Origin of the sequence: Escherichia sp. R1 (assembly GCF_003000935.1) — a bacterium.
Taxonomy (GTDB): Bacteria; Pseudomonadota; Gammaproteobacteria; order Enterobacterales; family Enterobacteriaceae; genus Escherichia; species Escherichia coli.
Genome location: NZ_PSRU01000019.1, coordinates 1 through 57,671 on the forward strand (window position 1 = coordinate 1; position 57,671 = coordinate 57,671).

At 47.2% G+C, this 57,671-nt stretch carries 45 protein-coding genes, 1 tRNA gene and 4 pseudogenes (1 of these 50 running past the window's edge); 30 read left to right on the plus strand and 20 right to left on the minus strand.

The features are described 5' to 3' along the window. Window positions 1-917: 917 nt before the first annotated feature. Window positions 918-2,951, minus strand: coding sequence for a choline BCCT transporter BetT (betT, locus tag C4F37_RS20620; protein WP_000131041.1), 2,034 nt, complete (start codon window positions 2,949-2,951; stop codon window positions 918-920). Between the two features lie 128 nt (window positions 2,952-3,079). Between betT and betI the strand changes: the two genes are divergently transcribed. From betI to ykgH, 8 genes are all read left to right on the plus strand, one after another. Continuing rightward, entirely contained in the window at window positions 3,080-3,667 is a 588-nt protein-coding gene (gene betI, locus C4F37_RS20630) for a transcriptional regulator BetI (protein ID WP_001375032.1), read from the plus strand. A gap of 13 nt (window positions 3,668-3,680) precedes the next feature. After that, window positions 3,681-5,153: a betaine-aldehyde dehydrogenase gene (betB, locus tag C4F37_RS20635; protein ID WP_001538343.1), complete on the plus strand. Its 1,473-nt coding sequence runs from the start codon at window positions 3,681-3,683 to the stop codon at window positions 5,151-5,153. 13 nt (window positions 5,154-5,166) lie between these two features. Beyond that, window positions 5,167-6,855 (plus strand): choline dehydrogenase, encoded by a 1,689-nt coding sequence (betA, locus tag C4F37_RS20640; RefSeq protein ID WP_001159135.1) that lies wholly within the window; start codon window positions 5,167-5,169, stop codon window positions 6,853-6,855. 1,067 nt (window positions 6,856-7,922) lie between these two features. After that, window positions 7,923-8,486: a tyrosine-type DNA invertase IpbA gene (gene ipbA, locus C4F37_RS20660; RefSeq protein ID WP_001295805.1), complete on the plus strand. Its 564-nt coding sequence runs from the start codon at window positions 7,923-7,925 to the stop codon at window positions 8,484-8,486. A 329-nt stretch (window positions 8,487-8,815) separates the two neighbouring features. After that, window positions 8,816-9,610 (plus strand): LuxR family transcriptional regulator HyxR, encoded by a 795-nt coding sequence (gene hyxR, locus C4F37_RS20665; protein WP_001374943.1) that lies wholly within the window; start codon window positions 8,816-8,818, stop codon window positions 9,608-9,610. A 153-nt stretch (window positions 9,611-9,763) separates the two neighbouring features. After that, entirely contained in the window at window positions 9,764-10,525 is a 762-nt protein-coding gene (gene hyxA / locus C4F37_RS20670) for a protein HyxA (protein ID WP_001538342.1), read from the plus strand. 41 nt (window positions 10,526-10,566) lie between these two features. Next, a complete protein-coding gene (gene hyxB / locus C4F37_RS28165) occupies window positions 10,567-12,864 on the plus strand; it encodes an outer membrane autotransporter HyxB (protein ID WP_001538341.1) in 2,298 nt (765 codons plus the stop codon). Window positions 12,865-13,047: 183 nt separating this feature from the next. Further along, window positions 13,048-13,716: a protein YkgH gene (ykgH, locus tag C4F37_RS20685; protein WP_001005272.1), complete on the plus strand. Its 669-nt coding sequence runs from the start codon at window positions 13,048-13,050 to the stop codon at window positions 13,714-13,716. A gap of 242 nt (window positions 13,717-13,958) precedes the next feature. On the opposite strand, the gene C4F37_RS20700 is transcribed toward ykgH, so the two are convergent. The 4 genes from C4F37_RS20700 to rclR form a co-directional block, all read right to left on the minus strand. Next, entirely contained in the window at window positions 13,959-14,654 is a 696-nt protein-coding gene (locus C4F37_RS20700) for a LutC/YkgG family protein (protein WP_000370406.1), read from the minus strand. Continuing rightward, window positions 14,647-16,074 carry a LutB/LldF family L-lactate oxidation iron-sulfur protein gene (locus C4F37_RS20705; RefSeq protein ID WP_000023919.1) on the minus strand — a complete coding sequence of 476 codons (1,428 nt, stop codon included), beginning with the start codon at window positions 16,072-16,074 and terminating at the stop codon, window positions 14,647-14,649. Before C4F37_RS20705 ends, C4F37_RS20700 begins: the two co-directional genes overlap by 8 nt. Window positions 16,075-16,084: 10 nt before the next feature. Further along, the gene (locus C4F37_RS20710) at window positions 16,085-16,804 is read right to left on the minus strand and encodes a (Fe-S)-binding protein (protein WP_001102130.1); all 720 of its coding nucleotides are present in this window, start codon (window positions 16,802-16,804) and stop codon (window positions 16,085-16,087) included. A 513-nt stretch (window positions 16,805-17,317) separates the two neighbouring features. Continuing rightward, window positions 17,318-18,172 (minus strand): reactive chlorine-specific transcriptional regulator RclR, encoded by an 855-nt coding sequence (gene rclR, locus C4F37_RS20715; RefSeq protein ID WP_001295801.1) that lies wholly within the window; start codon window positions 18,170-18,172, stop codon window positions 17,318-17,320. A 226-nt stretch (window positions 18,173-18,398) separates the two neighbouring features. Between rclR and rclA the strand changes: the two genes are divergently transcribed. The 3 genes from rclA to rclC all read left to right on the plus strand — a co-directional run bounded on the left by rclA (window position 18,399) and on the right by rclC (window position 20,674). Then, on the plus strand, window positions 18,399-19,724 hold the full coding sequence (gene rclA, locus C4F37_RS20720; RefSeq protein WP_001046332.1) for a reactive chlorine resistance oxidoreductase RclA: 1,326 nt from the start codon (window positions 18,399-18,401) through the stop codon (window positions 19,722-19,724). A 108-nt stretch (window positions 19,725-19,832) separates the two neighbouring features. Next, window positions 19,833-20,069 (plus strand): reactive chlorine resistance periplasmic protein RclB, encoded by a 237-nt coding sequence (gene rclB / locus C4F37_RS20725; RefSeq protein WP_000474088.1) that lies wholly within the window; start codon window positions 19,833-19,835, stop codon window positions 20,067-20,069. Between the two features lie 11 nt (window positions 20,070-20,080). Then, a complete protein-coding gene (gene rclC, locus C4F37_RS20730; RefSeq protein ID WP_001298546.1) occupies window positions 20,081-20,674 on the plus strand; it encodes a reactive chlorine species resistance protein RclC in 594 nt (197 codons plus the stop codon). 159 nt (window positions 20,675-20,833) lie between these two features. Here rclC and C4F37_RS20735 read toward each other — a convergent pair whose 3' ends face one another. Then, complete coding sequence (locus C4F37_RS20735) at window positions 20,834-21,703, minus strand: aldo/keto reductase (protein WP_001538339.1); 870 nt, start codon at window positions 21,701-21,703, stop codon at window positions 20,834-20,836. A 247-nt stretch (window positions 21,704-21,950) separates the two neighbouring features. On the opposite strand from C4F37_RS20735, the gene C4F37_RS20740 reads away from it, so the two are divergent. Then, window positions 21,951-22,808: a helix-turn-helix domain-containing protein gene (locus C4F37_RS20740; protein ID WP_000620995.1), complete on the plus strand. Its 858-nt coding sequence runs from the start codon at window positions 21,951-21,953 to the stop codon at window positions 22,806-22,808. A 124-nt stretch (window positions 22,809-22,932) separates the two neighbouring features. Here the strand turns inward: C4F37_RS20740 and fdeC are convergent, their stop codons facing one another. Further along, window positions 22,933-27,183: an inverse autotransporter adhesin FdeC gene (gene fdeC / locus C4F37_RS20750; protein ID WP_001773851.1), complete on the minus strand. Its 4,251-nt coding sequence runs from the start codon at window positions 27,181-27,183 to the stop codon at window positions 22,933-22,935. 565 nt (window positions 27,184-27,748) lie between these two features. Here fdeC and C4F37_RS20755 point away from each other — a divergent pair. Then, complete coding sequence (locus C4F37_RS20755; RefSeq protein ID WP_001538337.1) at window positions 27,749-28,600, plus strand: aldo/keto reductase; 852 nt, start codon at window positions 27,749-27,751, stop codon at window positions 28,598-28,600. 26 nt (window positions 28,601-28,626) lie between these two features. Then, window positions 28,627-29,616, plus strand: coding sequence for an aldo/keto reductase (locus tag C4F37_RS20760; RefSeq protein ID WP_001172293.1), 990 nt, complete (start codon window positions 28,627-28,629; stop codon window positions 29,614-29,616). A 30-nt stretch (window positions 29,617-29,646) separates the two neighbouring features. Here the strand turns inward: C4F37_RS20760 and C4F37_RS20765 are convergent, their stop codons facing one another. After that, complete coding sequence (locus C4F37_RS20765) at window positions 29,647-30,540, minus strand: LysR family transcriptional regulator (RefSeq protein ID WP_000910711.1); 894 nt, start codon at window positions 30,538-30,540, stop codon at window positions 29,647-29,649. Window positions 30,541-30,739: 199 nt separating this feature from the next. Next, window positions 30,740-31,666: a LysR family transcriptional regulator gene (locus C4F37_RS20770; RefSeq protein WP_001304867.1), complete on the minus strand. Its 927-nt coding sequence runs from the start codon at window positions 31,664-31,666 to the stop codon at window positions 30,740-30,742. Between the two features lie 156 nt (window positions 31,667-31,822). Between C4F37_RS20770 and C4F37_RS20775 the strand changes: the two genes are divergently transcribed. The 5 genes from C4F37_RS20775 to ykgO all read left to right on the plus strand — a co-directional run bounded on the left by C4F37_RS20775 (window position 31,823) and on the right by ykgO (window position 35,400). After that, window positions 31,823-32,743: an alpha/beta hydrolase gene (locus tag C4F37_RS20775; protein WP_000860032.1), complete on the plus strand. Its 921-nt coding sequence runs from the start codon at window positions 31,823-31,825 to the stop codon at window positions 32,741-32,743. A 172-nt stretch (window positions 32,744-32,915) separates the two neighbouring features. Next, the gene (locus C4F37_RS20780; protein WP_000182341.1) at window positions 32,916-34,058 is read left to right on the plus strand and encodes an NADH-dependent flavin oxidoreductase; all 1,143 of its coding nucleotides are present in this window, start codon (window positions 32,916-32,918) and stop codon (window positions 34,056-34,058) included. Between the two features lie 472 nt (window positions 34,059-34,530). Further along, window positions 34,531-34,632, plus strand: coding sequence for a small membrane protein YkgR (gene ykgR, locus C4F37_RS20785; protein WP_000662258.1), 102 nt, complete (start codon window positions 34,531-34,533; stop codon window positions 34,630-34,632). Window positions 34,633-34,996: 364 nt separating this feature from the next. After that, window positions 34,997-35,260, plus strand: coding sequence for a type B 50S ribosomal protein L31 (locus C4F37_RS20795; RefSeq protein ID WP_000803998.1), 264 nt, complete (start codon window positions 34,997-34,999; stop codon window positions 35,258-35,260). After that, on the plus strand, window positions 35,260-35,400 hold the full coding sequence (gene ykgO, locus C4F37_RS20800; protein WP_000866436.1) for a type B 50S ribosomal protein L36: 141 nt from the start codon (window positions 35,260-35,262) through the stop codon (window positions 35,398-35,400). Before C4F37_RS20795 ends, ykgO begins: the two co-directional genes overlap by 1 nt. Window positions 35,401-35,434: 34 nt before the next feature. Here ykgO and ykgL read toward each other — a convergent pair. Next, window positions 35,435-35,660, minus strand: a pseudogene (gene ykgL / locus C4F37_RS20805) (protein YkgL). Window positions 35,661-36,483: 823 nt separating this feature from the next. On the opposite strand from ykgL, the gene ecpR reads away from it, so the two are divergent. From ecpR to C4F37_RS20850, 7 genes are all read left to right on the plus strand, one after another. Next, a complete protein-coding gene (ecpR, locus tag C4F37_RS20820; protein WP_000389022.1) occupies window positions 36,484-37,026 on the plus strand; it encodes an ECP biosynthesis operon DNA-binding transcriptional regulator EcpR in 543 nt (180 codons plus the stop codon). Between the two features lie 74 nt (window positions 37,027-37,100). Further along, entirely contained in the window at window positions 37,101-37,688 is a 588-nt protein-coding gene (gene ecpA, locus C4F37_RS20825; protein ID WP_000730982.1) for a common pilus major fimbrillin subunit EcpA, read from the plus strand. Between the two features lie 56 nt (window positions 37,689-37,744). Further along, a complete protein-coding gene (gene ecpB / locus C4F37_RS20830) occupies window positions 37,745-38,413 on the plus strand; it encodes a fimbrial chaperone EcpB (RefSeq protein WP_000716404.1) in 669 nt (222 codons plus the stop codon). A 25-nt stretch (window positions 38,414-38,438) separates the two neighbouring features. Then, entirely contained in the window at window positions 38,439-40,964 is a 2,526-nt protein-coding gene (gene ecpC / locus C4F37_RS20835) for a fimbrial usher EcpC (protein WP_001538336.1), read from the plus strand. Further along, the gene (ecpD, locus tag C4F37_RS20840) at window positions 40,954-42,597 is read left to right on the plus strand and encodes a fimbrial adhesin EcpD (protein ID WP_001265646.1); all 1,644 of its coding nucleotides are present in this window, start codon (window positions 40,954-40,956) and stop codon (window positions 42,595-42,597) included. The genes ecpC and ecpD overlap by 11 nt, the downstream gene beginning before the upstream one ends. After that, window positions 42,566-43,276 carry a fimbrial chaperone EcpE gene (gene ecpE / locus C4F37_RS20845; protein WP_001339257.1) on the plus strand — a complete coding sequence of 237 codons (711 nt, stop codon included), beginning with the start codon at window positions 42,566-42,568 and terminating at the stop codon, window positions 43,274-43,276. The genes ecpD and ecpE overlap by 32 nt, the downstream gene beginning before the upstream one ends. Before the next feature lie 312 nt (window positions 43,277-43,588). Then, window positions 43,589-43,918 (plus strand): YkgJ family cysteine cluster protein, encoded by a 330-nt coding sequence (locus C4F37_RS20850; RefSeq protein WP_001307600.1) that lies wholly within the window; start codon window positions 43,589-43,591, stop codon window positions 43,916-43,918. Between the two features lie 55 nt (window positions 43,919-43,973). On the opposite strand, the gene C4F37_RS20855 is transcribed toward C4F37_RS20850, so the two are convergent. The 3 genes from C4F37_RS20855 to C4F37_RS20865 form a co-directional block, all read right to left on the minus strand. Beyond that, window positions 43,974-44,093, minus strand: coding sequence for a hypothetical protein (locus tag C4F37_RS20855; RefSeq protein ID WP_001327337.1), 120 nt, complete (start codon window positions 44,091-44,093; stop codon window positions 43,974-43,976). A 73-nt stretch (window positions 44,094-44,166) separates the two neighbouring features. Further along, entirely contained in the window at window positions 44,167-44,781 is a 615-nt protein-coding gene (locus C4F37_RS20860) for a YagU family protein (protein WP_001019923.1), read from the minus strand. 214 nt (window positions 44,782-44,995) lie between these two features. After that, window positions 44,996-45,181 (minus strand): hypothetical protein, encoded by a 186-nt coding sequence (locus tag C4F37_RS20865; RefSeq protein WP_001468276.1) that lies wholly within the window; start codon window positions 45,179-45,181, stop codon window positions 44,996-44,998. A gap of 63 nt (window positions 45,182-45,244) precedes the next feature. On the opposite strand from C4F37_RS20865, the pseudogene C4F37_RS27935 reads away from it, so the two are divergent. Continuing rightward, window positions 45,245-45,388 (plus strand): annotated as a pseudogene (locus C4F37_RS27935) (integrase); the annotation flags it as partial. A gap of 216 nt (window positions 45,389-45,604) precedes the next feature. Here C4F37_RS27935 and C4F37_RS20870 read toward each other — a convergent pair. After that, window positions 45,605-46,298, minus strand: a pseudogene (locus C4F37_RS20870) (IS1 family transposase). Between the two features lie 592 nt (window positions 46,299-46,890). On the opposite strand from C4F37_RS20870, the gene vat reads away from it, so the two are divergent. Continuing rightward, window positions 46,891-51,021, plus strand: coding sequence for a vacuolating autotransporter toxin Vat (gene vat, locus C4F37_RS20875; protein ID WP_032153891.1), 4,131 nt, complete (start codon window positions 46,891-46,893; stop codon window positions 51,019-51,021). 155 nt (window positions 51,022-51,176) lie between these two features. Continuing rightward, the gene (locus tag C4F37_RS20880; RefSeq protein WP_001059463.1) at window positions 51,177-51,671 is read left to right on the plus strand and encodes a MarR family winged helix-turn-helix transcriptional regulator; all 495 of its coding nucleotides are present in this window, start codon (window positions 51,177-51,179) and stop codon (window positions 51,669-51,671) included. A 437-nt stretch (window positions 51,672-52,108) separates the two neighbouring features. Here the strand turns inward: C4F37_RS20880 and C4F37_RS20885 are convergent. The 4 genes and pseudogenes from C4F37_RS20885 to proB form a co-directional block, all read right to left on the minus strand. Beyond that, window positions 52,109-52,444 (minus strand): annotated as a pseudogene (locus C4F37_RS20885) (Arm DNA-binding domain-containing protein); the annotation flags it as partial. A 154-nt stretch (window positions 52,445-52,598) separates the two neighbouring features. Next, window positions 52,599-52,674: transfer RNA gene (locus C4F37_RS20890), tRNA-Thr, on the minus strand. Window positions 52,675-52,788: 114 nt separating this feature from the next. Beyond that, entirely contained in the window at window positions 52,789-54,042 is a 1,254-nt protein-coding gene (gene proA / locus C4F37_RS20895) for a glutamate-5-semialdehyde dehydrogenase (RefSeq protein WP_001538333.1), read from the minus strand. Window positions 54,043-54,053: 11 nt separating this feature from the next. Then, window positions 54,054-55,157 (minus strand): glutamate 5-kinase, encoded by a 1,104-nt coding sequence (proB, locus tag C4F37_RS20900; RefSeq protein ID WP_001285288.1) that lies wholly within the window; start codon window positions 55,155-55,157, stop codon window positions 54,054-54,056. A gap of 288 nt (window positions 55,158-55,445) precedes the next feature. Here proB and phoE point away from each other — a divergent pair, with 288 nt between their 5' ends. Next, entirely contained in the window at window positions 55,446-56,501 is a 1,056-nt protein-coding gene (gene phoE / locus C4F37_RS20905; protein ID WP_000749900.1) for a phosphoporin PhoE, read from the plus strand. 38 nt (window positions 56,502-56,539) lie between these two features. Here phoE and crl read toward each other — a convergent pair whose 3' ends face one another. Beyond that, window positions 56,540-56,941 carry a sigma factor-binding protein Crl gene (gene crl / locus C4F37_RS20910; RefSeq protein ID WP_000174703.1) on the minus strand — a complete coding sequence of 134 codons (402 nt, stop codon included), beginning with the start codon at window positions 56,939-56,941 and terminating at the stop codon, window positions 56,540-56,542. Window positions 56,942-56,998: 57 nt separating this feature from the next. Continuing rightward, window positions 56,999-57,671: the 3' portion of an esterase FrsA gene (frsA, locus tag C4F37_RS20915; RefSeq protein ID WP_000189578.1), read on the minus strand. 572 nt of this gene lie beyond the right edge of the window; only the last 673 of its 1,245 coding nucleotides appear in the window; the start codon falls outside the window, past its right edge; it ends in the stop codon at window positions 56,999-57,001.

Consider the following 57,671-nt stretch of genomic DNA (forward strand, 5'->3'; position numbering starts at 1 on the left):
TCGAGCATTATAACGAATGGCATCCGCATAGTGCACTGGGTTATCGCTCGCCACGGGAATATCTACGGCAGCAAGCCAGTAATGGGTTAAGTGATAACAGGTGTCTGGAAATATAGGGGCAAATCCAAGCGATGCCATACGTATAACATCCCACATCACTATCAAGAAGATTATCTTTACCTCTGATGCTCGCTCAAAAACAGTTACGCTAAATACCTTAAAAAGGTAATCACAAGTCAAACTCAGGAGATAATCACGCAAGAATGCAATATTAAAATTCAGATACTCATTTTTGGTAATAAAGAAGTAGTTGGACTATTTCGATATTTATAATTTCCCACTACGTATTGACGCCCATTCATGAGTAAAGGCGCATTATATGAATTTAACAATCCAGATCAACTGAAAATACCTCAACCTCATAAACACATAGCGTCAACATTCAATGACATAATGAGTAAAGATGTTGGTTATGCATACACGTCATTACTCTATGCCTATCCCTTAACAACCTGCTTTTTAAGACTGAATCCATTCAGCAATAGATAGCCAACATTATAACAATGACAATAAAAACAATATTTAAAACAATCAATAAAATATCAGACACAGACAATTAAACCTTAAACAACAAACGGTTACATTGATTTTAGTTGATTTGCGCTACGCGTTCCCCATGAATAAAGCGTCATTTCAAATTAGCACCAATATTTACATTAAATAAGACTAAGCTTATTGAACATTCACAACAGTCCAAACGTAGGTTTTGGGCTTCAATAGTTCTTTTCTTTTTTATTATCTGTTGCCTGGCAATCATCAATCGATACTAAGGGCTTAACTGTACACAGATATAACGTATCAAGAGGTAAGAGAAACCGCGCCATATGCAGACATGGCGCGGTTTTATGCAATAACAATCACGAGTCCGGGAACATCACGCTATGGCCCGGCGCTTCACGATGGAGATGGATAAAGTTAAGGTGCCGCTCGTACTGGTCGAGAATATCGGTGATCACCTGCTCTTTGCTGTAGTCCATCAGGTCGTTGCCCTGGCTGCCTTCTAACAGGAAGGTTTCCAGCCGGTAGTAGGTCGATTTCCCGCTACGTGCGCGGTAGGTAAAGCCCGGCACTGAATATTGCTGCGGCCAAATCTGATAGACAAAGTTCTGCTCTTCGCCCATATGCACCAACAAATCCAGATGCCCCAACTGTTGTCCCTCTTCCGGCGGCAGGTTTTTTAGCTCCACGTACGCGCCGCGCAACCGCAGCTCTTGCGCCACTTCTTCCATTGCCGGGTAACAGACCGTCTCCATCATCTGTTTAGTGTAACGCGTGCCCGGATAATTCATCAGGCGCGAGAGACGTTTTTTCCAGCTCAGGCGATCCTGAAGCCCCAGCGGTCGCGGCGCGGTATCACGGTTGGCACTTTCACGGCGGTAATCTTCTACCTTCAGAGATTTATACAACCCCGCCATCACGAAGAAAATCACAAAGCTGAACGGCAGCCCCATGATTACCGTGGTGTTTTGCAGCGCGGATATCCCGTTGGTCATCAGCATGCCAAGCGTCAGCAGACCAATCGCCACCGACCAGAAGACGCGCAGCCAGCCGGGGGCGTCGCTGTTGATATCTTTAAGCTGCGAGGTGAAATTCCCCAGCACCAGCGCCCCGGAGTCCGCCGAGGTCACATAAAACAGCAGGCCAGTAATGGTGGCGACGGAGGCGCTAAAGGTAAACGCCGGATACTGCGCCAGCAGGCTGTAGAAGCCGCGCTCCGGATGGACCATCGCTTCCTCGGCAAATGCCGCGCCGCCGTGGATGATTTCATACAGCGCGCTATTGCCGAACACCGAGAGCCATAACAGCGTGAAGGTAAACGGAATAATCAACGTGCCCAGCACGAACTGGCGAATGGTACGCCCACGCGAGATACGCGCCAGGAACAAGCCGACAAACGGCGACCATGCCACCCACCATGCCCAGAAGAAGAGCGTCCAGTTATTCATCCACTCAACCGGACGGTCGAAGGCAAAACTGTTGAGCGTCATGCCCATAAAGCGATTCACATAGTCGCCAACATTCAGCACCAGTGCATTAAGCAGGAACGAGGTGTCGCCCATAAACAACACGAACAGAATCAATCCCAGCGCCAGCGCAACGTTGAGTTCCGATAACACGCGAATGCCCTTATCAACACCGGATGTCACCGAGATAGTGGCGATGATCACCGACAAGGCGATCAGTGCCGCTTTCGCCGCCATCGAATCGGGAATATCAAACAGCACGCTCAAGCCATAGTTAAGCTGTACCACACCGATACCGAGCGTAGTGGCAATACCGAAGATGGTGCCGATCACCGCAGCAATATCCACTGAGTGACCTATCGGCCCGTTAATCCGTTTACCGAAGATCGGGTACAGCGCCGAGCGGATAGTGAGCGGCAAATTATAACGATAGCTAAAGTATCCGAGCGCCATGCCCATCAGCGCATACATCGACCAGCCGGTTAAGCCGTAGTGAAACAGCGTCCAGACCATCGCCTGACGCGCGGCCTCAATCGTCTGTCCCGCGCCTTCCGGCGGCTGCATATACTGCGTTACCGGTTCGGCTACGGAGAAGAACATCAGGTCGATACCGATCCCGGCAGCAAACAGCATCGCCGCCCAACTCAGCAGACTGAATTCCGGTTTTGATTGTTCTGGCCCGAGCTTCACCGAACCAAAACGCGAACAAGCGATACAGACCACAAAGACAATATAGAGCGTTGCCGCCAGCAGATAGTACCAACCGAAGGTTTTAGAAACCCAGTCCAGCGTGCGGCCAATCCACAGGGCCGAGAAGTCGCGAAACAGGATCGTTGTCAGGGAAAACAACAAAATCAGTCCGGCGGAAGTGTAAAACACCACCGGATTGATTTTGTCCTTTTCCCTGCTGTGTGAAAGGTCTGTCATCCAGTATCCCCACTGTTATTGTTACCATTTAAAATCAAATTAGTAACAATTAAGACACATTTTATATTGAACGTCCAATCAATAACCGCTTTAATAGATAAACAACGCTGATGAATGGAGTGGCGAAAATGCCCAAATTGGGAATGCAGTCGATCCGGCGCAGACAACTGATCGACGCCACGCTGGAAGCAATAAATGAAGTGGGCATGCACGATGCAACGATCGCGCAGATCGCCCGCCGTGCAGGCGTTTCTACGGGGATCATCAGCCACTATTTCAGGGACAAAAATGGTCTGCTGGAAGCAACCATGCGCGATATCACCAGTCAGCTGCGTGACGCGGTTTTGAATCGATTACATGCACTTCCGCAGGGCAGTGCAGAGCGGCGATTACAGGCGATTGTTGGCGGAAACTTCGATGAAACCCAGGTGAGCAGTGCGGCGATGAAAGCCTGGCTGGCCTTCTGGGCCAGCAGTATGCATCAGCCGATGCTCTATCGCTTGCAGCAGGTCAGTAGCCGCCGCTTATTGTCGAATCTGGTGAGCGAATTTCGCCGCGAGTTACCGCGCCAACAGGCACAGGAAGCGGGCTACGGCCTTGCCGCGCTAATTGACGGATTATGGCTGCGCGCGGCACTGAGCGGCAAAGCGCTGGATAAACCTCTCGCACACTCGCTGACCCGTCACTTTATTACTCAGCATTTACCCACCGATTAACCGAGGAAACGTGATGTCCCGAATGGCAGAACAGCAGCTTTATATACATGGTGGTTATACCTCCGCCACCAGCGGTCGCACCTTCGAGACCATTAACCCGGCCAACGGTAACGTGCTGGCGACCGTGCAGGCCGCCGGGCGTGAGGATGTCGATCGCGCCGTGAAGAGTGCCCAACAAGGGCAAAAAATCTGGGCGGCGATGACCGCTATGGAACGCTCGCGTATTCTGCGTCGGGCCGTTGATATTCTGCGTGAACGCAATGACGAACTCGCAAAACTGGAAACCCTCGACACCGGAAAAGCATATTCGGAAACCTCAACCGTCGATATCGTTACCGGTGCGGACGTGCTGGAGTACTATGCCGGGCTGATCCCGGCGCTGGAAGGCTGCCAGATCCCGTTGCGTGAGACGTCATTTGTTTATACCCGCCGCGAACCGCTGGGTGTGGTGGCGGGGATTGGCGCATGGAACTACCCGATCCAGATTGCTTTGTGGAAATCCGCCCCCGCGCTGGCGGCGGGTAACGCGATGATCTTCAAACCGAGCGAAGTCACCCCGCTTACCGCGTTAAAGCTGGCTGAAATTTACAGCGAAGCGGGCCTGCCGGACGGTGTATTTAACGTGTTGCCGGGCGTGGGCGCGGAGACCGGGCAATATCTGACCGATCATCCGGGCATTGCCAAAGTGTCATTTACCGGCGGCGTCGCCAGCGGCAAAAAAGTGATGGCTAACTCGGCAGCTTCCTCCCTGAAAGAAGTGACCATGGAGCTGGGCGGTAAATCGCCGCTGATCGTTTTTGACGATGCGGATCTCGATCTCGCCGCCGATATCGCCATGATGGCGAATTTCTTCAGCTCCGGTCAGGTGTGTACCAACGGCACTCGCGTCTTCGTTCCGACGAAATGCAAAGCCGCATTTGAACAAAAGGTTCTGGCGCGCGTTGAGCGCATTCGCGCGGGCGACGTTTTCGATCCGCACACTAACTTCGGCCCGCTGGTCAGCTTCCCGCATCGCGATAACGTGCTGCGCTATATCGCCAAAGGCATAGAGGAAGGCGCGCGCGTACTGTGCGGCGGCGATGTACTGAAGGGGGATAGCTTCGATAACGGCGCATGGGTTGCACCGACCGTGTTCACCGATTGCAGCGACGATATGACCATTGTGCGCGAAGAGATTTTCGGGCCGGTGATGTCCATTCTGACCTACGAGTCGGAAGACGAAGTCATTCGCCGCGCTAACGATACCGACTACGGTCTGGCGGCGGGTATCGTGACGGCGGACCTGAACCTCGCGCATCGCGTCATTCATCAGCTGGAAGCGGGTATTTGCTGGATCAACACCTGGGGCGAATCCCCGGCAGAGATGCCCGTTGGCGGCTACAAACACTCCGGCATTGGTCGCGAGAACGGCGTGATGACGCTCCAGAGTTACACCCAGGTGAAGTCCATCCAGGTTGAGATGGCTAAATTCCAGTCCATATTCTAACCAGGAGGTTTATTTGCAATTTGACTACATCATTATTGGTGCCGGCTCAGCCGGCAACGTTCTCGCTACCCGTCTGACTGAAGATCCGAACACAACCGTGCTGCTGCTTGAAGCAGGCGGCCCGGACTATCGCTTTGACTTCCGCACCCAGATGCCCGCCGCGCTGGCGTTCCCGCTACAGGGCAAACGCTACAACTGGGCCTATGAGACGGAACCCGAACCGTTTATGAACAACCGCCGCATGGAGTGCGGACGCGGCAAAGGTCTGGGCGGTTCATCGCTGATCAACGGTATGTGCTACATCCGTGGCAATGCGCTGGATCTCGATAACTGGGCACAAGAACCTGGTCTGGAGAACTGGAGTTATCTCGACTGCCTGCCCTACTATCGCAAGGCCGAGACTCGCGATGTGGGCGAGAACGACTACCACGGCGGTGATGGCCCGGTGAGCGTCACCACCTCCAAACCCGGCGTCAATCCGCTGTTTGAAGCGATGATTGAAGCGGGCGTGCAGGCGGGCTACCCGCGCACAGACGATCTCAACGGCTATCAGCAGGAAGGTTTTGGCCCGATGGATCGCACCGTCACGCCGCATGGCCGTCGCGCCAGCACCGCGCGTGGCTATCTCGATCAGGCCAAATCGCGCCCTAACCTGACCATTCGTACTCACGCCATGACCGATCACATCTTTTTTGACGGCAAACGCGCGGTGGGCGTCGAGTGGCTGGAAGGCGACAGCACCATTCCGACCCGCGCGGCGGCGAATAAAGAAGTGCTGTTATGTGCAGGCGCGATTGCTTCACCGCAGATCCTGCAACGCTCCGGCGTCGGCAACGCTGAACTGCTGGCGGAGTTTGATATTCCGCTGGTGCATGAATTACCTGGCGTCGGCGAAAATCTTCAGGATCACCTGGAGATGTATCTGCAATATGAGTGCAAAGAACCGGTTTCCCTCTACCCTGCCCTGCAGTGGTGGAATCAGCCGAAAATCGGTGCGGAGTGGCTGTTTGGCGGCACCGGCGTTGGTGCCAGCAACCACTTTGAAGCAGGCGGATTTATTCGCAGCCGTGAGGAATTTGCGTGGCCGAATATTCAGTACCATTTCCTGCCAGTGGCGATTAACTATAACGGCTCGAACGCAGTGAAAGAGCACGGCTTCCAGTGCCACGTCGGATCGATGCGCTCGCCAAGCCGTGGGCATGTGCGGATTAAATCCCGCGACCCGCACCAGCATCCGGCGATTCTGTTTAACTACATGTCGCACGAGCAGGACTGGCAGGAGTTCCGCGACGCAATTCGCATCACCCGGGAGATCATGCATCAACCGGCGCTGGATCAGTATCGTGGCCGCGAAATCAGCCCCGGTGTCGAATGCCAGACGGATGAGCAGCTCGATGAGTTCGTGCGTAACCACGCCGAAACCGCCTTCCACCCGTGCGGTACCTGCAAAATGGGTTATGACGAGATGGCAGTGGTTGACGCCGAAGGCCGCGTACACGGGCTGGAAGGCCTGCGCGTGGTGGATGCGTCAATTATGCCGCAGATTATCACCGGCAATTTGAACGCCACGACGATTATGATTGGCGAGAAAATGGCGGATATGATTCGCGGGAAGGATGCGTTGCCGAGGAGCACGGCAAGATATTTTGTGGCAAATGGGATGCCGGTGAGAGCGAAAAAAATGAGTCGTGATGTGAACTGACTCAGGAACCTATCAGATTGAGAGTTACCGTTCTACTATGAGGACCGAATCCTTATATAAAACACTGAGGTAACTCTCATGCTTCATCGTGACAATCTCACCAGCAAATTCTAAGCTGACTTGCTCAATCTGGCTGATGAAGGTGCTATGCATACACAGATAAACTACAGATGAAATACCACTCAGCTTAAGAATTACGCCGCTAATGTTCCTGGCTATGGTTACCTGTTCATTCCCGCTCACGGTTAGCATGTACGAAAAGGGTTCTTGTAACGAGTACAAAAATAAGTCAGACCAAAACCACATGGAGCTTTAAACACGGTTCGTATAATTTATTAGCAGCGATTTATTTTTACTCTTCTTTAATTAATCATCATGCTTAAATATTTTTTAGCACAAGATTATCGCTTCGCCAACATTTTATTTTACATTCATCATCAATTGATAATAAAAAATTGTTAATAATTTTTTGCAAAAAACAAAAAGTGTTGGAATACTCTCCATCAAATGAATGCAAAATAAACAAATTGAGATATATAAAAAGCAAAAACCATTTAAATGAATATTTTTAATTTATGAGTAGAACCCATTAACAATGATTTACTAACGACCCAAAAAGTAAAGAGCACCTTGCAACAATATGTATTTATAAATTCATGTCATTGATATTAAGCTAATCTTACTTTCTACCCTCCAAATTTATGCATCAAAAAAAACAAAAGTAAAATCAATTAGATACACAACAAGGCAATCTCACAGGAAATGATATTAAATATCTCAAAACTAATAAAAAATTACTAAAACATTAGACGTAACACACATCCCACACGACCTGTCACTCATAGTTTTAATATTTATTTTTTCACATTATAGTAGATAAAAACACGCATTAAAAATGACTTGTAGAAAAGCTGCTCAATAAATAGTTCATATTTAATCTGTTGCGTAGAACTACTATTCAAAAAATCTTATTAATGAGATAATGAGATTACATCGATAACGTTCTGATTGCAGGCATACTTATCTGGGTGTGCCTCTCTTTTTTTTACAACTGTACACGGTGGCGTATGACGAGAAAATATCTCACACAGGATGAAGTCTACAGGCTGATGGATGCAGCCCAGAGCATGTCCTTTCCTGAAAGAAATCGCTGTCTAATTATGATGGCTTTCATTCACGGTTTTAGGGCCAGTGAACTTCTTGATTTACGTTTATCCGATATTGATGCATCAGGAAAACAACTTAATATTCGGCGTATTAAAAATGGTTTCTCGACGACACATCCTCTTCTTCCTGATGAATATAATTTGATCAAGTTGTGGCTTAAGCAGAGGAAGTTAATTGAAAACGGAGTTGAAGGAGACTGGCTTTTTCTCTCCCGGAAACGCCGCCCTATCAGCAGACAACATTTTTTTTCTATCATTCGTGAGGCTGGAAAACGTGCAGGATTAGCTGTAAAAGCACATCCTCATATGTTACGTCATGCCTGTGGTTTTGCTCTGGCTGACAATGGTGTCGATACCCGACTACTTCAGGATTATCTGGGTCATCGAAATATTCAGCATACTGTCAGATACACAGCCAGTAATGCTGCTCGTTTTAAAGGGGTGTGGAAAAAAAAGCCTCGTTAAAACAGTACCTTCTGATTCAAAATGTCAGATTCCTACGTTTTCCTCAATTCTTCCATAAAAAAACAGCCCATTCAATTAAATAAAACACATAACATGTTGATATTTCTAGCTAAAGTAAAATAACCCCATGATTTGAAATGATTAATCACAAAGGTCATACCAGTGATCAACTTTCGCTCATATTGTTAAATAACACAAAATTAAAAACAATAAAAATCAAACAAATTAGATTTATATTCCAAGAAAATTAAATATTCAGGCTATTAAACCAAACCTGACATTTTGAATCAAAATGTCAGGTTTTGTAGCAATGGCGTGGACGAGTCTGAATGAAGAAGCCTCTGGTTATTATCAGTGCCTGTCAGTTCACTAGGTTGGCACTGGAGTCTCTCATCCCAACGGACAGGTATATCGTGCGGGTGTACAGCAACGTCACTACAGAGGTTGAATTCGTTTTAAAGACCTCCTGTGGCTACCTGTTAGCTGATATCCCTTCGCTTCCTTCAGGGGAGTTGGTTCTTCTGGCTTGTCTCGCCCGTTTGCGGAGTGATGCCGGGCAATGGCAGGTCTGCCTGACCGGTGACTCCGACTGGTTCGATAATGCTCCTGCTGCAAGTCTGTATAACGGCTTCCCACGCATCGGCACCATGCTGACAGCGAGTCGTTATCAGAATCAAATTATCCGCTGGTTACTGCGTCCTTTGCCCGGCGATATGAGCGATTTCTGGCTCCTGACTGCACGGGAGTTGAGCGTGCTTAAGATTCTGATGCAGGGCATGAGTTTCAGTGAGATTGCCCGTTATGAACAACGCAGTTCAAAGACCCTGCATGCGATTGCCACACGGGCATTAATGAAACTTGGACTGGGAACTCTGAGCGATTTCAGGCTGCTCTATACGGGATGCGGTGACAGCAGAGTGAAACGGAATATACGGCTACATGCAAGATATGTCGGACAACATTCCGCTCATCGACTCACTCAGTATGTGCAGAACATGGTATCCGGAATTCTTTATCCAGAGAAAGTTGCCGTTGGTGAATCAATAAATTCTGACGCCATATCCGGAAAAGTACTTTCCGGACAAAGAAAAAATATGTCTAAAAAAAGACCAGGATTGTTATGACACAGCAGCGTTGTTACTACCCCCCACTGCGGCGCATACGGACTCGCTACAGTGTAGGAGCCAAAATATTTCTACTGCTCTGGGCTGCAGGATTGGGAGGCACGCTGTACAGCCTGTACAGCGTGCTGGCGTACTGACATCTGTGAGGGAAGGATGCGTTTCGTTCTTTTCTGTCCCTCAGGAATTGTACCAGCGCAGTTCGCAGCTCTATCAACCGGTTCTGTCGGCAATGTTACCTGCATCAGAACAGAAGAGGAGTTACGCAATAAATTGCGGCATAGGCCACAGAGTGTCGTGATATCGGCAGGGCGACCTGCCGAATGCGCTGAAATGTGGTTCCGATTTTATCGGGATCACTCATTCGTGGTGGTGTTGTGCGTCGCGCCCTTTTTTCTGCCACCGGATGTGAGTATTTCTGGCGTTCTCAAAAACCTGAGGTTACTGAAACCAGGAATGTCAGTAGAGCGTGTCATCAGTATTGCAAATGCCTCTGGTGGGTTTTCAGGGCTGAAACATGCAGAAATTTTGCCAGTTATGGACAGTTACTCTGTCTTTATGAAAGAGGTGAATAACCGCACAAAGACAATCGTCATGTCAGAACGCTTCCCGGAAAAGCAAAAGAAGGTGTTGTCGTTACTTCTTGCCGGACACAACTGGGAATACAGTGCGCAATTTCTCAAAACGGGGATAAGACAGATATGGCTTACCGAGCAGTCGCTAAAAAAGCGTTGGGGAATACCGGACAGCATGTCATTGCGGGAAGCCCTGCTGCTGAGCAGCAATAAATTTCACGGTGATGGAAACGCATTGGAAACAACGAATGCCATGACATTGCGTGAAAACGGAAATACCAACAGGTATTCCGTGGTGGTAAATGCAGGGACGCAGGCTTTATCTCTGCATAAATATAAATAAGTGGAAAATTGAAATTAGTTACCAGAATGGAGAATTTCTTCATGAAAAACAGTAAAGCATTTTACCGCAGCGCATTAGCAACAGCTATTGTTATGGCTCTTTCTGCACCAGCATTCGCTGCTGATAACGCGGTATCAACTGATTCGGTTACGCTGAATAAAGATAAAACGACTCTGGATCAAGATGTTGTTATTAACAATACAGCAGACAAACAGATTACAGCCGTAACAATTAATGCGGCAAATGAAGACCTGAATGTTACTTTTGCTGGTCATGATATTACTGCTGAATCAACGGCAGACAAAAAATTCGTTGAAGGTGTAAAAGTTAGTGGTAACAAAAATGTTGTGATTAATGCTACAGACTCCACCATCACAGCTCAAGGTGAAGGCACCTATGTCCGGACTGCAATGGTCATTTCTTCAACTGGCGATGTTGTTGTTAATGGCGGTAATTTCGTTGCAAAAAATGAAAAAGGTAGTGCGACAGGGATATCTCTGGAAGCGACCACGGGAAATAATTTAACGCTCAATGGTACAACCATAAATGCTCAAGGTAATAAGAGTTACAGCAACGGCTCTACGGCAATTTTTGCTCAAAAGGGTAATTTGTTGCAGGGTTTTGACGGTGATGCAACCGACAACATCACCCTTGCTGACTCAAATATTATTAATGGCGGGATTGAAACAATAGTTACTGCCGGGAATAAGACGGGAATTCATACAGTCAACCTGAATATTAAGGATGGCTCAGTAATTGGGGCGGCTAATAATAAACAAACAATTTATGCCTCTGCTTCGGCACAAGGCGCAGGTTCAGCAACGCAAAATTTAAATTTGTCTGTTGCTGATTCAACCATCTACTCTGATGTCCTGGCCCTTTCTGAAAGCGAGAATTCAGCCAGTACCACAACAAATGTAAATATGAACGTTGCCCGCTCTTACTGGGAAGGTAATGCTTATACCTTCAATAGCGGCGATAAAGCGGGTAGTGATCTGGATATAAATCTTTCCGATAGTTCAGTCTGGAAAGGCAAAGTTTCAGGGGCAGGAGATGCCAGTGTATCTCTGCAAAACGGGTCTGTCTGGAATGTTACGGGTTCCTCAACTGTTGATGCTCTGGCAGTAAAAGACAGTACGGTTAATATCACGAAGGCTACAGTCAATACTGGCACGTTTGCTTCTCAAAACGGCACTCTGATTGTTGATGCCTCTTCTGAAAACACTCTGGATATCAGCGGTAAAGCGAGCGGTGACTTGCGTGTTTACAGTGCGGGTTCATTGGATCTTATCAATGAACAAACGGCATTTATTTCTACCGGCAAAGACAGCACTCTAAAAGCCACAGGCACAACGGAAGGTGGTCTGTATCAATATGACCTGACACAGGGAGCTGATGGTAACTTTTATTTCGTAAAAAACACGCATAAAGCATCCAACGCCAGCTCCGTGATTCAGGCAATGGCAGCTGCTCCGGCTAACGTCGCTAATCTGCAGGCTGACACGCTCTCCGCCCGTCAGGATGCTGTCCGTCTGAGCGAAAATGACAAGGGTGGCGTATGGATTCAGTACTTTGGCGGTAAACAGAAACATACCACCGCGGGAAATGCATCCTATGACCTGGATGTAAATGGTGTAATGCTGGGTGGTGATACCCGCTTCATGACTGAAGATGGTAGCTGGCTGGCCGGTGTGGCGATGTCTTCTGCGAAAGGTGACATGACTACCATGCAGAGCAAAGGTGACACTGAAGGTTACAGCTTCCACGCTTACCTGAGCCGCCAGTATAACAACGGTATCTTCATTGATACTGCTGCACAGTTTGGTCACTACAGCAACACGGCAGATGTTCGCCTGATGAATGGTGGCGGTACCATCAAAGCTGACTTTAACACCAATGGTTTTGGTGCGATGGTTAAAGGCGGTTACACATGGAAAGACGGTAATGGCCTGTTTATTCAGCCATATGCCAAACTGTCTGCTCTGACTCTGGAAGGTGTGGATTATCAACTCAACGGCGTGGACGTTCATTCTGACAGCTATAACTCTGTGCTGGGTGAGGCCGGTACGCGCGTGGGTTATGACTTCGCTGTGGGCAACGCGACCGTTAAACCTTATCTGAATCTGGCCGCACTGAACGAATTCTCTGATGGCAACAAAGTCCGTCTGGGTGATGAGTCTGTCAATGCCAGCATTGACGGTGCAGCATTCCGCGTGGGTGCAGGTGTACAGGCTGATATCACCAAAAACATGGGAGCATATGCAAGCCTTGACTACACCAAAGGTGACGACATTGAGAACCCGCTACAGGGTGTAGTTGGTATCAATGTGACCTGGTAAGAATAAAGCAGTCGGTTCCCCTGTCGACTGTTATACCCCCTGCAGGCAGCAGTATGCTGCCTGCAGGCTATAAATATCCAGTATTCATGATGCTGGCTTTTTGCTGATATTTACCCTGAACATTCCTGATACAGACTATTAATACAATCTTATCTGCGACAGATTTCATTTTCTGGATATATTATGAATGAACAAATCAAACAGGATATCGATCTGATTGAGATTTTATTTTATCTGAAGAAAAAGATTCGTGTTATCCTTTTTATTATAGCTATCTGTATGGTAATGGTGCTGTTGTTTCTGTATATCAATAAAGATAATATAAAAGTGACTTACAGTCTAAAAATAAACCAGACAACACCAGGCATACTTGTTAGCTGTGATAGCAATAATAACTTTGCCTGTCAGACCACAATGACTGAAGATGTTATTCAGCGAATTACTACATTTTTTCAGACCAGCCCAGATGTCAAGAACAGAGAAATAAAGCTGGAATGGTCAGGAAATAAGAGAGATTTACCAACTGCTGAAGCGGAAATATCTCGCGTGCAGGCGTCTATCATCAAATGGTATGCGTCAGAATACCATAATGGCAGGCAAGTTCTCGATGAGATACAAACGCCTTCAGCAATTAACAGTGAGCTTTATACAAAAATGATATACCTGACCAGGAACTGGTCACTGTATCCGAACGGTGATGGCTGTGTCACTATAAGCTCACCAGAAATAAAAAATAAATACCCTGCTGCCATTTGCCTGGCTCTGGGATTTTTTCTAAGTATTGTGATTTCTGTGATGTTTTGCCTTGTCAAAAAAATGGTAGATGAATACCAACAAAACTCTGGGCAGTAATAAACAGCATTCTGACAGAGAGTGCCTGTATAAAACTATAGTGACAGTGACCGGGAAGGGAGCCCGTCTTCAGGAATGGATTCCTGTCTTTTTAACTGTAAATATCCTGGCATTATTAATGTCAGGATATTTACAGAAGAGCTGCATAACCATGACGGAACGGGGTTAAGTCAGGTTGTCCTTAACGCTATTCACAACCTCGTATACCGCCTTCAGGTTTATGTCCAGACTACATATCTCTCTCAGCAATCCTCAATAATCAGATACACCGCTTTCACCGGACCATGAACCCCGACGACTTTGATAAGCTCAATGTCCGCCGTTGAACTGGGACCACTGATGATGTTAATACATGACGGCATTCGTTCACCGGCCTGCGCTTTCTGATGCAATTTTTCTGCGAGTTGCGCTACACGCGGCAGGATTGTGCTTTTACGCAGGATAAAAAGAGAAGATTCCGGGAGCAGGCTCAATGAACGCCCGCGCCCGGCGGCGGAAAAAAGAACCACGCCTCCCGATTCGGTTAAACCATATTCAGCATATACGACGCCCACTTTAGCCTGCTCTGCTTGTGATATGTTCTCAATACCTTTCGCCGGATCCCAAACAACGGCATTGCATTCCTGCTGCAAACGTTCGCTAATCCCCAATTCCTCCAGCCTCGTGTCACCACTAATCACGACCGACTGATCTCCCAGCTCTTTACACAGACGTATTGCAGCTTCTGCCGCCTTCGCCTCGCTGGTCAGTTCACAGCGCGTCAACATAACATCGCTGGCAAACTGGATAAACGCGTCACAGCGCTGCTGTTGGGTAAGTTGGGTAAGCCGCTCGTTAGCATAGTTGTTAAGCGGCGCATCTTCTGCTTGCGGTTCAAGTCGCAGCGGGCGCCCCAGTGCCTGAGCAACGTTATTCAAAAATTCGCTCCGATTATCCATTCTTTTTCTCCTGCGCCTGATGTTTCTTAAACCAACTACGGAAACTCTCTCCGTCAGCTTCAGGAAGATCGCGTGCTTCCATCCAGTCGCTAATCGCGCCAAATTTGAGTGGTGTTTTGCCGCCATTGATAAACCAGCTTGCCGCATGAGCACCAGCCATCATCCCAACTTTCCACAATCCTGGATGACTATTGGCATAAGCGAACATTTTTATCGCCCGTTGCTCTGCTTTTGCGGTGATCCCTTTTTCAGCCATCACCCGACGATGACGCAAAATCAGTTTTGACAGCGGAATACGCACCGGACACACGCTGTCACAAGCGGTGCATAAAGAGCAGGCGTAGGGTAAATCTTTAAAATCTTTATAGCCGCCAAGTAACGGGGAAATCACCGCACCAATTGGCCCTGGATAAATAGAGCCATATCCATGACCGCCAATATGGCGATATGCCGGACAAGTATTCATACAAGCCCCGCAACGAATACAGCGCAGCACATCCCGAAATTCAGAGGCCAGCACCTCAGAACGCCCGTTATCGACAATAACCAGATGAAACTCTTCAGGACCATCAACGTGCCCCGCTTCGCGCGGTCCTGTCAGCCAGGTGTTGTATCCCGTCAAACGTGCACCAACGGCACTGCGCGCCAGCATGGTGATCAATACATCTACCTCTGCAAACGTGGGAGCAATACGCTCCATTCCCATCACTGCAATATGCGTTTTAGGCAGCGTGGTACACATTCGCGCATTACCTTCATTGGTCACCAGGCATACCGAACCGGTCTCTGCCACCGCGAAATTACAGCCGGTAATACCTATTTCAGCACTGAGGAAATCTTCGCGGATTTTTTGCCGAATGAATAAGGTCATCGCTTCAGGCGTTTCCGGCCCCTCATAGCCCAGACGTTCGTGTAGCACTCGACGGATCTGATGGCGATCTTTATGAATTGCCGGGACCACAACATGAGAGGGCGGATCTTGATCCAGCTGGAGAATGTATTCACCCAGATCGGTTTCAATCACCTGAATCCCGGCATCCTGCAACACATGATTGACACCAATCTCTTCGGTCACCATCGATTTAGATTTCACCACCTTCCGGGCATTTTTGCGTTGGGCAACCTGTAAAATGTAGCGGGTGGCGTCTTCTTTGGTTTTTGCAAAATAGACGTGACCTCCGTTTTGCGTCACTTTTTCTGAGAGCTGGTACAGATAAGCGTCGAGATTACTCAGAACATGATCACGTATCTGGGCGGCCCGATCGCGCCACTCCTCCCAGTGCCCCAATTCATCGACCATTTTTTGCCGATTTGCCCCAATACGCTGCTGCGCGTTTGCCACCGCTTTACGCATGATCGGATCTTCAATTTGCTGACGGATGCGTGTCTTAAAATCTGTATTACTGGTTTTGATCGACATCTTTATATCCTCAGCGGCTCATCAGCACTTCAGCAATATGCATCACTTTGACTTTCTGCCCTTCCCGTTGTAATCGTCCACTGATGTTCAGCAGGCAACTCACGTCAGCACCAATTAAATACTCAGGGCGGACTTCCATCAGGTGCGCAACCTTTTCTTTCACCATCTCGCCGGATATTTCGGCCATTTTGACCGAGAACGTGCCGCCAAATCCGCAGCAGGTATCCTGTTCAGCAAAGGTCAACAGCTCCAGTCCACGCACATTTTTCAGCAGCGTAAGAGGTTCGTCCTTCACCCCCAGCTTACGGGCCAGGCTACAAGATGGGTGATACACCGCTCTCCCTTGCAAACTGGCACCTACATCGACTACCCCTAATGTATTAACAATAAAAGAGGTGAGATCCTGCATACGCGCGGCAACCTTTTCGGCACGTGATGCCCATTCAGGTTCATCCGCCAGATACGTCGGGTAACTTTTTACGGCATAGGTGCAAGAGCCAGCCGGTGAAATAATGGGATCGTCGTTATCCTCCAGTGCGGCGATCAGATTTTTCATCCCTGGAATCGCTTCTTTGGTATAACCACTATTGATCGCAGGCTGACCGCAGCATCCCTGTTTCTCCGGGAAATTTACGCGACAGCCGAGTTTTTCCAGTAGCAGCACGGAGTCTCGTGCCATTCTTGATTTCAGGGCGTCACCAATACAGGTGACAAAGAAATTGACATTCACAACTAATACTCCATTACTTCATGCCCATTTATGCCCGATGGTTCCCCCCTTCCGGGGGATCAATCATCAATAAATATGGCGTTCTTTTTTAATTGGCTAGCAACATACCACCCCTCATTTGTATGACAAATGATAATCTTTCATCTAAACTTCAAATGCAATAACTAATTTTATTTCTTTCGGCATCGCTCACATTTTATAGGGAAATCGACGATCATTTTTGGCATAAGAAATCTATTTAAAAATTGCTACATCCTTTATACCTATTCAGGGGTTATTGAGATATACACTGATGGTGCACAAAAAAATCACCGACAATAATCACGTATCAAGTAATAGTCGGGATTTTATTTAATTGAAGCAATTTAGTTTGCATTTTTATTTAAAAACTGAGCTAGAGTCCATCAAAAAAAATATATAAAGCCCAAAACTACCGTTGGAAATAGAAATAGTTGAAAGGCTCACAACTCCCGGAATGCGGATTATCTTTGCCCTGATTTCTGGCGGTTTTATTCAGGGTGCAAGCTGTCTGACCCTTTCCCGATATTCTCCCGGAGTACAACCAAACTCGCGGACAAACGCCTTGTGAAAAGATGATTCGCTGGCATAGCCTACTGACTCAGCGATCACCACAACAGGGAGCATTTCCCGGGAAAACATCTGGGCCGCTATTTGTAGACGCAACTTTGTTAATACAGCCAGCGGCGTGGTTCCGGAAACATCACGGAAAAGCTGGGCAAAACTTGCCCGGGACATGTGGGCGATGCTGGCCAGCGATTCGACGGTCCAGGCGTGTCCAGGCATTTCCATCATTTGCTGTATTACCGCACCAAGACGTGGATGCAGAAGCAAACTGAGAATGTTTTTCTCTGTATTAACCTGTGCAATCCACTCACGCACCGCGAGGGTAAAGAATGTAGCGCAGATCTGGCTACACAGAGCATCCACTCCCGGCATTGCCGATCTGGATTCCTGTTGTAAAAACGGGATCGCCTCCCTCAGCCAGTTATATTCCACGCTATGGTTCACTGGTGCTACAAACAGCGTTTCCGGCAAAGACGTTAAAAAATAACGCGCCGAATGTTGCAGCCGAAGAGTGCCACAGACAATACAGGTCGATTCATTATCGACATGACTCAGGCGATGAGCTGAATTTTGTGGTAGCAGGACCACATTTCCCGGGCGTAATGTAAAAATCTCTCCCGTCGGCATTTCCAGCTTCGCCGCTCCTTGCGTTAACGCATGCCAACGAATAACCGACAATTCCCCGGCACCATGTGGAAGTTGCCAGTCACTTCCTAACACGCAATTCTTATCGATCGTTCCTTGTGGAGCGTTAAGCATCAACAAACGGCTAAGAGCATCCATATCAGACTCCTGAGTGGTTTTTTGATTACAAACACCAACAATCTTAGTCAATAATTAATCTAATACCATCAAATAGTTAATCATGATTTTTGTTTTGTGATTCTGATTAAGAAAAAGAAAATACCAGACGATAAGACAAAATATCAAGCGTTGTGAAGAAATGTTATTTGCTCTTTTGCGTCTATAGTCATGATGTCAAATGAACGCGTTTCGACAGGAAATCATCATGAATAAATATCAGGCAGTTATTATTGGTTTTGGCAAGGCTGGAAAAACATTAGCCGTCACGCTGGCAAAAGCAGGTTGGCGTGTGGCTCTCATCGAACAATCAAATGCAATGTATGGCGGGACCTGTATTAATATCGGCTGTATCCCAACCAAAACATTGGTTCATGACGCACAGCAGCACACAGATTTTGTCCGTGCCATACAGCGTAAAAATGAAGTGGTTAATTTTTTACGTAATAAGAATTTTCATAATCTTGCGGATATGCCCAATATCGACGTGATCGACGGCCAGGCAGAGTTTATCAATAATCATAGCCTGCGTGTTCATCGGCCTGGGAGAAATCTGGAGATTCATGGCGAGAAAATTTTTATTAATACCGGTGCACAAGCCGTGGTTCCGCCAATTCCTGGAATTACCACCACGCCTGGTGTATATGACAGCACCGGATTACTTAATCTAAAAGAATTGCCTGGGCATTTAGGTATTTTGGGCGGCGGATATATTGGCGTTGAGTTCGCCTCTATGTTCGCTAATTTTGGCAGCAAAGTAACCATTTTAGAGGCAGCTTCGCTGTTTTTGCCTCGGGAAGATCGGGATATTGCTGATAATATCGCGACGATTTTACGCGATCAGGGTGTCGATATAATCCTCAATGCCCATGTGGAGCGAATCAGTCACCATGAAAATCAAGTGCAAGTGCATAGCGAGCACGCCCAACTGGCGGTGGATGCACTGTTAATAGCTTCCGGTCGTCAACCGGCTACCGCTTCGTTACATCCAGAAAATGCAGGTATCGCAGTAAACGAGCGCGGGGCAATTGTCGTTGACAAGCAATTACATACCACCGCAGACAATATTTGGGCGATGGGAGATGTTACCGGCGGGCTGCAATTTACTTATATTTCACTGGATGATTACCGCATTGTGCGTGATGAGTTGCTGGGAGAAGGCAGACGTAGTACTGATGATCGGAAAAATGTGCCTTATTCCGTATTCATGACACCGCCACTGTCCAGGGTTGGTATGACAGAAGAACAGGCCAGAGAGAGTGGTGCTGATATTCAGGTGGTGACATTGCCTGTAGCTGCAATTCCGCGTGCCAGAGTGATGAATGATACTCGTGGGGTATTAAAAGCGATTGTTGATAATAAAACCCAACGTATATTAGGGGCATCACTGCTGTGTGTTGACTCCCACGAGATGATCAATATAGTGAAAATGGTGATGGATGCCGGGCTGCCTTATAGCATATTACGCGATCAGATATTTACTCATCCGTCGATGAGCGAATCACTCAATGATCTATTTTCATTAGTCAAATAAACTCAAAATCAGACGCCAGAACAAATATTCTGGCGTCTCAGAGAAAAGAATCTTATTAATTCCCTGTTACTTTATAACTTCTTAATCACTTCATTGATGGTATTTTATATGTTTAAAAAATCTGTTTTATTTGCAACACTATTATCTGGCGTTATGGCATTTTCCACCAATGCAGATGATAAAATAATTCTGAAACATATCAGCGTCTCATCAGTATCAGCATCACCGACAGTTCTTGAGAATGCCATTGCTGATATGGCCAGAAAATATAATGCTTCATCCTGGAAAGTTACATCGATGCGAATTGATAATAATTCAACCGCAACAGCAGTATTGTATAAATAAGGATGTTTACAATGGAAAGATACCTGCACCTGTTAAGTCGGGGAGATAAAATTGGCCTGACATTGATTCGTCTGAGTATTGCGATTGTTTTTATGTGGATTGGGTTATTAAAGTTTGTCCCTTACGAGGCAGACAGCATTACACCATTCGTCGCAAACAGTCCACTAATGTCGTTCTTTTATGAACACCCGGAAGACTATAAACAGCATCTGACTCACGAAGGCGAATACAAACCAGAAGCAAGAGCATGGCAAACGGCTAATAATACCTATGGTTTTTCCAACGGTCTTGGCGTCGTGGAGGTGATTATTGCTCTGCTGGTTTTGGCTAATCCTGTCAATCGCTGGTTAGGTTTATTGGGTGGGCTGATGGCATTTACCACGCCGCTGGTAACACTCTCATTTTTAATCACCACCCCGGAGGCATGGGTACCCGCATTGGGTGACGCTCATCATGGTTTCCCTTATTTATCCGGTGCTGGTCGTCTGGTATTGAAAGATACTCTGATGCTGGCAGGTGCTGTCATGATAATGGCAGATTCGGCGCGGGATATTCTTAAACAACGCAGTAATGAATCCAGTTCAACGTTAAAAACTGAATATTGATAATCCGAACACTGTCTGTTGTTCACTTTTTCAGGCGTCAGGCTCCCTTTCTGATGATGAAGCCTGACGCCATATTACCGGAGATATGACAGAGTGAAGGTCAATATCACTCCCCTATTAAAAGATTCTTGTCGTCTCAGGTAAAATAAGTGATTAATATCAATCATGTATTTTTACAGCAAGACAACCACGAACAAACTCAGGATTAAAATGTTTTACCGATTCCCCAACATAACCCAAATCAAGCGAACTAATTTGCGCCATTTCTTTCTCTGTCAGTGAGAAATCCCAAATAGCAAAATTTTCTTCGATACGCTGTTGATGTGTCGATTTCGGAATAACGACCACTCCCCGTTGAATATTCCAACGCAGAATGACCTGAGAAATCGATTTTTGATGGGCATCTGCAATACTCTGAAGCAGATTATTTTCAAAGGGTTTATGTCGTCCACCACCTAACGGAGCCCATGCTTCAGGCTGCACGTTATAATACTTCATGGTTGCCAGCGCCTCTGGTTGGGCAAAATAGGGATGCAACTCGACCTGGTTGACCATCGGTTTAACTCTTACCGTTTCACAAAAGTTCGCCAGAACATGAGGGTAGAAATTGGAAACCCCAATCGCTTTTAATTTGCCCTCTTCATAGGCATCTTCGAGTGCACGCCACGCACTAAAATAATCGCGCATGGCCTGGTGCAATAAATAGAGATCGAAGTATTCTAGCCCCGATTTTTTTAATGATGCTTCAATACCTGCTGCTGCAATATCCTGATTCAACATATCCTGCACCCACAATTTAGACGTTATAAATAACTCTTCTCGGGTACATAAACCTTCAGATATGGCTTCACGAACGGCTTCACCGACGGCATCTTCATTACCGTATACCGCTGCAGTGTCGATGAGTCGATAACCCGTGCGGATAGCATTCAACACTGACTGTTTGCACACGTCTTTATCGGTAACCTGAAAAAAACCAAATCCCATCATCGGCATTTTCAGATTGTTACTTAATACGGAAAATTCCACTGTCAGTCCCTCCATTAGGTATGAACAATGAGTCTACGTTAAAACGTAACCTCAAATTAGTATGTGGATTTTGATATCACTTATGCAAAAAATTCATTAATAATGTAGGACTGAAACCTCTCTATTTTTGGGGCAATGAAGCAGACGCTATCAGTGCTTTTGCCTTGGGACTTGCTGTTTTTGATACACTTAGGGCCCAGGACATAACGAAAATGTGCGATATGACAAAGAATTAACGGAGTATGTGATGATCAGGCAGAAGATTCTACAGCAGCTCCTGGAGTGGATTGAGTGCAATCTTGAGCACCCTATTTCAATCGAAGATATCGCACAGAAATCTGGCTACAGCAGACGCAACATCCAGCTTCTGTTCCGAAATTTCATGCATGTGCCTTTGGGAGAATACATTCGCAAACGAAGGCTTTGTCGTGCCGCCATTCTTGTCCGGCTCTCCGCGAAATCTATGCTTGATATTGCACTCTCTTTGCATTTTGATTCACAGCAGTCATTCAGCCGCGAATTTAAAAAGTTATTCGGCTGCTCTCCCCGTGAATACCGCCACCGTGATTATTGGGATCTCGCAAATATCTTCCCTTCTTTTTTAATACGTCAACAGCAAAAGACGGAGTGTAGATTAGTCAACTTTCCTGAGACACCTATTTTTGGCAATTCATTTAAATATGATATTGAAGTGTCGAATAAATTACCGGATGAAGAAGTCAAACTGCGACGTCATCATTTAGTCAGATGTATGAAGAATTTTAAGACGGATATCTATTTCGTCTCCACGTTCGAACCATCAACAAAATCGGTCGATTTGCTCACAGTTGAAACTTTTGCCGGTACGGTATGCAAACAAACCGATTCAGAGATGCCGAAAGAGTGGACAATTAACCGAGGACTGTATGCCTCTTTCCGCTATGAAGGTGAGTGGGAGCACTACCCTGAATGGGCGCGAAACCTCTATCTGATGGAATTACCTGCCAGGGGGTTAGCCAGAGTGAACGGCAGTGATATTGAGCGATTTTATTACAATGAAAACTTCGTCGAAATTGATAGCAATAACATTGTTTGCGAAATTTTTATCCCCGTTCGCCCGGTTTAGCCTGTAACTCCATCACATAAGATTTACCCTACCCTGCCACCGTCTAATCGGTGCCAGGGTAGGTATTCAGTAAATAATGGCGCTGCGCATGTCAACGCCATTATTATTTATTACATCGTCGTTTTTATTTCTCCTCAGCGCCTTCAGTATCTGCAGGAACGGCGTTAATTGTCACAGTCACTGGTTTCATTTCATACCCTCCATATGTCAAAGAGTTGAATGTGAATGTGTATGTACCTGGCTTGTTGGTACTAAATGTACGCGTGATTTTCCCGCTCGCGAAATGGTCATTTTTCGACGGCAGGAACTGATAATCCGCCTCTGTCACCCCTTCCGGAGCCTCAATGTCGACCCACATGGTTCCTCCTACGGGGTTGACACCCGACATCAGAGTAACCGTCAGTGTTGCAGTAGTCTTCCCGTCCGCCACCAAAGAATCTACACGCTCTGGAGATGCAGCGAGCACCGCGTTTTTATCATCCGCGACGAATTTAGATTCGGCAGTTTTCGTCGATTCCTGACCGTCGGCCTGTTCCACTTTCGCCGTGAGTGTATATGTCGCTGCGACAGTGGTCGTGGCGGTGAAAATAGCCTGCCCTTGCTCATTCGTTGTCGCCGTCCCATTGGGAGTCAGAACTAAATTTTCCGGGCTGGCAGTCAGCGTCACTTCGCTATCTTTCAGCAGGTTGTTATTGGCATCAGTCACCGTAACTTTATACGTCTGTTTGGTTTTGCCGTCCGCCACTGCACGGTTGCCAATCACCTCAATACTGGAGATGGTCGCCGTAGTGTTATCGGCCACAAACGTTACAGACTGCGCATTCGAAGGCTGGTCATTTCCTGCTGACGCCGTGATCTCATAGGTTCCTGCAGTCACGGAAACCACTTTCAGTTCCGCTTTACCCTCCTTGTCGGCGTTCACCATGATATTACCGTCTGCAAGCGGTTTGACGCCCCGAGGCAGATTAAAGACGACCACAGCGCCAGGAAGAAGGTTGCCGTATTGATCCTTAACCGTTGCCGTCAGCGTAAAGGCATCTTTGCCGTTTGCCACTTTTTGAGCAGCGGCGTCTACCTCCAGGCTCGCCTGACCGGTACTGAAATCCGCCTTGAATTTCACCTTGACCGTCTTCTGAGAGTTTTTCACCGAGGCCTCGATCTCAAGTTCCCCTGCAACCGTTGACATAAGCTCAATGTCCACTTTCCCTGCCGCATTGGTTGTTACTGTATTCCCCGTCTTGCTGGTCACACCCTGCGGTAAAGTCAGCGTAACTTCTTGCCCCTGCAACGGGTTACCATAGCTGTCCACGACGGTCAGGGTTATCTGGTTAGCAGACTGTCCATTAGCCAGTTGGTTATTAACCTTCACTGTCATATCACGAATCTCAGCCTTAGATGCGTCACCTGCAACATTCAGCACCAGTGGCTGAGCAACGGCATTTTGGCCGTTCACTCGCGGCATCACAGACAACTGACCCGCGGCAGATCCCAGCGTTAAGGTCGACACGTAGACCCCATTACCTTTCTCTGTCCAGTTTCCTGCTGAAGGACGCTCACTCCCCGTGCTGGCGGCACCACTAAACACTGGTGCATCTGGCTTCAGCCCGGTGACCGGATTCCCGTACGCATCCTTCACGGTGAAGGTGAGTTCCGTCGTCGTTTTAACCGTTGGAGTTTTATTGTCCGCAACAAGCGTAGAGTTCGCTGATGACATCTCTCCGGCAATAACAGTCAGCTGCGCGGCTTCGGTGGCTGCAGGCTGGCCGTTGAAGAGCGGCATGACACGAAGCTCGCCCGTCTTTCCGCCTGTAGTTAACGTAGCAACATAGGAACCGTCACCTTTTTCGGTCCAACTGGAAACGGTCGCCCCTTCAGAGGCGGTCCCCGTCAAACTTGCCGACAACGAAAGACCACTGATAGCGTTGCCATGCGCATCTTTCGCCACCAGCGTTACGGTTGTGCTTTCACCGGCTTTTACGTGATCTTCTGCGACAGAGACTTTCGACTGGTTTGAAGATAATGCATCAGCCACCACGGTTACTTTTGCCGCATTTGCTGCCGCGTCCTGCCCATTGAGCTTCGGCATAACGTCTAATTCACCCGCAGTAGTGCCGAGAGAAATCTGCGCAGTCCAGGTCCCGTCGCCATTATCCGTCCAGCCTGATGCCGTAGAACCAGCAGCAGCTGCGCCCGATAATGACGGTGCATCCGGATTGAGGCTGGTCACAGGGTTGTCATTAGCATCTTTTGCCGTCCAGATTGCCGTAACTGTACCGCCAACCACCGGTTTATCAGGATTCAGTGTGATGGACGAATGTGCTGCATCAAGCGGCCCGGCAACAAACTTCAGCGTTTGTTGTAATGTGCCCAGCTGATACTGCTCGCTGAAGGCACGCACAACAACGTTTCCGGCACGGGTCGAAGAAACCGTGGCGCTGTAACCCCCTGGTTTTATTTCCGAAATGGCACCAACGGTTACACCATTAGTGTCTTGCGGAACAAGTCGCAGGCGGCTGGCTTCTCCCGTCACCGGATTACCCTCGGAGTCCACCGCTGTCAGTGTCAGCGTGTAGGCTTGCTGACCATCAGCAACCACATCACCTGACGGCTCGTTAGCGCTCAGGGTGGAGTTTGCCACATCCATCATCGTGGCCCGCAGTTCTGCAGTGACAGTTTTGCTCATGTCATCAACGCTAACAGTAATCGTTGCCTCACCTGACTGCGTTCCGGTAGTAAAGACAGACTGATACACCCCTGCTTCAGTTTCGGTGAACTCACCCAGTGTTGGCTTTGCCTGTGATTTAGTGGCCTTCAGGGTACGAGTCACAATATTTCCAGCCGGTTTGAAGGTTAGTTCAGTCTTGATCTGATCTTTCATGCCCGTGACTGGCTGGCCCTCGGCGTCGCGCAGAGACAGCACCAGCGGCTTTTGCTCATTACCGTTAGCAAGCATTTGAATACGGCTCTGACCGTCAAGCGTTAACGCCGTACGATCGGCGCTCATACCAGCTCCGCTAATAACCACTTCTGTCTGCACACGTTTCGAGGCATTGCCTTTGTTATCGTAGGCAATCGCTGAAATCGCATAATAATTGTCTTTGCCTGCCTGATAAGCCGGGAGCGTCACTTGCCACTGATTGCCCTGCCCCGTAATTTTTCCGCCTGCGGCCAGCAAAGACGGCGCTTCCCATTGCACATTTTTCAGACCGTGAGTTGCTTTGCTGACCACAAGCCCCAGGGAAACCGTCTGGCCGCCCTTGCCTTCAATACGCTCAGGCAGAGCAATACGGATCACTTCAGATTTGCGATACTCAAGAACGATATTGTTATTACGCTCAACCAGGTCATAGCGGCTGCCTGCCAGCATTCGACGCTCGCGAATGCTGTCTGTATCGAGTTGTTTTTCCAGAGGTTCGCCAATCCGATAATTAACTTCCAGGCCAAAGCGAGTGTCATTCTCACCACTCTTGCCCTGCTTATGCCCGGCACTCAGGGTCAGAAGAGGCACTGGCGTGTAATTCACTTCAGCGGTAATCGCATGTGGATCTTTCTGGCGTTTATCTTTACCAAACAGCCCGACTTCATCGCCATAATACTGTTCATACATCAGGCTTGCGCCAAGCTGCGGCCAGGCAGGTAAATAGCCCTCAGCACGAATATCCCAGCCATTCGCCGGGCGTTCCTGATAATCCTCAACATCCGGCGATGTTTTCCAGCCAGAAGCCCGGATATAACCATTGGCGCTCAGTTTCAAATAATCACGCCAGTATTCCGCACCAACACCAATGCGGGTATGACTACGGGATAAATCATGATCGATAAAAGTATTCACCCCCGCCATCCAGTCATTTTCTGAAAAATGACGCCAGCCAAAACCAATATTTGACTGAGTACGATCGTCGGTACGATGTATTGCCCCCTGAGTGAACAACATATTTGTCGGTGTATCATAAATCGGATAAAGCATTTCCAGCGAAGAGTCCTTCAGCGAGAAATTTTTATCGACATTCAGTTTGACGCGCGCAGTACCGTATTTCCCGAGCCACTCCTGAATTTCCTGGTTAGCTTTAGCGGTGGCCATTCCGGTAATAAAGTTACGTGTCGCATCGCTATCTGGCTGACTGCTTAAAAATGTCCCGGCATTAGCGGCAAGCGACGCGACATTTTTCTCCACGTTATTATCAGCAGTTACCGTAGTATTTTCCATGCTCAACCGTGGCTGAACCGCATGCTGCGCACGTGCTGCCATTACTGGCGTAAAGGTGACAGCGAGTGGAAAAAGAACCTGAACAGAGATATTTGCCCACGCCACGCAGCGGGCCAGAACTGAATAACGAAATCGTGGCTGTTTATTGTCTGTTTTATAACGTGACATTGAGATAATTTCCTGATGAACGAATTAACGAACATAGGCAGACACAAATAATGGCGTCTGCTTGTCAGAAAAACCGGGGATTTCCCGGTTTCCTTTTCCACAGAAAAGGAAATACCTTTATGTAAGAAAGTACACCGCCACCTAATATATCCAGTGTCTGTAGCCACTCATCAGGTGGTTGGGCGCGGGATTATATTTTTATTTATGGGTAAAAATTTAGCTTTTTGTGCAAGTCATTAAATAGATACTTAAGTTATATTTCTTACTCTGCGGGCAGTGAATAATTCATTATTCAGAGTGAATAATAATGACCCGTCTTTAATTAACTGCTATTGGGAGTACGTCGAAGTAAGTATATACGCCGGGATAAACCAATATATTTTTTATGGACATTCATTTTTATTCATCGGACTGTAAATTCCGGGGATATCGAACTTGCACGACTAATCTCAACCCTCAAACAGATTTATGAATTTTGTTCATAACCCCTGACAAATCCTGCCGTCTAATCGAGCTCTTCCCTTTACGTTATGCTTCTCATGAACGATAACGGAAGGATAACACCATGCAAAAAGTAAAACTGAACAACGGTATTGAAATGCCCCTGTTGGGCTTTGGTGTATTTCAGATGACCGATGCCGCCGAATGCGAAAGAGCGGTCATTGACGCTATTAACAGCGGTTATCGACTGATTGACACCGCCGCCTCTTATCAAAATGAAATCCAGGTCGGGAACGCACTGAAACAAAGCGGTATCGCCCGTAACGAACTCTTTGTCACCACGAAACTCTGGTTGCAGGATACCAGTTACGAAGGGGCCAAAGCCCAGTTCGAACGCTCTCTGAATCGACTGCAACTTGATTACGTTGACCTGTACTTGATTCACCAGCCATATGGCGATGTCCACGGAGCCTGGCGTGCCATGGAAGAGCTGCAACAGGCCGGTAAAATTCGCGCTATTGGCGTCAGTAACTTCCATCCTGACCGACTGGCAGACCTTATCGCTTTTAATAACGTCGTTCCGGCGGTAAACCAGGTTGAAGTTAACCCTTTCAATCAGCAGCTACAGGCCGTTCCCTGGATGCAAAGTCGTGGCATTCAGCCAGAAGCCTGGGCACCGTTTGCGGAAGGGAAAAATGGTCTGTTCCAGCATCCTGTTCTCTCGGCAATTGGCGAGAAGTATGGCAAAAGCGTGGGCCAGGTAGTTCTGCGCTGGATCTACCAACGAGGCATTGTTTCACTGGCAAAATCAGTGCGAAAAGAACGCATGGAAGAGAACATCAACATTCTCGATTTTGAACTCAGCCCTGAAGATATGCTGCAAATTACCGCCCTGGATACCGCAACCAGCGCGTTCTTCTCTCACCGCGATCCCGCAATGGTGGAATGGCTGACTGGCCGCAAACTTGATGTTTAAGCCGCGATAAAAGAGGTATTCATTCAATGCAAAAACGTTATCTGGGTAAATCCGGACTCGAAGTCTCCGCCCTTGGGCTCGGTTGCATGGGCTTAAGCCACGGCTACGGCCCGGCGACCGATACCCGTCAGGCTATCGAACTTATTCGTGCTGCGGTTGAACGTGGCGTCACCTTCTTCGATACCGCCGAAGTGTATGGTCCGTATCTGAATGAAGAAGTGGTCGGCGAAGCCTTAAAACCGTTTCGTGACCGCGTGGTAATTGCCACTAAATTCGGTTTTACCTTCGGCAATGATAATAAGCAGCAGATTTTAAACAGCCGTCCGGAACATATCCGTGAAGCCGTTGAAGGATCATTACGTCGTCTGAAAACAGATGTTATTGACCTGCTGTATCAACACCGTGTTGATCCAGATGTTCCTATTGAAGATGTTGCAGGAACGGTGAAAGACCTCATCGCAGAAGGTAAGGTCAAACATTTCGGCCTGTCTGAAGCAGGAGCACAAACCATTCGTCGTGCACATGCGGTACAACCTGTCACCGCCCTGCAAAGCGAATATTCCATGTGGTGGCGTGAGCCTGAACAGGAAATTCTGCCGTTGCTTGAGGAACTGGGAATTGGTTTTGTCCCCTTCAGCCCACTAGGTAAAGGTTTCCTGACAGGGGCGATTAAGCCGGGAACCACTTTCGGCAAAGATGATTACCGCAGCACCGTACCGCGTTTCGCAGCACAAGCCATTGAAGCCAATGAAAAACTGGTCACCTTGTTAGGTGAACTGGCTGCGGAGAAAGGGGTAACGTCTGCACAAATCGCACTGGCATGGCTATTAGCACAAAAGCCGTGGATTGTTCCCATCCCTGGCACCACTAAACTGCACCGGCTGGAAGAAAACCTGGCCGCTGCTGACATTGTTCTTTCGCAGAAAGATACGCAGCAGATAAGCGAGGCGCTGGAAACAATTAAAATCGTCGGTGAACGTTACTCGCCTGAACATCAGGCACGCGTAGGCCGCTAATACCCAAACGGGTCCAGGATAAAGGACCCGTTATTCGGTGTAGCGAAGCGCATCGATCAACAACGCAAAAGCTGGCGGATGCTGCTTGCGGCTGGGGTAGTAAAGATAATACCCAGGAAAAGTTGGACACCACTCCTGTAACACCTGAATAAGCTTGCCTGACTCTATATACTCCTGAACCATGTCTTCAGGGACACAAGCGATCCCAAACCCTGATAACGCGGCATCAATTCTTTCTGGCAATGGACTACACGTCAGTTGCCCATCAACCTTAACGCGAAGCGGTTTCCCTTCTCGCTCGAACTCCCAGTGGTAAAGCCCACCGGCAGTTGGCAAACGCATGTTGATGCAGCGATGATTTTGTAGCTCGTGAGGCGTTTCAGGCGCAGGGTTTGCAGCAAAATACGCCGGAGCTCCCACCACAGCCATCCGCATATCTGGTCCAATCCTGACTGCAACCATATCTTTATCAACATTTTCACCCAGTCGTATCCCGGCATCAAAACGGCCTTCAACAATATCGACAAAACCGTTATCCACCACCAGTTCGACATTGATTTCGGGATACTCTCTGAGAAAAGGTTTTAGCTTCGGCCAGACCAGACTTCGCGCGGCATGTTCCCCGGCAGATAACCGAATATTCCCGGAGGGCGTGCCGTTCAATTGAATAAGTGATTCCAGTTCCTGTTCAAGCTCGTCAATACGCGGTTCAAGGCAGGCAATGATTCTCTCCCCCGCTTCTGTGGGAGCCACACTGCGGGTAGTCCGTGTCAGGAGGCGGATATTGAGCCTTTCCTCCAGAGCCTTCATTGCATGGCTAAGTGCAGACTGAGAGACGCCGAGTTTGCCCGCTGCTTTGGTAAAACTTCGCTCTCTTGCCACCACAAGAAAGATTTGCAGTTCGTTGAAGTTTTCTTTGAGCATTGGCGATTTCCTTGTAGAAGCATCCTCTTCACAGACACTCATGAAGGGGGGCATAGATGCTATTATTTTAACCACATTATTAGTAACAATGATAATCTGGCTGTATCGAAAATAATTCTAAACTTTCAGGAGATTTATTATGAATAAACGTATCCTCACGATTGCGCCATTCTTCTTACCGATATTCTGACACACATCATTAACTTTCTATTTTTACTCTTTTCTCCACCATAAAATCAATAAAAGCACGAACTTTAGAGGGCATTCTCACCCGTGATGAAACATATATATAAAATCCAGGAAATGAAACGGCCCAATCCTCAAGAATCGGCTGTAACTTGCCCGCATTGATATGTTCAGCGATTGCAAAATCCAGATGTTGAATGATACCCGTTCCATTCAGCGCCATTCGTATCATGCTTTCGTCATCATTAGAAATATACTTACCTGACACCTCTATTTCGAACTCTTCATTACCCCCCACAACATTCGAAAACTCCCATGCTGAGAGTGCACCGCTACTTTTATGCCGCAACCGAAGACAATTATGGTTACTCAATTCCTGAGGAGTTTCAGGAATACCGTGTTCTTTTAAATAATCTGGCGATGCCACAGTAACCAGTTTAATAAGCGGAGAAACAGGAACGGCAGTCATATGCTCATCCAGTCCTTGCTCAAGACGTATGCCCACATCACAGCCGTCCGCAATAATGTTAGATAAACCGTCATCCATAATGAGTTCTATCTTTGTTTTAGGGTAACGAGTAAGAAACTCGCCAATATGAGGCTCAACAAGCATCCTTGCTGCAACACGGGAGGAATTTATTCTCAACAGTCCTGTAGGTTCAAGTTGGGTATCACCGACATCTTTCAACGCATCATCAATTTGCCCCAAAGCCGACACCAGCACTTCATACAGATGCTGTCCTTCCTCAGTAAGCGACATATTGCGGGTCGTACGGTATATCAGCTTGGTGTTAAGACGTTCCTCAAGAGATTTTAAATTCTGGGACAATGCGGCCCGCGTAATACCCATTTCAGAGGCTGCTCTGGAAAAACTGCCGGCACGAACAATCAGCGCAAACCAGGCAAGAGAAGGCAAAATTGAAGGCTCTATTTTCATCATTGTAAACCTTAACTTAACACTGTGATAGATATTAGACCATTGATGATAACCAATACAAGTCATACTATTACGCCGTTCGCGATATGAACACGAATGCCAGTTGCGGATAATAGAAATGATATTTAAATCTGTTTAGGCAAATCCCTGGAGCTTGAAATGAAAACTGTTTCGATAAAACACACTTACTGGGATATAGCTGCTGATATCTATTTCCCTGACGATTTTAATAGTGAAAAAAAGTATCCTGCCATTATCAGTGCCCATCCAATTGGAAGCTGCAAAGAACAGACATCGGGTAGTGTGTATGGTGCCGCCCTGGCAAAAGCTGGCTTTATCGTCATTGCTTTTGATGCCAGTTTTCAGGGAAGCAGCGGTGGAGAACCGCGTTATCTGGAAGATCCAACAATGCGAGTAAAAGACTTCAGCATTGTCGTTGATTACCTTACCACCTTACCTTACGTTGATGCCGGGCGTATTGGTGTACTGGGTATTTGTGGTGGAGGTGGATATGCCATTAATGCCGCAATGACAGAACGTCGGATTAAAGCCATTGGTACTGTCACGGGTGCAAACTACGGGCGTCTTATGCGTGAGGGATTTACAGCGTTTAATCCTATCGGAGCACTCGAAGCAATGGCGCAACAAAGAACAGACGAAGCTAACGGCGCAAAACTTCGCGTAGATGATTTGCTCCCTTCTTCTCCGGAAGCAGCTCTTGAAGCGGGATTAACAGAAATAGACCTTTTTGAAGCAACAGAATATTATCGTTCGCCACGAGGCTGTGCGCCTAATGGGGTAAATCGTTCGCTATTTTCACATCAGACTGTTGCCGTAGGCTGGGATGCTTTTCATCTTGCAGAAGTCCTGTTAACTCAACCACTAATGGTTGTAGTGGGCGATAGAGTGGGCGCTTTTGGTGCCTATCGTGACGGCTGCGAAATTATTGGTCGTGCAGCCTCAAAACATAAAGAACTGGTCGTGGTTGAAGGTTATTCACATTACGACCTGTATGATAAGCCAGAACCTGTGAAACAGGCGCTCGATAAATTAATTCCTTTTTACAAAACACATTTGTAATAACCTTGCAGGGAGATTCATTATCTCCCTGACATTTATCCTTTATTGACTACACGACAATAATAAAATTACTCAAAAAGAATTCTATTAAAGGAAAAAAGCATCAAAAAGTAGCAACTCAACTTATTAAGATTATACGCATTAAAATCAGATAAACATTTGAGGTATTGTTATGACAAATAAACACCCATCATTGTTTTCTCCTTTTATGCTGACAGAAAAAATAAAGCTACGTAATCGTATCGTTATGGCTCCTATGACAACCTGGTCAGCTAATCCTGATGGAACCATCTCTGAGCAAGAACTCGAATTTTATAAACGTCGCTCACAAAATGTTGGTTTAGTAATAACAGGATGTACCTATGTCACGCCAAGCGGCATTGGGTTTACTCATGAATTTGCCGCGTATGACGACCGTTTCATTAACAGCCTTGAAAAGTTAGCAGCTGCAGCCAAAAGTGGCGGTGCTCCGGCTATTTTGCAGATTTTCCACGCCGGTAATAAAGCCATCCCGGAGCTTGTGCCAAATAACGATGTTATTAGTGCCAGCGCATCAAGCGTAAAATCTGGTGACTTTATGAAGAGAGTGGTACAAAGCAGGGAAATGACTGAAAACGAAATTCAGGAAACCATTAGAGCATTCGGAGATGTCACAAAAAGGGCGATTAAAGCAGGTTTTGATGGCGTTGAACTTCATGGTGCGCACGGATTCCTTCTGCAGAATTTCTTCTCCCCTCTATTTAACCAGCGTAATGACCGATGGGGAGGAGATCTTGAAGGACGTATGCGCTTCCCGCTGGCCGTATTACAGGAAGTAAAAAATGTAGTCTATGAATATGCGACAAAGCCCTTTGCTATCGGTTACAGAATATCTCCTGAAGAATCTGTAACAGGGGGGCTGCGGATAGAGGATACTTATAAACTCCTTGATCGACTCATTTCATCCGGTATTTCGTATATACATACCTCGCTGGTCAGTATTAACGATAGCTACCCTGTTGAGTCGCCAAATGGCCCCCGAACTATTGAATTGATTTTAAATCATATTGCAGGCAGAGTGCCGGTAATCGCCGCAGGTAAAATACGCACACCGTCTCAGGCTCAAGAAGCAATTTCCGCTGGCCTGCCACTTGTTGCGATCGGTAAAGGGCTGGTGATAAATCCAGAATGGGTGACTTTAGCTGAATCAGGTAGAAGTCATGAAATTCAAACAGCCCTTAATCCACAACGCGTTCCTGAATTAACCATTCCGGATAAACTATGGGATCAAATTCAGGCATCGAAAGGAACTGGCTGGTTTCCGTTAATGGATTAAATATTGATTACTCTCCCGAGAGTAAAACTATCAAATCAATGAGTAACCGATACAGCCTCGCAAATTCTTTCAGATAATTAACCCGTCACTGCGGCACGTTCTCTCGCAAGGCGTGCCTGCAGTGTAATCCAGTATATATCCGGCATAGTTGACGGTTTAATAGACTCAATTCCTCTCCCTGGTTACCTACAACAATATCTTGTATAACACCCCAGGAGATACGACGTTACGATGAGATGCGATATGCTCCTCAGCGCCAATCAACGCCAGGACTGGGCCAGTCTTGAGATCAGACTCATTCCCGTAACTGATTTCAGGCGACATATATCAATGACGTTGGGGCAATAAAAGATAGCCGATGTAATACATCTATTCAAATTTGTGATACATGTCAAAAAATTGGTTGACCAAACTCGTTATTTATATAAGGGCACTTACGAAGTGCACTCTTTTTTAAAGCGAGGAAGTACCAATGAAAGAGAATAAAGTACAGCAAATCAGTCATAAACTGATTAATATCGTTGTTTTTGTCGCAATTGTAGAATACGCCTATTTATTTCTCCATTTCTATTAATAACGGCAATGAACTGTTCACTTCAGTGATATTTAAAATATGCATCCTCTCCCTTTTTTGTAAGTAATTATTATATCCGTGGGAGAGGAATACACATTGTCAGGTAATCAATCATGCTGCAATAAATCATCGACCAGTAAAGTGGAGATAGCCTCCATTCTCGAAAAATCCATACTCTCAGCGAAACCATCATCAATCACTCATCCAGGCGTTTATGGGAGCGTCGCCAATGGCTGCTAACAATGCCAGACTTCCCCGTTGCGGAAATTCCACATCCCACAAATAGTCACAGTGATTGGGTGTTGAAATGATCCGGATGAGCATGTATCTTTACGGTTATGTTATAACATAACAGGTAAAAATGATGAAACCCAATATCCATCCTGAGTATCGTACTGTGGTGTTCCACGACACCAGCGTTGATGAGTACTTTAAAATCGGCTCGACTATCAAAACAGACCGTGAGATTGAGCTGGATGGCGTAACGTATCCGTACGTAACAATTGATGTCTCTTCGAAATCGCACCCGTTCTATACAGGGAAGCTGAGAACAGTGGCATCAGAAGGAAATGTTGCACGGTTCACCCAACGTTTTGGTCGTTTTGTTAGCACGAAAAAGGGGGCATGATGAAAGTCCTTAACTCTCTGCGTACCGCAAAAGAACGCCATCCAGACTGTCAGATTGTGAAGCGAAAAGGACGGCTGTATGTGATTTGTAAATCTAATCCACGTTTTAAGGCCGTTCAGGGTCGTAAGAAAAAACGTTGATTTAAAATTCGACGAATTAACGATATTTGTCTGATTAATAATCAGACCGGATTAATGTTGGTGTATTTATTACACCAGCATTAATTTTCCTGGGGATGTATCTTCCTGTTCATTTAAGGTCAACTGCCTGACGTTTCTCTCCGAATATTCCATTATATTAATGTTGACTTGTTGACCAGCTGCGCCCTGTATGCTGGCATCAACTCTATTTTAGACTGAACACGCCACTCAGTTTCCTCCCTTTGCGACGCAGCCTGCATTTACACTCAAACTGTTAAGATGATAAATGTGGTAAATCTGTTGGTACTGACATAAAAACGTTTACGCCACAGGAACGGCCAGATCCATCGGTAACCCCATCGCCGACGTTCGAGTGCCAGTTAGAGTAACGCGTACAGATGACTGAATGCAGTGCCCTGGCAAAGAGGCCATCGTTCCTGTGACAACTGGCAGTCTTCGTTTAACTTCACTTAATTTGGCTCTTGGGGGGCTTACCGGACAGATGACGTACTTACACCTGTTTAATTTTTCATCACTTATTGGGATGAACACCCATAACCATTTTGTGCGGCATGTTAATCCATTAAAACACCTTACTGATTGGCAAATCATCTTTAATTATGACTTATGATAGTTTTATATTCTATTTCTTATCATTTAAACTTGTTTTTTTACTAGTCCATTACACAACACATTAAGACTATTCCTAACACCTCAGGGCAAAGTTCCTAGCTAATATAAAATGCAAGTAAGAATTGAACGTTATATTGCCAATAACCTTATGAAACTGAATGTCTTTTTCTTCTTATCAAAAAAGCAATATTTTCATTTTTTGTAAATATTGACTTAACCATGGAATTCATTTTCTGTTCACATATTGACACTCATCAGGAAAAAAACATAAATTTAAACCTAATCGAAATAATTAAAACTTAATCTCGTTTAACCTATATTGATATGTGCTACGTATCTTATTTACTTCCGATTTACTAAAGAAACTGAATGTACCTGTAAAAATTACAGGTTTGGAAAGTAGTGACATGGCAAAATGATTACAGCAGGGACTATGAGGTTAAAAACCATATGGAATGTCAAAACCGTTCTGATAAATACATCTGGTCTCCCCATGACGCCTACTTCTATAAAGGACTATCTGAACTGATTGTGGATATCGACAGATTAATTTATCTATCGCTGGAGAAAATCAGAAAAGATTTCGTGTTTATCAATCTCAATACGGATTCTTTAACTGAGTTTATAAACCGTGATAATGAGTGGTTATCCGCGGTAAAGGGGAAACAGGTCGTATTGATTGCGGCCAGAAAGTCAGAAGCCTTAGCAAATTATTGGTATTACAACAGCAATATTAGGGGCGTGGTATACGCTGGACTGAGTCGTGATATTAGAAAAGAACTGGCCTATGTGATTAATGGCAGGTTCCTGAGAAAAGATATTAAGAAAGATAAAATCACTGACCGGGAAATGGAAATTATCCGCATGACGGCTCAGGGAATGCTGCCTAAATCGATTGCCAGAATTGAAAATTGTAGTGTGAAGACAGTGTATACCCATCGGCGGAATGCAGAGGCCAAGCTGTACTCAAAATTATATAAGTTGGTTCAGTAAACTCCAGGCAAGTTAGTTTTAAAAAATGACTCACCGGGACTTCATGTCCTCAATTCAACTCGGGAAGAAAAGCAATGAAAAAAAAGGTTCTGGCAATAGCTCTGGTAACGGTGTTTACCGGTACAGGTGTAGCGCAGGCTGCTGACGTAACAGCTCAGGCTGTAGCGACCTGGTCAGCAACAGCCAAAAAAGACACCACCAGTAAGCTGGTTGTGACGCCACTCGGTAGCCTGGCGTTCCAGTATGCCGAAGGCATTAAAGGTTTTAACTCACAAAAAGGTCTATTTGACGTGGCTATCGAGGGTGACTCAACGGCTACCGCCTTTAAACTGACCTCACGTCTTATCACCAACACCTTAACCCAGTTGGATACCTCAGGTTCCACACTGAATGTGGGCGTGGATTATAACGGCGCGGCAGTCGAAAAAACTGGCGATACCGTGATGATCGATACCGCCAACGGCGTACTGGGCGGCAACCTTAGCCCACTGGCTAACGGTTACAATGCCAGCAATCGTACCACCGCACAGGATGGTTTCACTTTCTCCATCATCAGCGGCACCACCAATGGTACCACCGCAGTAACCGATTACAGCACTCTACCGGAAGGCATCTGGAGCGGCGACGTTAGCGTACAGTTCGACGCTACCTGGACCAGTTAATCTCTCTGATGTACCAGCAGGGGTACCCCCCTGCTTTATTCCTGGACGGAATTGTTATGAAAAAGCACCTTCTGCCTCTCGCTCTGCTGTTTTCCGGAATATCACCGGCCCAGGCGCTGGATGTCGGCGATATATCATCGTTTATGAACAGTGACAGCAGCACGCTGAGCAAAACGATCCAAAACAGTACCGACAGTGGCCGCCTCATCAATATCCGTCTCGAACGGCTCTCTTCACCGCTTGACGACGGGCAGGTTATCGCAATGGACAAGCCGGATGAGTTGCTACTCACTCCCGCCAGCTTGCTGCTACCCGCCCAAGCCAGCGAAGTGATCCGCTTCTTCTATAAGGGACCAGCAGATGAAAAAGAGCGCTACTACCGCATTGTCTGGTTTGATCAGGCCCTCAGTGATGCGCAGCGCGATAATGCCAACCGTAGCGCTGTGGCCACTGCTTCCGCCCGCATCGGCACCATTCTGGTCGTCGCACCCCGCCAGGCGAACTACCACTTTCAGTACGCCAACGGCTCCCTGACAAATACAGGAAATGCGACGCTGCGGATCCTCGCCTACGGCCCCTGCCTGAAAGCCGCCAATGGTAAGGAGTGTAAAGAGAATTACTACCTGATGCCGGGCAAGTCGCGTCGTTTTACCCGCGTGGACACGGCGGATAACAAAGGACGGGTTGCACTTTGGCAGGGTGATAAGTTCATTCCCGTGAAATAGATAGCTGTGCAGATGGATAACGACAATGCCTTTACGACGGTTCTCCCCAGGACTGAAAGCCCAGTTTGCCTTCGGCATGGTCTTTTTGTTCGTTCAGCCCGATGCCAGCGCTGCTGACATAAGTGCGCAGCAAATAGGTGGGGTGATTATTCCGCAGGCCTTCAGTCAGGCGCTTCAGGACGGCATGAGCGTCCCGCTCTATATTCATCTCGCCGGTAGCCAGGGTCGCCAGGACGATCAGCGAATCGGCAGCGCTTTTATCTGGTTGGATGATGGACAGTTACGCATCCGGAAAATACAGCTGGAAGAGAGTGAAGATAACGCCAGTGTCAGCGAACAAACTCGACAGCAACTGATGACTCTGGCCAACGCCCCGTTCAATGAGGCCCTTACCATCCCCCTGACTGACAACGCGCAGTTGGATCTCAGCTTGCGCCAACTGCTGCTGCAGCTGGTGGTCAAGCGCGAAGCGCTGGGCACCGTACTACGCTCACGTAGCGAAGACATCGGGCAGTCCAGTGTTAATACCCTCAGCAGTAATCTGAGCTATAACTTCGGCGTCTATAACAACCAGTTGCGTAACGGCGGGAGCAACACCTCCAGCTATCTGTCGCTGAATAACGTTACTGCGCTGCGCGAACATCACGTGGTGCTCGACGGCTCACTGTACGGGATTGGTAGCGGTCAACAGGACAGTGAATTATATAAAGCGATGTATGAACGCGATTTTGCTGGTCACCGATTTGCCGGTGGAATGCTCGACACCTGGAACTTGCAGTCCTTAGGGCCGATGACCGCCATTTCAGCAGGGAAGATTTACGGCCTTTCCTGGGGAAACCAGGCCAGCTCCACCATCTTCGACAGCAGCCAGTCGGCCACGCCAGTGATCGCCTTTTTACCGGCGGCGGGCGAAGTACATCTCACCCGTGATGGGCGGCTACTAAGCGTTCAGAACTTCACCATGGGCAATCATGAAGTGGATACCCGGGGTCTACCGTACGGTATTTACGATGTGGAAGTTGAGGTAATCGTTAACGGTCGCGTGATCAGCAAACGCACCCAGCGGGTCAATAAGCTGTTTAGCCGGGGACGTGGCGTCGGTGCACCGCTGGCGTGGCAGATATGGGGCGGTAGCTTTCATATGGATCGCTGGTCGGAAAACGGGAAAAAGACGCGACCAGCCAAAGAGAGTTGGCTGGCAGGTGCCTCGACCTCCGGCTCACTGAGTACGTTTAGCTGGGCGGCAACGGGATATGGATACGATAATCAGGCGGTGGGTGAAACCCGTCTGACGCTGCCGCTTGGGGAGGCGATCAACGTTAACCTGCAAAACATGCTGGCCAGTGACAGCTCATGGAGCAACATCGCCAGCATCAGCGCCACTCTACCTGGAGGCTTCAGTTCGCTGTGGGTTAACCAGGAAAAAACCCGCATTGGCAATCAATTGCGACGTAGCGATGCCGACAACCGTGCAATCGGCGGCACACTCAACCTGAACTCACTGTGGTCGAAACTGGGTACGTTCAGCATCAGCTACAATGATGACCGCCGCTACAACAGCCATTATTACACGGCAGATTACTATCAAAGTGTCTACAGCAGTACCTTTGGTTCGCTTGGCCTGCGGGCCGGTATTCAGCGCTATAACAACGGCGACAGCAGCGCCAATACAGGGAAATATATCGCTCTCGATCTCTCGCTACCACTGGGCAACTGGTTTAGCGCAGGGATGACCCATCAAAACGGCTACACCATGGCAAACCTGTCAGCACGCAAACAGTTTGATGAAGGAACCATTCGCACTGTTGGTGCCAATCTGTCACGAGCCATCTCCGGCGATACCGGTGATGACAAAACCCTCAGCGGTGGGGCGTATGCACAGTTCGACGCTCGTTACGCCAGCGGAACGCTGAACGTCAATAGCGCGGCGGACGGCTACATCAATACCAATTTGACCGCCAACGGCAGCGTCGGCTGGCAGGGTAAAAACATCGCTGCCAGCGGGCGGACCGATGGCAACGCTGGGGTGATATTCGACACTGGCCTGGAGAACGATGGTCAGATCAGCGCCAAAATCAACGGGCGGATTTTCCCGCTTAACGGCAAGCGTAACTATCTCCCGCTCTCTCCCTATGGAAGATATGAGGTGGAGTTGCAGAACAGCAAAAACTCACTCGACAGTTACGATATCGTCAGCGGTCGCAAAAGTCATCTGACTCTCTATCCAGGCAATGTCGCTGTCATTGAGCCAGAGGTGAAGCAGATGGTTACCGTCTCCGGTCGTATCCGTGCGGAAGACGGCACACTGCTGGCTAACGCACGGATTAACAACCATATCGGCCGAACCCGAACCGATGAAAACGGCGAGTTTGTCATGGACGTGGATAAGAAATACCCCACTATCGATTTTCGCTACAGTGGCAATAAAACCTGCGAAGTGGCACTGGAACTCAACCAGGCGCGCGGTGCCGTCTGGGTCGGTGATGTGGTCTGCAGCGGCCTCTCATCGTGGGCGGCGGTGACGCAGACAGGAGAAGAGAATGAGAGTTAACCTACTGATAGCGATGATAATCTTTGCGCTAATCTGGCCTGCAACCGCGCTCAGAGCGGCAGTGAGCAAAACAACCTGGGCGGATGCTCCGGCACGCGAGTTTGTGTTTGTCGAAAACAACTCAGACGACAACTTTTTCGTCACTCCTGGCGGGGCGCTGGATCCGCGCCTGACCGGTGCCAACCGCTGGACCGGTTTAAAATACAATGGTTCAGGAACCATCTATCAGCAAAGCCTCGGCTACATTGATAACGGTTACAACACCGGCCTTTATACCAACTGGAAGTTTGATATGTGGCTGGAAAATTCACCAGTTTCATCTCCTTTAACTGGCTTGCGCTGCATCAACTGGTACGCAGGGTGTAATATGACCACCAGTCTTATCCTGCCGCAAACCACCGACGCCAGTGGATTTTATGGCGCGACGGTGACCAGCGGCGGCGCGAAATGGATGCACGGCATGTTGTCAGACGCGTTTTACCAGTATCTGCAACAAATGCCCGTCGGCAGCAGCTTTACAATGACCATCAATGCCTGCCAGACCTCTGTGAACTATGACGCCAGCAGCGGCGCACGCTGTAAGGATCAGGCCTCCGGCAACTGGTATGTTCGCAACGTCACCCATACGAAAGCAGCAAATCTGCGGTTGATAAATACCCACTCGCTGGCGGAAGTATTTATCAACAGCGACGGAGTACCGACTCTGGGCGAAGGGAACGCCGACTGCCGGACGCAAACCATCGGCAGCCGTTCAGGATTAAGTTGTAAGATGGTTAACTATACCCTGCAAACAAACGGACTCAGCAACACCTCAATCCATATATTCCCGGCGATCGCCAACTCGTCGTTAGCCTCGGCCGTCGGGGCGTACGATATGCAGTTCAGTCTGAATGGCAGTTCATGGAAACCGGTGAGCAATACTGCCTATTACTACACCTTCAACGAGATGAAGAGCGCAGACTCGATCTATGTTTTCTTCTCGAGCAACTTCTTTAAACAGATGGTGAACCTCGGGATCAGCGATATCAACACCAAAGATCTATTCAACTTTCGCTTTCAGAACACCACATCACCGGAGTCTGGCTGGTATGAATTTTCTACCTCCAACACGCTGATTATCAAACCCCGTGATTTCAGCATCAGTATTATCTCCGATGAATATACTCAGACACCGTCGCGGGAGGGATATGTCGGCAGCGGCGAGTCGGCACTCGATTTCGGCTATATCGTAACCACCAGCGGTAAAACAGCTGCCGACGAAGTGCTGATCAAGGTGACCGGACCCGCGCAGGTGATTGGCGGGCGCTCCTATTGTGTCTTCAGCTCCGATGACGGTAAGGCTAAAGTACCGTTCCCGGCGACGCTTTCCTTTATTACCCGCAACGGAGCTACAAAAACCTACGATGCCGGGTGCGATGATAGCTGGCGGGATATGACCGATGCGCTGTGGTTGACCACACCGTGGACTGATATCTCTGGCGAAGTGGGGCAGATGGATAAGACCACAGTCAAATTTTCGATTCCAATGGATAACGCCATTTCTCTGCGTACGGTAGATGATAACGGCTGGTTTGGCGAAGTCAGCGCTTCAGGAGAGATTCATGTTCAGGCGACGTGGCGTAACATTAACTAAGGCCCTGCTGACAGTGGTCTGTATGCTGGCGGCACCTTTGACACAGGCGATTTCGGTCGGCAATCTGACTTTTTCACTGCCGTCCGAGACTGACTTTGTCAGCAAACGTGTCGTGAATAACAACAAAAGCGCGCGGATATACCGTATTGCCATCAGTGCTATTGATAGCCCGGGCAGCAGTGAATTGCGCACCCGACCGGTGGATGGTGAACTACTTTTCGCCCCCCGCCAGCTGGCGTTGCAGGCTGGTGAGAGCGAGTATTTTAAATTTTACTATCATGGTCCACGGGATAACCGCGAGCGCTACTACCGGGTCTCATTTCGCGAGGTCCCCACTCGTAACCTGACAAAACGCAGCCCAACCGGCGGTGAGGTCAGCACGGAGCCGGTGGTGGTGATGGATACCATTCTGGTAGTACGACCACGTCAGGTTCAGTTTAAATGGTCCTTCGATCAGGTGACCGGAACGGTAAGTAACACCGGCAACACGTGGTTTAAGCTACTGATTAAACCAGGATGTGATTCGACCGAAGAGGAAGGCGATGCCTGGTATCTACGTCCGGGAGACGTGGTTCATCAGCCTGAGTTACGTCAGCCGGGGAATCATTATCTGGTCTATAACGACAAATTCATTAAGATTAGCGATTCCTGTCCGGCTAAGCCCCCTTCGGCGGACTAAGACTTATCCATCAGACGAGGGAAGAATTCCACCTCAGAGACTCAAAAATCGTTTAAATGATGTGGAAGCGATCGTCAATGTCACCTGTAACGATGAGCTTTCTCATATGCACACCACAGTGTTCAGGAGACACGGAAAGGTACCAGGCGGCCTGCTAACGAGTGGTTTCTTCACTAATTAGGACGTAAAATCGGTAACGGCTGGAAATCATTCAATACTCACACTATCGAAAGTACACCAGCCAACCGCGATACGTCCCTGCATACGACGTACCGCAGTTCTCTTTACGATTTATAGCTGTACTGGTGAATTATGAGCAATCTGAATCCATGCATGACGTGTGGTGCCTGTTGTGCATTTTTCCGCGTCTCTTTTTACTGGGCCGAAGCCGACGATGCTGGCGGTACCATTCCCGCCAGGCTTACTGAACAAATATCCCCTTTTCACCGATGCATGAGCGGTACCAATCAGAAAAACCCCCGATGTATTGCCCTTGCAGGAACACCGGGCAAAAATGCCTGTTGCACGATATATAAAAATCGATCGTCCACATGCAGAGAATTCGCCATGTCTGGTGAGAACGGAGAAGTCAATGAGGCTTGCAATCGTGCAAGAGCTAAATACGGGCTAACACCGTTATAAATATACAATAATTAATTGCATTGCCCCGCCAGCTGTAATAGCGGGGCTTCGTTTTTCAGGGACAACAAAACCTGAAACTTCTTCCATTTTCCAGCAACAATGCCTCTTCTTCTGTAGCGTTCTCCGGATCTACATCATCCTGAAGTAGCGCGATATGATCACTGACTGTCCGCATCAGAATATGAAAAGCAACGTTTTTAACCTATAAAAATGGCGCTATATTTGCGCCATTTTTATCATTCAAAGCATTATCTATTTGAGCCTAAAGGGATCTCAGGATCTGGCTCATGGGTAATTCTGTTTCGTAAATCTCTGCGAATAATTTCAATAGACCAGAACCAGACTAAATGTCCAAAAATTTCAGAGACATTCTCATACCACGGAAGATCAAAGAGAGGTGGCGTAAGTCCCATGAGAGGGAATGAAATCATATGAACAAAAAGTTGCGCTAAAGCACCTGCCAGTAAGCCCTGCCAAAGTTTAATTTTCGGAAATACTTCGGCGACCACACAGTAACCAACGGCAAAAACTATCGAAAAGATTATGTGCGTTACACCAACCCAGTTAAAGACATGCCCGGCGAAGGTATAAACAGCCGAATTTGGATCTGTCAGTCCCAACCAATCCCGAAGAAAAATGTACGGAGGATTGAGAAAGTTACGGGAGCAATCAATTTGGCCTGCAGCCCTGATTAATGATTCCGGACCACACGCTGCATTAAACATATCAACCGGACTACGTGGTGGCAATGGAACTTCTGCCCCCCACTTAACAAATGCGGAAACAACGCCAGCAATCAGCCCAATGAATGCAGCAAGACCATAACGTCTGCGGTTTGGTGGAGTTTGTTCAAATATATTCATATCTACCCTGCTTGTACCATTATGTTATACACCTCTTTAGGAGTATTCATAAAACAAGGCAAATGTAAAGAACTGTATTGTTTTGTATAACCACATGGTTACCTAATCGCCAATTAATATAAGCTCCATTATTTCTCCATATTTTTATGTTAGAAGTGACAAGGAGAAATGTAATGTTTCTCTCAGAGAATATAAATCATTCCTTTTGCCCACCTTAATGGTGGGCTTTTTTATGCAAAACCTGAACGTCCTGTGGTATTCCTCTGGCATAATGATTTTCGCGATTAACCAACAACCAGACCAGCAAATACGCCACCACCAGCACAGCAACATCCATCAGGTTTGCCACACCCCATGCGTGCGGCTCAAAGCCGCCATGGCATATTAATCCGCTTGCCATTTTCGAACAGCTGATAGGTTTAGTCCGGTGTTTCCCTGCTTGCACTTAAAAATGAGCGGATAGGAAACTCTCGAAATGGTTCGTCGATATGCTCACCTCGCACCTAATCACCTTACCGAACACGCACGGTAAATAGATTCGATCCTGAACCCATCGGTCCCAAATCTGTCCCAATCAAAAAATAAGGAAGGTATTAATGATGTGTAACTTATTGATTTAAAATGGATAATATAAACAGATTGTAAAAAGCAAGACATTGATATGTATATAAAAAAACTATTACGCAATCATTAGATACCCCCAGATTTAGTTGTAAAGCAAGCACACTTTGCATTTCGAGACAATCCAGGTAAAGACTCTTACCACCCATTTTGTGATTTTTATACTTATGATGATAAGTTGAACGTTGGGTAGTGCTTCCAATCAGTAGAACATGTGCTTTTCAATGAAGGAACCGATGACTTTTTCGTGGATTTCAACGGAACGCGAGAAGCAGATTGTTTTACTTACCAGCCGCTTGATGCGGGTGCGGAGGGTCAGGTTGTTACGTTCAATACGTTGCGTGAAGATTTTGCCGGTCAGGTATTTCACCTTCGGCACTTCTCTGGCGTAGCTGCCCCAGTCATCGCGGCCACCATGCCGATACAGAACGGAGTCAACAGGGCTAACAATTCCCGACAGGCCTCATCATTCCGTGGCCCGAAAGTGTAAGCCAACACACCGCCAGTTTTAGTGTTCTACGCATACCAGAGCCAGTGTTGTTGCACCTTGTTGCCAACGAAGCTCCACAGCTCATCAAGTTCACAGATAAGGGCAACATCAGCGTGAGCTGACTGACGCAGATGTTATCCGCTGGGGCGAGAGCTTTTTAATGTCCGTATGACGGTATTGATGCTGATTTTCAGTGTTCTGGCGATATCACGGCCCCTGTGCCATTATGCGCCATTTCAACGATCAGCTCCTTAAAGCCGGGTTTTCTGGCTTCATAAGAGTAAGTGAGCTGGAAAACACGTTTACATGAACGACAACGGAAACGCTCATGCTGGGAACAACTACGACCATGTCGATAAACTTTATCGGAATTACAGCGCGGACAATGAACAGTAACGGTAGCCATGGAAAACCTTAAATACCAGTAGATTACCAGAAACTTCTATCAATTGAAGACATTACCGTTTTTGATTACAGCAAATGTTTTATTAATTACCCCACCATCGACTAAATCCGTTAGAACGTCGAATGATGCCATTCGTAAATACATTAAAAAGACTGTTGTAATCAACGAAGATGGAAAACAGTGTGTTAAAACTAATCTGAACTTCAGAAAAACAGATGATGGTATGGTGATATATATATCCGCTCTGAACCGCCACGCAATTTAAAATAAAAATCAACAAATATCGTCGATATCCATATATACCATTTTTCTGTAGTTGTATTAGCGTCGCATATTTTATGACTTTAAGTCATAAGTCAAAACACCTGAGAAAAAGCAAACAACATTTTCATTACCACCAATGAAAACCACAGACAAAGAATTCGTGCAACTACAAAATATTGTAGTTTTAAGCAAAAATAAATGTGATATATGTCACATTTATAATTATATAGCTAATTAATAATTAGCGCGCAATTCAACAATACTTTCGTTTGAAATTGTCTATGGTTATTAATGTAACTTTGGAATATACGTTCCGGAATCATTTACTATGAATAAAATATACGCTCTAAAATATTGTTATATTACTAACACAGTAAAGGTTGTCTCTGAACTAGCCCGAAGGGTATGTAAAGGGAGTACCCGCAGAGGAAAAAGACTTTCAGTACTTACCTCTCTGGCACTATCTGCATTACTCCCAACCGTTGCTGGTGCATCAACGGTTGGTGGCAACAATCCTTACCAGACATACCGCGACTTTGCAGAAAACAAAGGGCAGTTTCAGGCTGGCGCAACAAACATTCCTATTTTTAATAATAAAGGGGAATTAGTAGGACATCTTGATAAAGCGCCCATGGTTGATTTTAGCAGTGTGAATGTAAGCTCAAATCCCGGCGTTGCAACATTAATTAACCCGCAATATATAGCCAGTGTAAAACATAATAAAGGATATCAGAGCGTCAGCTTCGGTGATGGTCAGAACAGTTACCATATTGTGGATCGTAATGAACACAGTTCATCTGATCTCCACACACCAAGACTTGATAAGCTCGTAACTGAGGTTGCTCCGGCTACCGTAACCAGCTCATCAACAGCTGATATATTGAACCCTTCAAAATACTCGGCATTCTACAGGGCTGGTTCGGGAAGTCAGTATATTCAGGATAGTCAGGGTAAGCGACATTGGGTAACAGGTGGGTATGGTTATCTGACAGGAGGAATACTCCCGACATCATTCTTTTATCACGGCTCAGACGGCATTCAGCTGTATATGGGGGGCAACATACATGATCATAGCATCCTGCCCTCTTTTGGAGAGGCCGGCGACAGTGGTTCTCCATTATTTGGCTGGAATACGGCCAAAGGGCAGTGGGAACTGGTCGGTGTTTACTCGGGAGTAGGAGGGGGGACCAATTTGATATATTCTCTTATTCCTCAGAGTTTTCTCTCACAGATCTATTCAGAGGATAATGACGCTCCCGTCTTTTTTAATGCCTCATCCGGCGCCCCCCTGCAATGGAAATTTGACAGCAGCACCGGCACTGGCTCTCTGAAACAGGGTTCCGATGAATATGCCATGCACGGGCAAAAAGGTTCTGACCTGAACGCAGGTAAAAATCTGACATTCCTGGGACATAATGGTCAGATTGACCTGGAAAACTCTGTCACGCAGGGTGCCGGTTCACTGACATTTACTGATGACTACACTGTCACCACTTCAAACGGAAGTACCTGGACCGGGGCCGGTATTATTGTGGACAAGGATGCCTCCGTAAACTGGCAGGTTAATGGTGTGAAAGGTGACAACCTGCATAAAATCGGCGAAGGAACCCTGGTTGTACAGGGAACCGGTGTTAATGAGGGCGGCCTGAAAGTCGGGGATGGGACCGTTGTCCTCAATCAGCAGGCTGACAGTTCAGGACACGTTCAGGCATTCAGTAGCGTGAATATTGCCAGCGGCCGCCCGACAGTCGTGCTGGCAGACAACCAGCAGGTTAATCCGGACAATATATCCTGGGGCTACCGGGGGGGGGTTCTGGATGTTAACGGGAATGACCTGACATTTCATAAGCTGAATGCCGCCGATTATGGCGCAACTCTCGGTAACAGCAGTGATAAAACGGCTAATATCACTCTGGATTATCAGACGCGTCCGGCAGACGTAAAAGTTAATGAATGGTCATCATCAAACAGGGGAACAGTAGGTTCATTATATATTTATAATAATCCCTATACTCATACCGTCGATTATTTTATCCTGAAAACAAGTAGTTATGGCTGGTTCCCTACCGGTCAGGTCAGTAACGAGCACTGGGAATATGTCAGACATGACCAGAACAGTGCACAGGCACTGCTTGCAAACAGAATTAATAATAAAGGGTATCTGTATCATGGCAAGTTGCTGGGAAATATTAATTTCTCAAATAAAGCAACCCCGGGTACAACCGGCGCATTGGTTATGGACGGCTCAGCGAATATGTCCGGTACATTTACTCAGGAAAACGGTCGTCTGACCATTCAGGGCCACCCGGTTATCCATGCTTCAACGTCTCAGAGTATTGCAAATACAGTCTCGTCTCTGGGCGACAATTCCGTTCTGACACAGCCCACCTCATTTACACAGGATGACTGGGAGAACAGGACGTTCAGCTTTGGTTCGCTCGTGTTAAAAGATACAGACTTTGGTCTGGGCCGCAATGCCACACTGAACACAACCATCCAGGCAGATAACTCCAGCGTCACGCTGGGCGACAGTCGGATATTTATCGACAAAAAAGATGGCCAGGGAACAGCCTTTACCCTTGAAGAAGGCACATCTGTTGCAACTAAAGATGCAGATAAAAGTGTCTTCAACGGCACCGTCAACCTGGATAATCAGTCAGTGCTGAATATCAATGATATATTCAATGGCGGAATACAGGCGAACAACAGTACCGTGAATATCTCCTCAGACAGTGCCATTCTGGGGAACTCAACGCTGACCAGTACCGCCCTGAATCTGAACAAGGGAGCAAATGCTCTGGCCAGTCAGAGTTTTGTTTCTGACGGTCCAGTGAATATTTCTGATGCCACCCTGAGTCTGAACAGCCGTCCTGATGAGGTATCTCACACGCTTTTACCTGTATACGATTATGCCGGTTCATGGAACCTGAAGGGAGACGATGCCCGCCTGAACGTGGGGCCGTACAGTATGTTGTCAGGTAATATCAATGTTCAGGATAAAGGGACTGTCACCCTCGGAGGGGAAGGGGAACTGAGTCCTGACCTGACTCTTCAGAATCAGATGTTGTACAGCCTGTTTAACGGGTACCGCAATACCTGGAGCGGGAGCCTGAATGCACCGGATGCCACCGTCAGCATGACAGACACCCAGTGGTCGATGAACGGAAACTCCACGGCAGGAAATATGAAACTTAACCGGACAATAGTCGGTTTTAACGGGGGAACATCACCGTTCACGACACTGACAACAGATAATCTGGACGCGGTTCAGTCAGCATTTGTCATGCGTACAGACCTTAACAAGGCAGACAAACTGGTGATAAACAAGTCGGCAACAGGTCATGACAACAGCATCTGGGTTAACTTCCTGAAAAAACCCTCTGACAAGGACACGCTTGATATTCCACTGGTCAGCGCACCTGAAACGACAGCTGATAATCTGTTCAGGGCATCAACACGGGTTGTGGGATTCAGTGATGTCACCCCCACCCTTAGTGTCAGAAAAGAGGACGGGAAAAAAGAGTGGGTCCTCGATGGTTACCAGGTTGCACGTAACGACGGCCAGGGTAAGGCTGCCGCCACATTCATGCACATCAGCTATAACAACTTCATCACTGAAGTTAACAACCTGAACAAACGCATGGGCGATTTGAGGGATATTAACGGCGAAGCCGGTACGTGGGTGCGTCTGCTGAACGGTTCCGGCTCTGCTGATGGCGGTTTCACTGACCACTATACCCTGCTGCAGATGGGGGCTGACCGTAAGCACGAACTGGGAAGTATGGACCTGTTTACCGGCGTGATGGCCACCTACACTGACACAGATGCGTCAGCAGGCCTGTACAGCGGTAAAACAAAATCATGGGGTGGTGGTTTCTATGCCAGTGGTCTGTTCCGGTCCGGCGCTTACTTTGATTTGATTGCCAAATATATTCACAATGAAAACAAATATGACCTGAACTTTGCCGGAGCTGGTAAACAGAACTTCCGCAGCCATTCACTGTATGCAGGTGCAGAAGTCGGATACCGTTATCATCTGACAGATACGACGTTTGTTGAACCTCAGGCGGAACTGGTCTGGGGAAGACTGCAGGGCCAAACATTTAACTGGAACGACAGTGGAATGGATGTCTCAATGCGTCGTAACAGCGTTAATCCTCTGGTAGGCAGAACCGGCGTTGTTTCCGGTAAAACCTTCAGTGGTAAGGACTGGAGTCTGACAGCCCGTGCCGGCCTGCATTATGAGTTCGATCTGACGGACAGTGCTGACGTTCACCTGAAGGATGCAGCGGGAGAACATCAGATTAATGGCAGAAAAGACGGTCGTATGCTTTACGGTGTGGGGTTAAATGCCCGGTTTGGCGACAATACGCGTCTGGGGCTGGAAGTTGAACGCTCTGCATTCGGTAAATACAACACAGATGATGCGATAAACGCTAATATTCGTTATTCATTCTGATGCTGTGCAGCAAAGGGACTATTGCTTTGTCCCTTTGCTGCGATTATCTGATTACGGTACAGGCTGGAACTTAGATTTTCCGGCGTTCACGATACTTCATGTAACACTCAGGTTGAGTAATCTTCATGAGTTTTCTTTTGCCGTGTGGTGGAATTATGAATAATATAGATTTATTAAAAACTATAACAAACTACAAAAAAATCAAAAATCCGGCATACCCGGCTCAGGAGAGTCTGTTAATACACTTATATATTAGAGTAAATGACAAAATCCAGAGTATTATAGAAAATGAATTGAGCGAGTATAGAATAAACACTTCAACATTTATGGTGTTAGTTTCATTATATATGTCTGATGATTATTGTCAGTCCCCTTCTGATATTTACAAGGAGTTACAATTCTCCAAAACAAACATCACACACATCATAGACAAATTAGAAAAAAAGAATATTGCCAAAAGAATTAATAATAAAAACGATCGTCGAAGCAAAAGTATTTGCTTAACCCCTGACGGAGTTACACTTGCTCAAAAACTAATAAACACTCAAAATGTAATGCTAAAGAAAATCTGGAGCGGGCTATCAGATGATGAAATGAAAACATTTGAACTCGCCAACAAAAAATTATTATCAAACCTTAATGTTAATTGATGTTAAAACATACTAACAGTCATCTTCTTACAATGTATTCTTCTGGAGAGAATAACTACCTGAATATATAAAGACATTAATCACACTCTCATTTAATTACAATGAGCATAAGAGCCACCAATGTTTATGCTGGTTAGGCTTTATATAGGAAACAATAAAAAAACGTCATTAAACAAAGCGTTTTTAATGGCGTTGTTATTTAAAAGAAAGATATCAAATATAGATTAACCCCCATCGAATAAAGATGTTGTCTAATCATACCTGAAGGTATTTATCACTAGAATTTTATTTGTATAAATGGACATATACCATTGGAAGATTTAGAAAAGCATGTCCAGGAGTTTAAGGACAAATCTCATACTGATTATCGGAAGCTTTTATCATTATATGATTACCAAGCATACAATGTATAATTATATACACTATTATTGTGATTATAATTTGTTACTGTGCCACTCAAGGGCAATATCTTTGAAGGTGTTGTTTAACTGCGTTTCCCGGGCAATCTTTTCCTCTCGCTTCACTTCCATCAGATCGATTCCCCCAGAGATACCTCTTTTAGCTTCTTCAAGTTTTGCAGGAGCATCAGCTAAGGTGACCTCAGGATACACACCTAGTGCTAACAGCTTCTCTTTACCAGCTACACGATACTTGAGACGCCAATATTCTCCTCCACCAGGTTTTACCAGGAGGTACAGACCACCACCATCAGCCAACTTGTAAGCCTTCTCTTTTGGCTTGGCAGTGTCTATTTGACGGGCATTGAGTTTCACTTGGGGGTATCTCCACTAAACTGAACAGCAAATCCCCTCAATTGCTTGTAGAGTTTGGGGTACTTAAATAGACGTCAAAAGACTAAAAGGGGCATTAATATACTGATTATAAGAGGTTTTTAAATACTTGAGTAGACTTGGGGAGACGTTAGAATGGTGCCGATAATAGGAGTCGAACCTACGACCTTCGCATTACGAATGCGCTGCTCTACCAACTGAGCTATATCGGCCCTGAAAGGACATGTTCACGAACGTGAATCACGGTGGACAAGGTTAAAACTAACCGGGCGATGCGTCAATGGCCTTGTGAATCAAATGGCTACTTTTGCATCACCCGGTTTTATTTACGCACGAATGGTGTAATCACCAATGCCGATCCACTTATAAGTGGTCAGTGCTTCCAGCCCCATTGGGCCGCGCGCGTGGAGTTTTTGTGTGCTTACCGCAACTTCCGCCCCCAGTCCAAACTGGCCGCCGTCGGTAAAACGCGTAGAGGCGTTAACGTAAACAGCGGAGGAATCCACTTCGTTAACAAAACGCTGGGCGTTGCGCATATCGCGGGTCAGGATCGCATCGGAGTGTTGCGTGCCGTGTTCACGAATATGGGCAATGGCGTCATCCAGATCGCTAACGATTATGACGTTCAAATCTAATGACAGAAACTCATCGTCATACTCTTCGGCTTTAACAGCCACCACCTTCGCGGGGCCAGCCTGCAACTGCGCCAGCGCGGCTGCATCAGCGTGTAACGTCACGCCGCTTTCCGCCATTTGTTTGCTTAATGCGGGCAGGAAGCTATCTGCGATGTTTTTATTTACCAGCAACGTTTCTACCGTATTACATGTGCTCGGTCGCTGAGTTTTCGCGTTGACAATTACTTTCAGGGCTTCAGCGATCTCTGCGCTTTCATCAACGTAAATATGGCATACGCCTATACCGCCTGTGATCACCGGGATTGTCGACTGCTCGCGGCACAGTTTATGCAAACCAGCCCCACCGCGCGGGATCAGCATGTCGATGTATTTATCCATACGCAGCATTTCACTGACCAGCGCACGGTCAGGATTATCAATTGCCTGCACGGCACCCGCCGGTAAGCCGCAGGATTTCAGGGCGTCCTGAATCACCGCTACCGTTGCAGCGTTAGTGCGACAGGTTTCTTTGCCGCCGCGCAGGATCACCGCGTTACCGGTTTTCAGGCACAGGGAAGCAACATCAACCGTCACGTTCGGGCGCGCTTCATAAATCACGCCAATCACCCCCAGCGGTACGCGACGACGCTCAAGACGCAGGCCGCTGTCCAGTACGCCGCCATCGATTACCTGCCCCACCGGATCGGCGAGATTGCACACCTGGCGCACATCGTCGGCAATGCCTTTCAGCCGTGCGGGCGTCAGTGCCAGACGGTCAAGCATCGCTTCGCTAAGGCCATTGGCACACGCGTCTGCAACATCCTGCGCGTTAGCGTTGAGGATACTTTCGCTTTGTGCTTCCAGTTCATCGGCGATTTTTTCCAGCACACGATTTTTTTCGCGGCTGGAGAGTTGCGCTAATTTATACGAGGCTTGCTTCGCGGCAATGCCCATTTGTTCCAGCATCGGCCAGCTCCTTAACGGGTAATCATGTCATCACGGTGAACGGCAACCGGGCCGTATTCATATCCCAGTATTGCATCAATTTCTTGCGAGTGGTGTCCGGCAATACGGCGTAATGCATCGCTGTTGTAACGACTGACGCCGTGGGCGATATCGCGACCTTCGAGGTTGCAAATACGGATGACTTCACCACGCGAGAAATTGCCAGTCACGCTTTTAATGCCTTTCGGCAACAGGGAGCTGCCGCGTTCCAGAATGGCGGCAGTTGCCCCTTCATCTACCGTGATTTCACCCGCAGGCGGCGCACCGAAAATCCAGCGTTTACGGTTTTCAAGCGGAGTCGCCTGGGCATGGAACAGCGTACCGACGGAAATGCCTTCCATCACATCACCAATAACGCCCGGCTTGCTGCCCGCGGCAATAATGGTGTCGATACCCGCACGGCAAGCCACGTCAGCGGCCTGCAATTTGGTACTCATGCCGCCAGTTCCGAGGCCTGAAACGCTATCACCGGCAATCGCGCGCAGTGCGTCATCAATGCCGTACACATCTTTAATCAGTTCTGCCTGCGGATTGCTGCGCGGGTCAGCGGTATACAAACCTTTTTGATCGGTCAGCAGCAACAGTTTATCGGCACCCGCCAGAATCGCCGCCAGCGCAGAAAGGTTATCGTTATCACCGACCTTAATCTCTGCAGTAGCGACAGCATCGTTCTCATTAATTACCGGAACGATATTGTTATCGAGCAACGCACGCAGGGTATCACGGGCGTTCAGGAAGCGTTCACGATCTTCCATATCAGCACGGGTCAGCAACATCTGCCCGACATGAATGCCGTAAATTGAAAACAGCTGTTCCCACAGTTGAATCAGTCGACTCTGCCCTACCGCCGCCAGCAGCTGTTTTGAAGCGATAGTCGCTGGCAATTCCGGGTACCCCAGGTGCTCACGTCCGGCGGCAATCGCACCCGACGTCACAATAACAATCCGATGCCCGGCGGCATGTAACTGCGCGCACTGGCGAACAAGTTCAACGATATGGGCACGGTTCAGGCGGCGCGATCCGCCTGTTAGCACACTGGTGCCGAGTTTTACCACCAGCGTCTGGCTGTCACTCATGATTCTCTGCCATTCAATTTTAGGAAAAAATGATATCAAACGAACGTTTTAGCAGGACTGTCGTCGGTTGCCAACCATCTGCGAGCAAAGCATGGCGTTTTGTTGCGCGGGATCAGCAAGTGTAGCGGCAGTTGTTTACGCTTTTATTACAGATTTAATAAATTACCACATTTTAAGAATATTATTAATCTGTAATATATCTTTAACAATCTCAGGTTAAAAACTTTCCTGTTTTCAACGGGACTCTCCCGCTGAATATTCGCGCGTTAATTAAAATCAGGAATGAAAATGAAAAAGAGCACTCTGGCATTAGTGGTGATGGGCATTGTGGCATCTGTATCCGTACAGGCCGCAGAAATATATAACAAAGACGGTAATAAACTGGATGTCTATGGCAAAGTTAAAGCCATGCATTATATGAGTGATAATGACAGTAAAGATGGCGACCAGAGTTATATCCGTTTTGGTTTTAAAGGCGAAACACAAATTAACGATCAACTGACTGGTTATGGTCGTTGGGAAGCTGAGTTTGCCGGTAATAAAGCGGAGAGTGATACTGCACAGCAAAAAACGCGTCTCGCTTTTGCCGGGTTGAAATATAAAGATTTGGGTTCTTTCGATTATGGTCGTAACCTGGGCGCGTTGTATGACGTGGAAGCCTGGACCGATATGTTCCCGGAATTTGGTGGCGACTCCTCGGCGCAGACCGACAACTTTATGACCAAACGCGCCAGCGGTCTGGCGACGTATCGGAACACCGACTTCTTCGGCGTTATCGATGGCCTGAACTTAACCCTGCAATATCAAGGGAAAAACGAAAACCGCGACGTTAAAAAGCAAAACGGCGATGGCTTCGGCACGTCATTGACATATGACTTTGGTGGCAGCGATTTCGCCATCAGTGGAGCCTATACCAACTCTGATCGTACCAACGAGCAGAACCTGCAAAGCCGTGGCACAGGCAAGCGTGCAGAAGCATGGGCAACAGGTCTGAAATACGATGCCAATAATATTTATCTGGCAACTTTCTATTCTGAAACACGTAAAATGACGCCAATCTCTGGCGGCTTTGCCAATAAGACGCAGAACTTTGAAGCGGTCGCTCAATACCAGTTTGACTTTGGTCTGCGTCCATCGCTGGGTTATGTCTTATCGAAAGGGAAAGATATTGAGGGCATCGGTGATGAAGATCTGGTCAATTATGTCGATGTTGGTGCTACGTATTATTTCAACAAAAATATGTCAGCGTTTGTTGATTATAAAATCAACCAACTGGAAAGCGATAACAAATTAAATATTAATAATGATGATATTGTCGCGGTTGGGATGACGTATCAGTTTTAATGAATATTGCCGGATGTGATGCATCCGGCACATTTCATTCACGCCGTTAACTTCACCGGTTCATCACGAAAATCATCTGCCGGTTCCAGCTTCAGATTCAGCGTCGCCAGCAGCTCACGCAGCTTCTCGTGAAATTCACGCAGGGTGTGCTCCAGTCGTTCAACCACTTCGGCATCTTTTATCTGAACACTCGTCCAGTCGCCTGCTTTATCGAACAGACCAAACTGGTAACTGTAGGTAAAACGGGATTCCTGCGCTTCCAGTTCCATCCACCAGCCCCAGAACTCACGCACTTCCGGTGCCGGTTTCACGTTGACGCATACAGCCAGACAATCGAAAAAGAATCGATTATCTTCGCACTTACCTTCACGAATATACGGGCCTAGTGCGGTAAATTTTTTGACTAATCTGCTCTTCGGGTGTCCACTCGGTAACGTCATTGCAATCTCCTGTTGTGATGCAACTGTTTTACCAAATTGGTAAAATTTAGCAAATTTTTAACACAAACGTTTTTCGATCCAGTCTGTGATTTCCTGAAGGCCTTTGTCAAAATTCCGATACACCGGGTTAAATGGGATCTCTAATAATTTACCGTCAGCAGATGACGACGTGATTAAGCGTGAGTCCTCTTCCGGGCTGAACGGATCGTTCTTCCAGTAGCCTGATAACATTGGCGTTGGGCAGCGACGTCCCAGCAATCCTTGCACTTTTAATGAATAGCGATTCAACTCCACTCGCAACGCTTCATCGGAAGCATCATGCATCCCTAAACGACTGGCCAGAACGTCAAGATACATTTCCGGCACCTGTTGCTGGCACTTAAAATCACTCAACAGGGTATGAACTACCGGACCAAGACAGGCAACCACTTTCAGACGCGGCGATTCAAGGTATGCCAGACGCACGGCAACGTTAGCGCCGAAACGGAAACCAAAGGCCGCGACGCGAGTGTGATCCACCCACGGTACGTTAGGCAGCGCCTTTAAAACGTGCTGATGCAACAGGCTGGAGTCCTGGGTGAGCTTCCATTTTGAAGAAAAGCCCACCGACGGCATATCAATAGTCAGCATAGCAATGCCGCGCGGCGCAAAATAACGTTCATACAGGCTGTAATAGTCCGTCTGCATCGCATCCAGACCACCACACATTAATACTGTCGGGAACGGGCCA

Excerpts from the sequence above, each read along its gene's own strand:
- ykgR (WP_000662258.1), top strand. The coding sequence starts at position 34,531 with ATGAAAGAGAATAAAGTACAGCAAATCAGTCATAAACTGATTAATATC.
- C4F37_RS20760 (WP_001172293.1), top strand. The coding sequence starts at position 28,627 with ATGCAAAAACGTTATCTGGGTAAATCCGGACTCGAAGTCTCCGCCCTT.
- ecpR (WP_000389022.1), top strand. The coding sequence starts at position 36,484 with ATGGAATGTCAAAACCGTTCTGATAAATACATCTGGTCTCCCCATGAC.
- ecpD (WP_001265646.1), top strand. The coding sequence starts at position 40,954 with ATGAGAGTTAACCTACTGATAGCGATGATAATCTTTGCGCTAATCTGG.
- betB (WP_001538343.1), top strand. The coding sequence starts at position 3,681 with ATGTCCCGAATGGCAGAACAGCAGCTTTATATACATGGTGGTTATACC.
- ecpE (WP_001339257.1), top strand. The coding sequence starts at position 42,566 with ATGTTCAGGCGACGTGGCGTAACATTAACTAAGGCCCTGCTGACAGTG.
- C4F37_RS20705 (WP_000023919.1), bottom strand. The coding sequence starts at position 16,074 with ATGTCGATCAAAACCAGTAATACAGATTTTAAGACACGCATCCGTCAG.
- hyxR (WP_001374943.1), top strand. The coding sequence starts at position 8,816 with ATGAAGAAGCCTCTGGTTATTATCAGTGCCTGTCAGTTCACTAGGTTG.
- C4F37_RS20765 (WP_000910711.1), bottom strand. The coding sequence starts at position 30,540 with ATGCTCAAAGAAAACTTCAACGAACTGCAAATCTTTCTTGTGGTGGCA.
- C4F37_RS20755 (WP_001538337.1), top strand. The coding sequence starts at position 27,749 with ATGCAAAAAGTAAAACTGAACAACGGTATTGAAATGCCCCTGTTGGGC.
- C4F37_RS20780 (WP_000182341.1), top strand. The coding sequence starts at position 32,916 with ATGACAAATAAACACCCATCATTGTTTTCTCCTTTTATGCTGACAGAA.
- ykgH (WP_001005272.1), top strand. The coding sequence starts at position 13,048 with ATGAATGAACAAATCAAACAGGATATCGATCTGATTGAGATTTTATTT.
- C4F37_RS20860 (WP_001019923.1), bottom strand. The coding sequence starts at position 44,781 with ATGAATATATTTGAACAAACTCCACCAAACCGCAGACGTTATGGTCTT.
- hyxA (WP_001538342.1), top strand. The coding sequence starts at position 9,764 with ATGCGTTTCGTTCTTTTCTGTCCCTCAGGAATTGTACCAGCGCAGTTC.
- C4F37_RS20795 (WP_000803998.1), top strand. The coding sequence starts at position 34,997 with ATGAAACCCAATATCCATCCTGAGTATCGTACTGTGGTGTTCCACGAC.
- hyxB (WP_001538341.1), top strand. The coding sequence starts at position 10,567 with ATGAAAAACAGTAAAGCATTTTACCGCAGCGCATTAGCAACAGCTATT.
- vat (WP_032153891.1), top strand. The coding sequence starts at position 46,891 with ATGAATAAAATATACGCTCTAAAATATTGTTATATTACTAACACAGTA.
- rclC (WP_001298546.1), top strand. The coding sequence starts at position 20,081 with ATGGAAAGATACCTGCACCTGTTAAGTCGGGGAGATAAAATTGGCCTG.
- C4F37_RS20865 (WP_001468276.1), bottom strand. The coding sequence starts at position 45,181 with ATGGCAAGCGGATTAATATGCCATGGCGGCTTTGAGCCGCACGCATGG.
- crl (WP_000174703.1), bottom strand. The coding sequence starts at position 56,941 with ATGACGTTACCGAGTGGACACCCGAAGAGCAGATTAGTCAAAAAATTT.
- fdeC (WP_001773851.1), bottom strand. The coding sequence starts at position 27,183 with ATGTCACGTTATAAAACAGACAATAAACAGCCACGATTTCGTTATTCA.
- C4F37_RS20700 (WP_000370406.1), bottom strand. The coding sequence starts at position 14,654 with ATGGATAATCGGAGCGAATTTTTGAATAACGTTGCTCAGGCACTGGGG.
- C4F37_RS20770 (WP_001304867.1), bottom strand. The coding sequence starts at position 31,666 with ATGATGAAAATAGAGCCTTCAATTTTGCCTTCTCTTGCCTGGTTTGCG.
- rclA (WP_001046332.1), top strand. The coding sequence starts at position 18,399 with ATGAATAAATATCAGGCAGTTATTATTGGTTTTGGCAAGGCTGGAAAA.
- ykgO (WP_000866436.1), top strand. The coding sequence starts at position 35,260 with ATGAAAGTCCTTAACTCTCTGCGTACCGCAAAAGAACGCCATCCAGAC.
- ipbA (WP_001295805.1), top strand. The coding sequence starts at position 7,923 with ATGACGAGAAAATATCTCACACAGGATGAAGTCTACAGGCTGATGGAT.
- betT (WP_000131041.1), bottom strand. The coding sequence starts at position 2,951 with ATGACAGACCTTTCACACAGCAGGGAAAAGGACAAAATCAATCCGGTG.
- C4F37_RS20740 (WP_000620995.1), top strand. The coding sequence starts at position 21,951 with ATGATCAGGCAGAAGATTCTACAGCAGCTCCTGGAGTGGATTGAGTGC.
- ecpC (WP_001538336.1), top strand. The coding sequence starts at position 38,439 with ATGCCTTTACGACGGTTCTCCCCAGGACTGAAAGCCCAGTTTGCCTTC.
- C4F37_RS20775 (WP_000860032.1), top strand. The coding sequence starts at position 31,823 with ATGAAAACTGTTTCGATAAAACACACTTACTGGGATATAGCTGCTGAT.
- betI (WP_001375032.1), top strand. The coding sequence starts at position 3,080 with ATGCCCAAATTGGGAATGCAGTCGATCCGGCGCAGACAACTGATCGAC.
- ecpA (WP_000730982.1), top strand. The coding sequence starts at position 37,101 with ATGAAAAAAAAGGTTCTGGCAATAGCTCTGGTAACGGTGTTTACCGGT.
- phoE (WP_000749900.1), top strand. The coding sequence starts at position 55,446 with ATGAAAAAGAGCACTCTGGCATTAGTGGTGATGGGCATTGTGGCATCT.
- proA (WP_001538333.1), bottom strand. The coding sequence starts at position 54,042 with ATGCTGGAACAAATGGGCATTGCCGCGAAGCAAGCCTCGTATAAATTA.
- proB (WP_001285288.1), bottom strand. The coding sequence starts at position 55,157 with ATGAGTGACAGCCAGACGCTGGTGGTAAAACTCGGCACCAGTGTGCTA.
- ecpB (WP_000716404.1), top strand. The coding sequence starts at position 37,745 with ATGAAAAAGCACCTTCTGCCTCTCGCTCTGCTGTTTTCCGGAATATCA.
- C4F37_RS20855 (WP_001327337.1), bottom strand. The coding sequence starts at position 44,093 with ATGCGGACAGTCAGTGATCATATCGCGCTACTTCAGGATGATGTAGAT.
- rclR (WP_001295801.1), bottom strand. The coding sequence starts at position 18,172 with ATGGATGCTCTTAGCCGTTTGTTGATGCTTAACGCTCCACAAGGAACG.
- C4F37_RS20850 (WP_001307600.1), top strand. The coding sequence starts at position 43,589 with ATGAGCAATCTGAATCCATGCATGACGTGTGGTGCCTGTTGTGCATTT.
- C4F37_RS20880 (WP_001059463.1), top strand. The coding sequence starts at position 51,177 with ATGAATAATATAGATTTATTAAAAACTATAACAAACTACAAAAAAATC.
- rclB (WP_000474088.1), top strand. The coding sequence starts at position 19,833 with ATGTTTAAAAAATCTGTTTTATTTGCAACACTATTATCTGGCGTTATG.